The 57,671-nt window shown below is 71.7% G+C and carries 16 protein-coding genes; 9 read left to right on the plus strand and 7 right to left on the minus strand.

Annotation, left to right across the window (positions count from 1 at the left end):
- From ACGFZK_RS36130 to ACGFZK_RS36140, 3 genes are all read left to right on the plus strand, one after another.
- A partial coding sequence (locus ACGFZK_RS36130) for a type I polyketide synthase (RefSeq protein WP_393853069.1) occupies window positions 1-7,776 on the plus strand: 7,776 nt, incomplete at its 5' end.
- Between the two features lie 63 nt (window positions 7,777-7,839).
- The gene (locus ACGFZK_RS36135) at window positions 7,840-30,330 is read left to right on the plus strand and encodes an SDR family NAD(P)-dependent oxidoreductase (RefSeq protein ID WP_393853070.1); all 22,491 of its coding nucleotides are present in this window, start codon (window positions 7,840-7,842) and stop codon (window positions 30,328-30,330) included.
- 67 nt (window positions 30,331-30,397) lie between these two features.
- Window positions 30,398-42,187, plus strand: coding sequence for a type I polyketide synthase (locus ACGFZK_RS36140; protein ID WP_393853071.1), 11,790 nt, complete (start codon window positions 30,398-30,400; stop codon window positions 42,185-42,187).
- A 129-nt stretch (window positions 42,188-42,316) separates the two neighbouring features.
- Here the strand turns inward: ACGFZK_RS36140 and ACGFZK_RS36145 are convergent, their stop codons facing one another.
- The 3 genes from ACGFZK_RS36145 to ACGFZK_RS36155 form a co-directional block, all read right to left on the minus strand.
- A complete protein-coding gene (locus ACGFZK_RS36145) occupies window positions 42,317-43,336 on the minus strand; it encodes an ACP S-malonyltransferase (protein WP_393853072.1) in 1,020 nt (339 codons plus the stop codon).
- 143 nt (window positions 43,337-43,479) lie between these two features.
- Window positions 43,480-44,331 (minus strand): ABC transporter permease, encoded by an 852-nt coding sequence (locus ACGFZK_RS36150; RefSeq protein WP_393853073.1) that lies wholly within the window; start codon window positions 44,329-44,331, stop codon window positions 43,480-43,482.
- Window positions 44,328-45,335: an ABC transporter ATP-binding protein gene (locus ACGFZK_RS36155; RefSeq protein ID WP_393853074.1), complete on the minus strand. Its 1,008-nt coding sequence runs from the start codon at window positions 45,333-45,335 to the stop codon at window positions 44,328-44,330. Before ACGFZK_RS36155 ends, ACGFZK_RS36150 begins: the two co-directional genes overlap by 4 nt.
- A 413-nt stretch (window positions 45,336-45,748) precedes the next feature.
- On the opposite strand from ACGFZK_RS36155, the gene ACGFZK_RS36160 reads away from it, so the two are divergent.
- The 6 genes from ACGFZK_RS36160 to ACGFZK_RS36185 all read left to right on the plus strand — a co-directional run bounded on the left by ACGFZK_RS36160 (window position 45,749) and on the right by ACGFZK_RS36185 (window position 50,072).
- Window positions 45,749-45,997: a sugar nucleotide-binding protein gene (locus tag ACGFZK_RS36160; protein ID WP_393853084.1), complete on the plus strand. Its 249-nt coding sequence runs from the start codon at window positions 45,749-45,751 to the stop codon at window positions 45,995-45,997.
- Between the two features lie 3 nt (window positions 45,998-46,000).
- On the plus strand, window positions 46,001-46,432 hold the full coding sequence (locus ACGFZK_RS36165; RefSeq protein ID WP_393853075.1) for a dTDP-4-dehydrorhamnose 3,5-epimerase family protein: 432 nt from the start codon (window positions 46,001-46,003) through the stop codon (window positions 46,430-46,432).
- A complete protein-coding gene (locus ACGFZK_RS36170; protein WP_393853076.1) occupies window positions 46,429-47,496 on the plus strand; it encodes a glucose-1-phosphate thymidylyltransferase in 1,068 nt (355 codons plus the stop codon). The genes ACGFZK_RS36165 and ACGFZK_RS36170 overlap by 4 nt, the downstream gene beginning before the upstream one ends.
- Entirely contained in the window at window positions 47,493-47,768 is a 276-nt protein-coding gene (locus ACGFZK_RS36175; RefSeq protein ID WP_393853077.1) for an NAD-dependent epimerase/dehydratase family protein, read from the plus strand. Before ACGFZK_RS36170 ends, ACGFZK_RS36175 begins: the two co-directional genes overlap by 4 nt.
- On the plus strand, window positions 47,765-48,409 hold the full coding sequence (locus tag ACGFZK_RS36180; protein ID WP_393853078.1) for a thioesterase II family protein: 645 nt from the start codon (window positions 47,765-47,767) through the stop codon (window positions 48,407-48,409). The genes ACGFZK_RS36175 and ACGFZK_RS36180 overlap by 4 nt, the downstream gene beginning before the upstream one ends.
- A gap of 259 nt (window positions 48,410-48,668) precedes the next feature.
- Window positions 48,669-50,072, plus strand: coding sequence for a class I adenylate-forming enzyme family protein (locus tag ACGFZK_RS36185; protein ID WP_393853079.1), 1,404 nt, complete (start codon window positions 48,669-48,671; stop codon window positions 50,070-50,072).
- Window positions 50,073-50,153: 81 nt separating this feature from the next.
- Here ACGFZK_RS36185 and ACGFZK_RS36190 read toward each other — a convergent pair whose 3' ends face one another.
- From ACGFZK_RS36190 to ACGFZK_RS36205, 4 genes are all read right to left on the minus strand, one after another.
- The gene (locus ACGFZK_RS36190; RefSeq protein ID WP_393853080.1) at window positions 50,154-51,815 is read right to left on the minus strand and encodes a flavin monoamine oxidase family protein; all 1,662 of its coding nucleotides are present in this window, start codon (window positions 51,813-51,815) and stop codon (window positions 50,154-50,156) included.
- Window positions 51,816-52,024: 209 nt separating this feature from the next.
- Window positions 52,025-52,720 carry a 4'-phosphopantetheinyl transferase gene (locus tag ACGFZK_RS36195; RefSeq protein ID WP_393853081.1) on the minus strand — a complete coding sequence of 232 codons (696 nt, stop codon included), beginning with the start codon at window positions 52,718-52,720 and terminating at the stop codon, window positions 52,025-52,027.
- On the minus strand, window positions 52,717-53,646 hold the full coding sequence (locus ACGFZK_RS36200; RefSeq protein ID WP_393853082.1) for a metallophosphoesterase family protein: 930 nt from the start codon (window positions 53,644-53,646) through the stop codon (window positions 52,717-52,719). Before ACGFZK_RS36200 ends, ACGFZK_RS36195 begins: the two co-directional genes overlap by 4 nt.
- On the minus strand, window positions 53,627-56,851 hold the full coding sequence (locus ACGFZK_RS36205; RefSeq protein ID WP_393853083.1) for a LuxR C-terminal-related transcriptional regulator: 3,225 nt from the start codon (window positions 56,849-56,851) through the stop codon (window positions 53,627-53,629). Before ACGFZK_RS36205 ends, ACGFZK_RS36200 begins: the two co-directional genes overlap by 20 nt.
- Between the last annotated feature and the right edge of the window lie 820 nt (window positions 56,852-57,671).

Here is a 57,671-nt window from a genome sequence, read left to right on the forward strand (position 1 = left end):
TCGTTGGCGGAGGTGTGGCGGGCTGCTGGTGTGCGTCCGGGTGCGGTGATCGGTCATTCGCAGGGTGAGATTGCTGCTGCGTGTGTGGCGGGGATTTTGTCTCTTGAGGATGCGGCGCGGGTGGTTGCGTTGCGTAGTCAGGCGATCGGCCGGGGGCTGGCGGGTCTGGGCGGCATGGTGTCGGTGCCGCTGCCGGCGAGGGATGTGCGGGAGTTGATTGCTCCGTGGGGTGAGGAGCGGATTTCGGTTGCCGCGGTGAACGGGCCGTCCTCGGTGGTGGTTTCCGGTGACGTGCAGGCTCTGGATGAGCTGTTGGTGTCGTGTGAGTCGGTGGGTGTTCGGGCGAAGCGGATTGCGGTGAATTATGCGTCGCATTCGGCGCAGGTGGAGTTGTTGCGGGAGGAGCTTGCGCGGTTGTTGGCTCCGGTTGTGCCGCGGGTTGCCGAGGTGCCGTTCTTGTCGACGGTGACGGGTGAGTGGGTGCGGGGTCCGGAGCTGGATGGGGGGTATTGGTTCCGTAATCTGCGTCGGACGGTGGAGTTTGAGCAGGTGACCCGGACGTTGCTGGAGCAGGGTTTTGGGGTGTTCGTCGAGTCGAGTCCTCATCCTGTTCTGACGGTGGGTATGCAGGAGACGGTCGAGGATGCGGGTCGTGAGGCTGCTGTTCTTGGTTCCCTGCGCCGTCATGAGGGGGGTCTGGAGCGTTTTTGGCTGTCGTTGGGTGAGGCGTATGTCCGTGGTGTGAGTGTGGACTGGGATGCGGTCTTCGCGGGCACGGGTGCCCGGCGGGTGGACCTGCCCACCTACGCCTTCCAGCAGGAGCACTACTGGCTCGAAAGCGGCACCGCCGAGGACGTCACGGCCACCGCCTACCCCGTCGACGCTGTCGAAGCCCGCTTCTGGGAAGCCGTCGAGCGCCAGGATGTGGCGGCGCTCACCGCCGAGTTGGACGTCGACGAGGACGAGAAACTCACCGCGCTCCTGCCCGCGCTGTCGTCGTGGCGCCGACAGAGCCGTGAGCAGTCCACCGTGGACGGCTGGCGCTACCGCGTCACCTGGAAGCCTGCGCCGGAGCCCACGACGGCCCGCCTGTCCGGCACGTGGCTGGTCGCCGTTGCCGACGCCCTGACCGATTCCCTGCCCGGCGGCCCGACCGACGCGTGGACGGCCGCTGTCCTGCGGACGCTCGCGGAACACGGCGCCGACGTACGGCAGATCGCGGTCGGCCGGACGGAGAACACCCGGGCCGTTCTCGCCGAACGGATACGTGACGTACTCGCGGACGGTCCCGCACTGTCGGGCGTCCTGTCCCTGCTGACCCCGGCGGGGGCCGACGAGCCGTTCCACGTCTCCGCGCCCGGCGGTGTGATCGCCACCCTGTCCCTCGTCCAGGCGCTCGGTGACGTCGATGTGGCCGCACCCCTGTGGTGCGTCACGCGCGGCGCTGTCGCCACCGGCCGTTCCGAGCAGGTGGCCGACCCCGCGCAGGCACCGGTATGGGGCCTGGGCCGGGTGACCGCGCTGGAGCACGGCGAGCGCTGGGGAGGGCTGATCGACCTGCCCGGCACGGACGCCGTGGACGACCGGGCACTGACCCGGCTCGCGGGTGTCCTGGCCGGTGACGCCGCCGAGGACCAGGTGGCGGTGCGCGCCTCCGGCCTCTTCGTACGCAGGCTCGTACGCACCCGTCTCGCCGAGACGCCCGCCGTACGGGAGTGGCGTCCTCAGGGCACCACCCTCGTCACCGGCGGTACGGGCGCGCTGGGCGCGCACGTGGCCCGCTGGCTCGCCGGGAACGGCGCCGAGCACCTGCTCCTCACCAGCCGCCGAGGCCCCGACGCGCCCGGAGCCGCCGAACTCCGCGAAGAACTCACCGCCCTCGGCGCGCGCGTGACCATCGCGGCCTGCGATGTGAGCGACCGGGACGCCGTCGCCGCCCTCATCGCCGCCGTTCCCGCCGACCAGCCCCTCACCGCCGTCGTGCACACGGCGGCCGTCCTCGACGACGGGGTCATCGAGGCGCTCACGCCCGAGCAGATCGAGCGCGTCCTGCGCGTGAAGGTCGACGCGACGCTGCACCTGCACGAACTGACCCGCGATCTCGACCTGTCGGCGTTCGTGTTCTTCTCGTCCTTCGCCGCCACCTTCGGCGCCCCCGGCCAGGGCAACTACGCGCCCGGCAACGCGTTCCTGGACGCCTTCGCCGAGTACCGCCGGGCAGCCGGACTGCCCGCCACCTCCATCGCCTGGGGCCCCTGGGGCGACGGCGGCATGGCCGAGGGCGCGGTCGGTGACCGGATGCGCCGCCATGGAGTCATCGAGATGTCGCCCGAGCGTGCCGTCTCCGCACTCCAGCACGCCCTGAACCGCGACGAGACGACCCTGACGGTCGCCGACATGGAGTGGAAGCGCTTCGTCCTCGCCTTCACCTCCGGCCGCGCCAGGCCTCTGCTGCACGACCTGCCCGAGGCGCGGGAGGTCATGGACAGCATGGGCACGGACGCCGCGGAGGACACCGGCAGCGCTGCCGCGCTGGCCCGGCAGCTCACCGGCCGGCCCGAGGCCGAACAGGAGCGACTGCTCCTCGAACTGGTCCGCACCGCCGTCGCCGCCGTCCTCGGATACGCAGGACCCGACGCGGTCGAAGCGGGCCGGGCCTTCAAGGAGCTGGGCTTCGACTCCCTCACCTCCGTCGAACTGCGCAACCGCCTGAACACGGCCAGCGGCCTCAAGCTGCCGCCCACCCTCGTCTTCGACTACCCGACCCCCACCGTTCTCGCCCGGCATCTGCGGGCCGAGTTCTTCGGACAGGGCGCCGCGGCCGCCGCCCACGTGCCGACGGCCGCGGTCTCCGACACCGAGCCGATAGCCATCGTCGCAATGAGCTGCCGCTTCCCCGGCGGGGTCCGCAACCCCGAGGAGCTGTGGCAGCTGCTCACCTCCGACGGTGACGCGCTGTCCCAGTTCCCCCTGGACCGCGGCTGGGACGTCGACGCGCTGTACGACCCCGACCCCGACGCGCAAGGCACCTCGTACACCCGGGAGGGCGGCTTCCTGTCCGACGCCGCCTCCTTCGACTCGTCGTTCTTCGGCATCTCGCCGCGCGAGGCCCTCGCCATGGACCCGCAGCAGCGGCTGCTCCTGGAGACCTCGTGGGAGGCGTTCGAGCGCGCCGGCATCGACCCTGACACGCTGCGCGGCAGCCAGTCCGGTGTGTTCGTCGGCACCAACGGCTCCGACTACGCCAACCTCGTACGGGCAGCGACGGACGGCCTTGAGGGGCACCTGGCCACGGGCAGCGCGGGCAGCGTCGTCTCCGGCCGGCTCTCCTACACCTTCGGCCTCGAAGGCCCGGCCGTCACCGTCGACACCGCCTGCTCGGCCTCGCTCGTCGCCCTGCACCTCGCGGTACAGGCCCTGCGCAACGGCGAATGCTCGCTCGCCCTCGCCGGTGGCGTGACGGTCATGTCGACGCCGGGCACCTTCATCGAGTTCAGCCGTCAGCGCGGACTCTCCACCGACGGACGCTGCAAGGCGTTCTCCTCGGACGCCGACGGATTCAGCCCCGCAGAGGGCGTCGGCATGCTGCTCGTCGAGCGTCTGTCGGACGCGCGGGCCAAGGGGCACCCGGTGCTTGCGGTGGTGCGTGGTTCGGCGATCAACCAGGATGGTGCGAGCAACGGTCTGACGGCTCCGAACGGTCCGTCGCAGCAGCGCGTCATCCGCCAAGCCCTCGCCAACGCCCGCCTGTCGGCCGCGGATGTGGACGTCGTCGAGGCGCACGGTACGGGTACGACCCTCGGTGACCCGATCGAGGCGCAGGCCCTGCTCGCCACCTACGGGCAGGAGCGTCCGGCCGGACAGCCGCTGCTGCTCGGTTCCATCAAGTCCAACATCGGCCACGCCCAGGCGGCGGCCGGTGTCGCGGGCGTCATGAAGATGGTGCTCGCCATGCAGCACGGAGTGCTGCCGCAGAGCCTGCACATCGCTGAACCCACGCCGCACGTCGACTGGAGCGCGGGCGAGGTCGCCCTGCTGACCGAGGAGCAGGCGTGGCCTGAGACCGGCCGCCCCTGGCGGGCCGGCGTCTCGTCCTTCGGCTTCAGCGGCACCAACGCCCACGCCATCATCGAGCAGGCTCCGGCCGAAGCGGGATCCGACGACCGGGAGACCCCTGCGCTGCCGGCCGAACCCCTACTGGCCGCGATCACCCCGGGCGACACCGCGTCCGACCGGTCCGCCGTGCTGCCCTGGACCCTGAGCGCCAAGAGCGAGAAGGCGCTGCGCGGCCAGGCCGAGCGTCTGCTGACACAGCTCACTACCCACTCTGACCTGCGGCTTGTCGATGTCGGCCACTCCCTGGCGACGACCCGAAGCGCGCTCGACCAGCGCGCCGTCCTGATCGGACGGGACCGCTCCGACTACGTCGGAGCCCTGACCGCTCTCGCGGCGGAGGGCACCTCACCCCTGCTCGTGAAGGGGGCGGTCGTCGGGGGGAAGACGGCCTTCGTGTTCCCCGGACAGGGGTCGCAATGGGTAGGCATGGCAGAAGCGCTGTTGGACGCTTCACCCGTGTTCGCTGCCCGGGTGGATGAGTGTGCGAAGGCGCTGGAGCCCTTCACCGACTGGTCGCTGCGCGATGTACTGCGCGGCGTCGAAGGCGCGCCGTCGTTGGAGCGGGTGGATGTGGTTCAGCCTGCTCTGTTTGCGGTGATGGTGTCGTTGGCGGAGGTGTGGCGGGCTGCTGGTGTGCGTCCGGGTGCGGTGATCGGTCATTCGCAGGGTGAGATTGCTGCTGCGTGTGTGGCGGGGATCTTGTCTCTTGAGGATGCGGCGCGGGTGGTTGCGTTGCGTAGTCAGGCGATCGGCCGGGTGCTGGCGGGTCTGGGCGGCATGGTGTCGGTGCCGCTGCCGGCGAGGGATGTGCGGGAGTTGATTGCTCCGTGGGGTGAGGAGCGGATTTCGGTTGCTGCGGTGAACGGGCCGTCCTCGGTGGTGGTCTCGGGCGAGGTCGAGGCTCTGGGTGAGCTGTTGGTGTCGTGTGAGTCGGTGGGTGTTCGGGCGAAGCGGATTGCGGTGGATTATGCGTCGCATTCGGCGCAGGTGGAGTTGTTGCGGGAGGAGCTTGCGCGGTTGTTGGCTCCGGTTGTGCCGCGGGTTGCCGAGGTGCCGTTCTTGTCGACGGTGACGGGTGAGTGGGTGCGGGGTCCGGAGCTGGATGGGGGGTATTGGTTCCGTAATCTGCGTCGGACGGTGGAGTTTGAGCAGGTGACCCGGAGGTTGCTGGAGCAGGGTTTTGGGGTGTTCGTGGAGTCGAGTCCTCATCCTGTTCTGGCGGTGGGTATGCAGGAGACGGTCGAGGATGCGGGTCGTGAGGCTGCTGTTCTTGGTTCCCTGCGCCGTCATGAGGGGGGTCTGGAGCGTTTTTGGCTGTCGTTGGGTGAGGCGTATGTCCGTGGTGTGAATGTGGACTGGGATGCGGTTTTCGCGGGCACGGGTGCCCGGCGGGTGGACCTGCCCACTTACGCTTTCCAGTCGCAGCGGTTCTGGCCGGAGGCTGCTCCTGTCGAGGCGGTGGCGGTGTCCGCGGAGAGTGCGATCGATGCCCGGTTCTGGGAGGCCGTCGAACGCGAGGACCTCGAAGCGCTGGCCGGCACTCTCGCTTTGGATAGCCCTGACGCGATTGGCTCTTTGGGGACGGTCCTTCCCGGTCTGTCGTCGTGGCGTCGGCAGAGTCGTGAGCATTCGACCGTGGACGGCTGGCGCTACCGCGTCACCTGGAAGCGGATTGCAGACCCTTCCCCGGCTCGCCTGTCGGGCACGTGGCTGGTCGTCGTCCCCGAGGCCCTGACCGGCTCGCTGTCCGGCGGCTCGGGTGATGAGTGGATGGCTGCTGTCCTGCGGACGCTCGCCGACCGTGGCGCCGAGGTCCGTACCGTGACCGTCTCCGCCGACGCGGCCGATCGTGACCGGCTCGCCGCCACGCTCAAGGCCGAGACGGGCGAGAGCGCCCCGGCCGGCGTCCTGTCCCTCCTCGCCCTCGCCGGTGAGGGCGCCTTCACCGCCGAAGGCGCTGCGCTCCGTGCGCACGCCGGGCTCCTCGCCACCGCCGCGCTCGTCCAGGCACTCGGTGACGCCGATGTGGCCGCACCCCTGTGGTGCGTCACGCGCGGCGCTGTCGCCGTGGCCCGTTCGGAGCGGCTCCAGGACCCGGCGCAGGCGCTCGTCTCGGGCTTCGGCCGCACGGTCGCCCTGGAGTACCCCGACCGTTGGGGCGGTCTCGTCGACCTGCCGCAGCAGGCCGACGACCGTACGCTCGAACGTCTTGTGGGTGTTCTGGCCGGTGACGGCTCCGAGGACCAGGTGGCGCTGCGCGCTTCGGGTCTCTTCGGCCGCCGTCTGGTCCACGCACCCCTCGCGGACACCGCCCCCGTACGGGAGTGGCGCCCGCAGGGCACCACCCTCGTCACCGGCGGTACGGGCGCGCTGGGCGCGCACGTGGCCCGCTGGCTCGCCGGGAACGGCGCCGAGCACCTGCTCCTCACCAGCCGCCGAGGCCCCGACGCGCCCGGAGCCGCCGAACTCCGCGACGAACTCACCGCCCTCGGCGCCCAGGTCACCCTCGCCGCCTGCGACATGGCCGACCGCGACGCCGTCACCACCCTCATCGACGCGATCCCCGCCGACCGGCCCCTCACCGCCGTCATGCACACGGCCGGTGTCCTCGACGACGGCGTCATCGACGCGTTGACTCCGGAGCGGTTCGCGACCGTGCTCGCCCCCAAGGCGGACGCGGCTCTCACCCTCCACGAGCTCACCCGCGATCTGGACCTGTCGGCGTTCGTCCTCTTCTCCGGTGTCGCCGGCACGCTCGGCGACGCGGGACAGGGCAACTACGCCGCCGCGAACTCCTACCTGGACGCCCTCGCCGAGCAGCGTCACGCCGACGGCCTTGCCGCCACCTCCGTGGCCTGGGGCCGCTGGGGCGACAGCGGGCTCGCCGCGGGCGGCGCGATCGGTGAGCGGCTCGACCGCGGAGGCGTGCCCGCCATGGCACCCCGCTCGGCGATCCGTGCGCTGCAGCAGGCCCTCGACCACACGGAGGCGGCCGTCGCCGTCGCCGACATCCAGTGGGAGCGGTTCGCGCCCGGCTACACGGCCGTACGGCGCAGCCCGTTCCTCGGCGACCTGCCGGAGGTGCGGCAGCTCGCCGAGTCCGCTCCGGCAGCCGGCGAAGCGGGCGGGGACTCCCCGGCCGAGGCGCTGCGCCGACGGCTCGCCGTCATGCCGCAGGCCGAACAGGCCCTGGCCGTCCTCGAACTGGTCCGCTCCCACGCGGCCACCGCGCTGGGCCACCCCACGACCGACGAGGTGGGCGCGGGCCGTGCCTTCAAGGAGCTCGGATTCGACTCCCTGATCGCGCTGGAGCTGCGCAACCGCCTCAACGCCGCCACCGGGCTGAGGCTGCCGGCCACGCTCGTCTTCGACCACCCGACCCCGACGGTCCTGGCCGAGTTCCTCCGGGCCGAGATCACCCAGGACGGCAGTGCCGGGGCCGCCCCGGGCATCGCGGAACTCGAAAAGCTGGAGTCCGCGCTGTCCGTTCTCGACCCGGACAGTGAAACGCGTACCGACATCGCGCTGCGTCTGCAGGCTCTCCTTGCGAAATGGGGTGAACCGCACACCGAATCAAGTGGCGAGGCCGTGACCGAGAAACTTCAGGAGGCCACGCCCGACGAGCTCTTCGACTTCATCGAGAAAGAGTTCGGTATTTAGCACAGCGGACAGCAGGCAGTAGCAGCGCAAGGGTTTGTGACGAGAAGCATGGGTGAGGTTCCAATGGCAGATCAGGACAAGATCCTCGGCTACCTGAAGCGGGTGACGGCCGATCTGCATCAGACGCGGCAGCGCCTTCGCGAGGTCGAGGCCCAGGAGCCGGAGCCGATCGCGATCGTCGGCATGAGCTGCAGGTTCCCCGGCGGCATCGAGTCGCCGGAGGGCCTGTGGGACCTGGTGGCCGGGGGTCGGGACGCGATCACCGACTTCCCCGTCGACCGTGGCTGGGACATCGAGTCGCTGTACGACGCCGACCCCGACCAGCAGGGCACCTCGTACACCCGTGAGGGCGGATTCCTCGACGGCGTCGGGAAATTCGACGCGGCCTTCTTCGGCATCAGCCCGCGCGAAACCCTCGGCATGGACCCCCAGCAGCGCCTGCTCCTCGAAACGTCCTGGGAAACCTTCGAAAGAGCCGGAATCGACCCGGCGACCCTGCGCGGCAGCAAGGCCGGTGTCTTCATCGGCACCAACGGCCAGGACTATCCGGAGCTGCTGCGCGAAGTACCCAAGGGCGTCGAGGGATATCTCCTCACCGGAAACGCGGCCAGTGTCGTCTCCGGCCGCATTTCCTACACCTTCGGCCTCGAAGGCCCGGCCGTCACCGTCGACACCGCCTGCTCGGCCTCGCTGGTCGCCCTGCACCTCGCCGTCCAGGCGCTCCGCAACGACGAGTGCTCGCTGGCGCTGGCGGGCGGTGTCACCGTCATGTCGAGCCCGCGCGCGTTCGTGCAGTTCAGCCGCCAGCGCGGGCTCGCACCCGACGGACGCTGCAAGCCGTTCGCCGACGGAGCCGACGGCACCGGTTGGGGCGAGGGCGTCGGCATGCTGCTCGTCGAGCGGCTCTCCGACGCCCGCAGGAACGGTCATCCCGTCCTTGCCCTCGTGCGTGGCTCGGCGATCAACCAGGACGGCGCGAGCAACGGCCTGACCGCGCCCAACGGCCCGTCCCAGCAGCGCGTGATCCGTCAGGCACTCACGAACGCCGGGCTCACCCCCGCGCAGGTCGACGTCGTCGAGGCGCACGGCACCGGCACGACCCTCGGCGACCCGATCGAGGCGCAGGCCATCCTCGCCACGTACGGCCAGAACCGTCCCGAGGGCCGCCCGCTGTGGCTGGGCTCCATCAAGTCGAACATCGGTCACACGCAGGCCGCCGCCGGTGTCGCGGGCATCATCAAGATGGTCCTCGCCATGCAGCACGGAGTGCTGCCCGAGTCGCTCCACATCGACCAGCCGTCCGGCAACGTCGACTGGGCCGCCGGCGACGTCAAACTGCTGACCGAGGCCGTGCCGTGGCCGCAGACCGGCCAGCCGCGCCGCGCCGGTGTCTCCTCCTTCGGTGTCAGCGGCACCAACGCGCACACCGTCATCGAGCAGGCCCCGCCCGCCGAGGACGCGCAGGAGACCGGCGCGGACGCCGCGCCCACGGCGGAGGCGTCGGAGGCAGCATCCGCCCCCGCCTCCGCCACGGACCCCGAGAACCCCTCCGCGACCGGGACGCCGGCCGGCGCCACCGGCCCGGTGCCGGTGCTCCTGTCGGGCCAGAGCGACGCCGCACTGCGCGCCCAGGCCGAACGCCTCGCCGCCCATCTGCACGCCCGTCCCGAACTCGCGGCCGACACCGAGAGCCTGACCGACCTCGGCTTCTCGCTCGCCACCAGCCGGTCCTCGCTCGACCGCAGGGCCGTCCTGTTCGGCGACCGCGAAAGCCTGCTCGCCGACCTCACCGCCCTCGCCGGCGGCGAGCAGCCCGCCGCCCCCGTCCTGGGCGCGGTGAGCGAGGGCAAGACCGCCTTCCTCTTCACGGGCCAGGGCAGCCAGCGCCTGGGCATGGGACGTGAGCTGTACGCCACGCATCCCGGCTTCGCCCGCGCCCTCGACGAGGTCCGCATCGAGCTGGACCAGTACCTCGAACGGCCCCTGTTCGACGTGCTGTTCGCCGCCGAAGGCACGCCCGAGGCGGACCTGCTCGACGAGACCGCCTACACCCAGGCCGCCCTGTTCGCCGTCGAGGTCTCCCTGTTCCGGCAGCTCGAACAGTGGGGCGTCGGCGCCGACTTCCTCATCGGCCACTCCATCGGCGAACTCGCCGCCGCCCATGTCTCCGGCGTGCTCACCCTCGCCGATGCGGCCAAGCTCGTCGCCGCCCGCGGCCGGCTCATGCAGGCGCTGCCCACCGGGGGCGCGATGATCGCCGTCGAGGCCACCGAGGACGAGGTCGCACCGCTGCTCACCGGCCGGGTGAGCATCGCCGCCGTCAACGGCCCCCGGTCCGTGGTCGTCTCGGGCGACGAGGACGCCGCCACGGCACTCGCCGAGACCCTGCGCGCGCGAGGCCGCAGGACGAAGCGCCTCACGGTCAGCCACGCCTTCCACTCGCCGCTGATGGACGGCATGCTCGACGCGTTCCGTGAGGTCGCCGAGAGCGTCGCGTACGCGCCGCCCGTCATCCCGATCGTCTCCAACCTGACCGGCGCCTCCGTCACCGCGGAGGAGATCTGCGCCGCCGACTACTGGGTACGCCACGTCCGCGAGGCCGTCCGCTTCCTGGACGGCGTCCGCAAGCTCACCGCGCAGGGCGTCACCACGTTCGTCGAGGTGGGCCCGGGCGGGGTCCTCACCGCCCTGGCGCAGGAGTGCGTCACGGGCCAGGACGCCGTCTTCGTGCCCGTCCTGCGCGGCGACCGTCCCGAGGCGTCCGCGTTCGCAACAGCCGTCGCCCAGGCCCATGTCCACGGCGTCGCCGTCGACTGGTCCGCCGTCTTCGCCGGGCGCGGAGCCACCCGCATCGACCTGCCCACGTACGCCTTCCAGCGCGAGCTGTACTGGCCCGAGCAGCCCACCGCCTGGGCGGGCGACGTCACCGCCGCCGGCATCGGCTCCGCCGACCACCCCCTGCTGGGTGCGGCCATCGCTCTCGCCGACGGCGACGGCCACCTGTTCACCGGGCGGCTCTCGCTGGCCACCCACCCCTGGCTCGCCGACCACACGGTGATGGACACCGTGCTGCTGCCCGGCACCGCCTTCGTCGAACTCGCCCTCCGGGCCGGCGACCACACCGGCTGCGACCTGCTGGACGAACTCACCCTGGAGGCGCCGCTGGTGCTGCCCCCGCACGGCGGGGTGCAGATCCAGCTCGCCGTGGGCGCGCCCGACACCGAGGGCCGCCGCTCGCTGACCCTGCACTCCCGGCCCGAGGACGCCGCCGACGACACCTGGGGCGAGGGCGCCTGGACCCGGCACGCCACCGGCTTCCTCGCCACCGCCGCCCGAGGCGCCCGCGAGCCCCTCGCCGACCTCACCAGCTGGCCGCCGAAGAACGCCACCAAGGTCGAGGTCGAGGGCCTGTACGACTACCTCACCGAGTCCGGCTTCGCCTACGGTCCGGTCTTCCAGGGTCTGGCCGGCGCCTGGCAGCGCGGCGACGAGGTCTTCGCCGAGGTCCGCCTGCCGGAGCAGGCGCACGCCGAGGCCGCCCTGTTCGGTCTGCACCCCGCGCTGCTGGACGCCGCGCTGCACGCCGTCGGCATCGGCTCGCTCCTTGACGAGACCGAACACGGCAGGCTGCCGTTCTCCTGGAGCGGTGTCGCTCTCCGGGCGGTCGGCGCCCGCGCCCTGCGCGTACGGCTCGCACCCGCGGGCAACGACACCGTGTCGGTGACCCTCGCCGACGAGACCGGAACGCCCGTCGCCTCCGTCGACGCACTGCTGCTGCGGCCCGTCTCCCCGGACCAGGTGCACGCCGCCCGTACCGCCTTCCACGACTCCCTGTTCCGTGTGGAATGGACCGGTGCGCCCCTCCCGGCCGCCACCACCGTCGCGGCGGGCCAGTGGGCCTTGCTGGGCGACTCCCGTACGGAGTTCGTCACCGCGCTGCCCACCGCCGCCGCCCACGCCGACCTCGCCGCCCTCGGCACGGCGCTGGACGCGGGCGGGCCCGTCCCGCAGGCCGTCGTCGTCCCGTTCCCCGCGTCCGGCGTCCCCTCGGCGACTCCCGTCGACACCGCGCTGCCCACCGCCGTCGCCGACGCCCTGCACCGCACCCTGGAGCTGGCCCAGGCCTGGCTCGCCGACGACCGGTTCGCCGGCTCCCGGCTGGTGTTCGTCACCCGTGACGCCGTCGCCACCACGGCCGGCTCCGATGTCGCCGACCTGACCCACGCCCCGCTGTGGGGTCTGCTGCGCTCCGCACAGTCCGAGCACCCCGACCGGTTCGTCCTGCTCGACCTGGACGGACGCGAGGACTCCCTGCGTGCCCTGCCCGCCGCGCTCGCCACGGCCGAGCCGCAGCTCGCCCTGCGCGCGGGCAAGGCCCTCGTGCCCCGGCTCGCCCGCGTCGCCGCCGCGCCCGGCCAGGAGGCGCCCGCACTCGATCCCGACGGCACCGCCCTGGTCACCGGCGCCACCGGCACCCTCGGCGGCCTCGTCGCCCGGCACCTCGTCGCCGAGCACGGCATACGCCACCTGCTGCTGACCAGCCGTCGCGGCGAGGCCGCCGCCGGTGCGGCCGAACTCCTGGCCGAACTGCAGGAGCTGGGCGCCGACGTCACCCTGGCCGCCTGCGACGCAGCCGACCGTGACGCGCTCGCCGCGCTCATCGCGTCCATACCGTCCGAGCACCCGCTGACCGCCGTCGTCCACACCGCGGGCGTCCTCGACGACGGCATCCTCGAAGCGCTCACGCCCGAGCGCATCGACGCGGTCCTGCCCGCCAAGGTCGACGCGGCCGTGAACCTGCACGAGCTGACCCGGGAGCTGGACCTCGCGGCATTCGTGCTGTTCTCCGCCGCCGCCGGCACCCTCGGCGGCCCCGGCCAGGCCAACTACGCCGCCGCCAACACCTTCCTCGACGCGCTCGCCCAGCGACGCCGCGCCGAAGGACTGCCCGCCACCGCCCTCGCCTGGGGCCTGTGGGCCGAACGCAGCGGCATGACCGGCGACCTCGCCGACGCCGACCTGGAACGGATCTCCCGCGCCGGAGTCGCCGCCCTGTCGTCCGCCGAGGGCCTGGCGCTTCTGGACACCGCCCGAGCCGTGGGCGACCCCACCGCCGTCCCCATGCACCTCGACCTGGCAGCCCTGCGCCACGCCGACGCGAGCATGGTCCCCGCGCTCCTGCGCGGCCTGGTCCGCGGGCCCGCCCGCAGGTCGGTCGAGTCCCCGGACGCCGCCCCGGCCGGTGGCCTCACCGAGCGCCTGCTGCCCCTGACCGCCGCTGAGCGCGACCGGCTGCTCCTCGACACCGTCCGTGTCCAGGTCGCCGCCGTCCTCGGCTACCCCGGCCCGGAGGCCGTCGACCCCGGCCGCGCCTTCAAGGAGCTCGGCTTCGACTCGCTGACCGCCGTCGAGCTGCGCAACCGCCTCGGCTCCGCCACCGGCGTGCGGCTGCCCGCCACCCTCGTCTTCGACTACCCCACCCCGAACGCGCTCTCCGCGTTCCTGCGGACCGAACTCCTCGGCGACGCGGCGGACTCGGCTCCGGTCGTGGCCGTCACCGCCGTCGACGACGAGCCCATCGCCATCGTCGGCATGAGCTGTCGCTACCCCGGTGGGGTCACCACCCCCGAGGAACTGTGGCAGCTCGTCGCAGGCTCCGTCGACGCGATCTCGCCGTTCCCCACGGACCGGGGCTGGAACCTCGACGCGCTGTACGACTCCGATCCCGGCCGGGCCGGGACCTCGTACACCCGGGAGGGCGGCTTCCTGCACGACGCCGCCGACTTCGACCCGGACGTCTTCGGCATCAACCCGCGCGAAGCCCTCGCCATGGACCCGCACCAGCGGCTCCTCCTGGAGACGTCCTGGGAGGCGTTCGAGCGGGCCGGGATCGACCCCGCGTCCGTACGCGGCAGCCGCACCGGCGTGTTCGCCGGCGTCATGTACCACGACTACCTGACCCGGCTCCCGGCCGTGCCCGAGGGCCTGGAGGGCTACCTCGGAACCGGCACCGCGGGCAGTGTCGCCTCCGGCCGGATCTCGTACACGTTCGGGCTCGAAGGCCCCGCCGTCACCGTCGACACGGCCTGCTCCTCGTCGCTGGTCGCCCTGCACCTCGCAGCGCAGGCCCTGCGCAACGGCGAGTGCGACATGGCCCTCGCGGGCGGTGTCACCGTCATGTCCACCCCGGACACCTTCATCGACTTCAGCCGCCAGCGCGGCCTCGCCACCAACGGCCGCTGCAAGTCCTTCTCCGCCGACGCCGACGGCACCGGCTGGGCCGAGGGCGCGGGCATGATCCTCGTCGAGCGGCTCTCCGACGCCCGACGCAACGGTCACCAGATCCTGGCCGTCGTCCGCGGCACCGCCGTCAACCAGGACGGCGCCAGCAACGGCCTCACCGCCCCGAACGGCCCCTCGCAGCAGCGCGTCATCCGCCAGGCCCTCGCCAACGCGGGCCTGACCACCGCCGACGTCGACGCCGTCGAGGCCCACGGCACCGGCACCACCCTCGGCGACCCCATCGAGGCCCAGGCCCTGCTCGCCACCTACGGCCAGGACCGCCCCGGCGACCGGCCGCTCCGGCTCGGCTCCATCAAGTCCAACATCGGCCACACCCAGGCCGCGGCGGGCGCGGCGGGCATCATCAAGATGGTCCTCGCCATGCGTCACGGCGTCATGCCGCCGTCGCTGCACATCGGTGAGCCGTCCCCGCACATCGACTGGACCGCGGGCGCGGTCTCGCTGCTCACCGAGGCCGCCGAGTGGCCCGACGCGGGCCGCCCCCGTCGCGCGGGCATCTCCTCCTTCGGCGTCAGCGGCACCAACGCCCACGTCATCATCGAGCAGCCGCCCGCCGAGGAGCCCGCCGCCGGCACCGACTCCGGCCTGCCCGCCGGCACCCCCCTGCCGTTCGCCCTCTCCGGCCGGACCCCTGCCGCGCTGCGCGCCCAGGCAGCCCGGCTCATCGACCATCTCGCTCAGCGGCCCGAGGCCGCCCCCGCCGATGTGGCGCTCTCCCTCGCCACCACCCGTACCTCCCTGGACCGCAGGGCCGCCGTCGTCGCGCACGACCGTACGGAGCTCCTCGCCGGGCTCACCGCCCTGGCCGAGGGCCACGACAGCGCCCGGCTGGTCCAGCACCCCGCCGCCGACGGCCGGACGGCGATCCTGTTCACCGGACAGGGCAGCCAGCGCCCCGGCATGGGACGCGAGCTGTACGAGACGTACCCCGCCTTCGCCGACGCGCTGGACTCGGTCTGCGCCGAGCTGGACCAGCACCTCGAACAGCCCCTCAAGGACGTCCTGTTCGCCGACGACGGCGACCTGCTGAACCGGACCGGCTTCACCCAGCCCGCCCTGTTCGCGCTGGAGACCGCCCTCTACCGGCTCGTCGAATCATGGGGCGTGCGCCCCGACTTCGTAGCCGGGCACTCCATCGGCGAGATCACCGCCGCGCACGTCGCGGGCGTCCTCTCGCTGCCCGACGCGGCCACCCTGGTCGCCGCGCGGGGCCGCCTCATGCAACAACTGCCCGAGGGCGGCGCCATGATCGCGCTGACCGCCACCGAGGACGAGGTCCTGCCGCTGCTGGCCGGCCACGAGGACCGGATCGGCATCGCCGCCGTCAACTCCGCCTCCGCCGTCGTCATCTCCGGCGACGAGGCCCTCGCGCTGGAGATCGCCGCCGAGTTCGACCGGCGCGGCCGGCGCACCAAGCGGCTCACCGTCAGCCACGCCTTCCACTCACCGCTGATGGACGGCATGCTCGACGCCTTCCGCGAGGTCGCCGAGTCCCTGACGTACCGGGCGCCCGCCCTCCCGGTCGTCACGCACCTCACGGGAACGGTCGCCGGCGACGAACTGCGCACCGCCGAGCACTGGGTCTCCCATGTCCGTGAAGCGGTCCGCTTCCTCGACGGAATCCGCACCCTGGACGCCGAGCACGTCACCACCTACCTCGAACTCGGGCCGCAGGGCGTGCTGTCCGGCCTCGGCCGCGACTGCCTCACCGACCCCGACGACGCGGCCGACCCCGCCGTCTTCGTACCGGCGCTGCGCCGCGACCGAGGCGAGGCCGAAGCACTGACCGCCGCGATGGCCGCAGCCCACACCCGAGGGGTGCCGCTCGACTGGTCCGCGTACTTCGCCGGCACCGGCGCCCGCCGCGTCGAACTGCCCACCTACGCCTTCCAGCGCGAGCGGTTCTGGCTGGAAGCCCCGGCCGGCTACGTCGGCGACGTCGAATCGGCAGGTCTGGGCGCGGCCCACCACCCGCTGCTCGGCGCCGCCGTCGCCCTCGCCGACGGCGAAGGATTCCTGTTCACCGGCCGTCTCTCGCTCGACACCCACCCCTGGCTGGCCGACCACGCCGTCATGGGCAACGTCCTGCTGCCGGGCACCGCGTTCGTCGAACTGGCCATCCGCGCGGGCGACCAGGCCGGCTGCGACCTCCTCGAAGAGCTCACCCTCGAAGCCCCGCTGATTCTCGCCCCGCAGGCCGCGGCGCGCCTCCAGATCGTGGTCGGAGCGCCCGACGCGTCCGGCCGGCGCACCCTGGACGTGTATTCGAGCGACCCGGACGCCCCCGCCGACGAGCCGTGGACCCGCCACGCCAGTGGTGTCCTCGCCACCGGGGCGCAGGCACCCGCCTTCGACCTGACCGCGTGGCCGCCGCCGGGCGCCGAAGCCGTCGGTGTCGACGGCCTCTACGAACACCTCGGCCGGGGCGGCTTCGCCTACGGTCCCGTCTTCCAGGGCCTGCGTGCCGCCTGGCTCCTCGGCGACGACGTGTACGCCGAGGTCGCCCTGCCCGACGACCGGCAGGCCGAGGCCGCCCGGTTCGGCCTGCACCCGGCGCTTCTCGACGCAGCCCTGCACGGCACCTTCGTCCAGCCGTCCCCCGACGGGGATCAGCAGGGCCGGCTGCCGTTCTCCTGGCGCGGTGTGTCCCTGCACGCCGTCGGCGCGTCCGCGCTGCGCGTACGCCTCACCCCCGACGGACGGGACACCCTCTCCCTCCAGCTCGCCGACACCACCGGCGCTCCCGTCGCCGCCGTCGGCCACCTGACGCTGCGGCCCGTCTCCGCCGACCAGCTCGGCAGCGCACGCTCCGCACACCACGAGTCCCTGTTCCGGATCGACTGGGCCACCGTGCCGCTGCCGTCCGACGTCCCCGGCACCACGGACGAGTGGGCCGTCATCGGCCCGGACGGCCACACCGCCGGCACATCCCTTCCCGGACGTGCGCACACCGACCTGGACGCCCTCGGCGCGGCAGTCGAAGCGGGCGCCCCGGCACCCGCGTACGTCCTGGTGCACCACACCCCCGCCGCCGCCGCCTCCGCCGACGCCGTCCACACGGCCACCCACGAGGCACTGCGCCTCGTCAAGGCATGGCTCGCCGACGACCGGTTCGCCGCGTCCCGCCTGGTGTTCGTCACCCGCGGCGCGATCGCCACCCAGAGCGACTGGGACCTCGCCGACCTCACCCACGCACCCGTGTGGGGACTGGTACGCACCGCCCAGTCCGAGAATCCCGACCGGTTCCTCCTGGCCGACCTCGACGCCGACCCGGCCTCGACGGACGCCCTCGCTGCCGCACTCGCCACCGGCGAGCCGCAGCTCGCGATCCGCCGCGGCACCGTCCACGCCCCCCGCCTCGCCCGCGTCCCCGCCGCCACCCCGCTGACCCCGCCCCCGGGCGAGTCCGCCTGGCGCATGGACATCGAGGACAAGGGAACCCTAGAGAACCTCACCCTCGTCCCCAGCCCGGAGTCCGAAGCACCCCTGGAGCCCGGCCAGGTCCGCGTGGCCGTCCGCGCCGCGGGCCTCAACTTCCGCGATGTGCTCAACGCCCTCGGCATGTACCCCGGCGACCCGGGCCTCATGGGCAGCGAAGGCGCTGGCATCGTGCTGGAGACGGGCCCCGGCGTCACCGACCTCGCAGCCGGCGACCGCGTCATGGGCATGCTGCCCGGCGCGTTCGGCCCGCTCACCGTCGTCGACCGCCGCATGATCGCCCCGATGCCCGAGGGCTGGACCTTCGCCGAGGCAGCGTCCGTACCCATCGTCTTCATGACGGCGTACTACGCCCTCCACGACCTCGCCGGACTGCGCGACGGCGAGTCCCTCCTCGTGCACGCCGCTGCCGGCGGAGTCGGCATGGCCGCCGTCCAGCTCGCCCGCCACTGGGGCGCCGACGTCTACGCGACGGCGAGCCCCGCCAAGTGGGACACCCTGCGCGGACTCGGCCTCGGCGACGACAGGATCGCTTCGTCCCGCACCCTCGACTTCGAGGAGACCTTCCGCACGGCCACACAGGGACGCGGCGTCGACGTCGTACTCGACTCGCTGGCCAGGGAGTTTGTGGACGCCTCCCTGCGGCTCCTGCCGCGCGGCGGACGCTTCGTCGAAATGGGCAAGACCGACGTCCGCTCCCCGCAGGACGTCGCCGACGCCCACCCGGGCGTCAGCTACCAGGCGTTCGACCTGACCGAGGCCGGCCTCGACCGCATCCAGGAGATGCTCACCGAGCTGCTCACCCTCTTCCGCTCCGGCGCTCTGCGCCCCGTACCGGTCTCCGCCTGGGACCTGCGGCAGGCCCCCGAGGCGTTCCGCTACCTCAGCCAGGCACGCCATGTCGGCAAGATCGTGCTCACCCTGCCCACCGAGTGGAACCCGCAGGGCACCGTCCTGATCACCGGCGGCACCGGCACCCTCGGCGCACTCGTCGCCCGGCACGCCGTCACCGCCCGCGGCGCCCGCCGCCTGCTGCTCACGAGCCGTCGCGGCGAGGCCGCCGCCGGTGCGGCCGAACTCGCCGCCGAACTGCGGGAGCTGGGTGCCGACGTCACCGTCGCCGCCTGCGACGCAGCCGACCGTGACGCGCTCGCCGCGCTCATCGAGTCCGTACCGTCCGAGCACCCGCTGACCGCCGTCGTCCACACCGCCGGTGTCCTCGACGACGGGGTCGTCGACGCGCTCACCCCCGAGCGCCTGTCGACGGTCCTGCGCCCGAAGGTGGACGCCGCCTGGAACCTGCACGAGCTGACCCGCCACCTCGACCTGGCCGACTTCGTACTGTTCTCCTCCGCCGCCGGAACGTTCGGCGGCGCCGGGCAGGCCAACTACGCCGCCGCGAACGTCTTCCTGGACGCCCTCGCCCGGCACCGGCACGCCCACGGCCTCGCCGCCACCTCCCTGGCCTGGGGCCTGTGGGCCGAGGCCAGCGGCATGACCGGCGAACTCGACACGGCCGACAAGGACCGGATGACGCGCTCCGGCGTCCTCGGCCTCTCCTCCGAAGAGGGCGTGGCGCTGCTCGACACCGCACGCCTCACTGGCGACGCCTTCCTCGTCCCCATGCAGCTCGACCTGGCGCCGCTGCGCCAGGCCGACGCGAGCCAGGTCCCCGCCCTGCTGCGCGGCCTGGTCCGCGCGCCGGCCCGCAGGACCGTCGAGGCCACCGCCGCGGGCACCGGAACCCCGCTGGTGGAGCGGCTCGTACGGCTCCCCGAGAACGAGCGCGACCCGCTCCTGCTCGACCTCGTACGCAACCAGGTGGCCGGCGTACTCGGCCACGCCACCCCCGACGCCGTCGAACCCACCCGCGCGTTCAAGGACCTCGGCTTCGACTCGCTGACCGCTGTGGAGTTCCGCAACCGGATCGGCGCGGCCGCCGGCATCCGGCTGCCCGCCACGCTCGTCTTCGACTACCCGACCCCCGCGGTCCTGGCCGGCTACCTCAAGGACGAACTCCTCGGCTCCGAGGCCGCGGCCGCCCTCCCGAAGCTCGCCGCCACCGCCGTCGAGGCCGACGACCCCATCGCCATCGTCGCCATGAGCTGCCGCTTCCCCGGAGACGTCCGCACTCCCGAGGACCTGTGGGAGCTGCTCGCCGAGGGACGCGACGGCATCTCCCACCTCCCGGACGACCGCGGCTGGGACACCGAGGCGCTGTACGACCCCGACCCCGACAGCCCCGGCACCTCCTACGCCAGGGAGGGCGGATTCTTCTACGACGCCCATCACTTCGACCCGGCGTTCTTCGGGATCAACCCGCGCGAGGCCCTTGCCATGGACCCGCAGCAGCGACTGCTGCTGGAGACGTCCTGGGAGGCGTTCGAGCGGGCCGGCATCGACCCGACGGGCCTGCGCGGCCAGCAGGTCGGCGTCTTCGTCGGCCAGATGCACAACGACTACGTGTCCCGGCTGAACACCGTCCCCGAAGGCGTCGAGGGCTACCTCGGCACCGGCGGCTCCAGCAGCATCGCCTCCGGCCGCGTCTCCTACACCTTCGGCTTCGAAGGCCCCGCGGTCACCGTCGACACGGCCTGCTCGTCGTCTCTCGTCGCCCTGCACCTCGCGGCACAGGCACTGCGCAACGGCGAGTGCTCGCTCGCCCTGGCGGGCGGCGTCACCATCATCACCACCCCCGACGTCTTCACCGAGTTCAGCCGCCAGCGCGGCCTCGCGAGCGACGGCCGTTGCAAGCCGTTCGCGGCCGCCGCCGACGGTACGGCGTGGGGTGAGGGCGCCGGCATGCTGCTCGTCGAGCGCCTGTCGGACGCCCGCAGGAACGGGCACCAGGTCCTGGCGGTCGTCCGGGGCACCGCCGTCAATCAGGACGGCGCCAGCAACGGTCTGACCGCCCCGAACGGCCCGTCCCAGCAGCGGGTCATCCGCCAGGCCCTCGCCAACGCGGGCCTGTCGTCCGCCGAGGTCGACGCCGTCGAGGCACACGGCACGGGCACCCGGCTCGGCGACCCGATCGAGGCCCAGGCCCTCCTCGCCACGTACGGCCAGGACCGCCCCGGGGACAGCCCCCTGTGGCTGGGCTCCATCAAGTCCAACTTCGGCCACACGCAGGCGGCCGCCGGTGTCGCCGGGATCATCAAGATGGTCCAGGCAATGCACCACGGCGTGCTGCCGAAGACCCTGCACGTGGACGCGCCGTCACCGCACGTGGACTGGACGGCGGGCGCGGTCTCGCTCCTCACCGAGCAGATGGCCTGGCCCGAGACCGGCCGCCCGCGCCGCGCGGGTGTGTCGTCGTTCGGCATGAGCGGCACGAACGCGCACGCCATCATCGAGCTCGCCCCGGACGCCGGCACCCCGACCGCCGGCCGGCCGGAGCCGGCCCCGGCGGCCCTTCCGTGGAACCTCTCGGCCCGCACTCCGGACGCCCTGCGCGCCCAGGGCGAGCAGCTGCTCTCCCACCTGGAGACCCACCCGGCGACGGCGCTCGCCGACATCGGCCACTCGCTGACGACCGGCCGCGCCCTCTTCGAGCACCGCGCGACGGTGGTGGCGGGCGACCGCGACGGCTTCCGCGCGGGGCTGGCCGCGCTCGCCGAGGGACGGGCGGCAGCGGGGCTGATCCAGGGATCGTCCTCGGTCGGTGAGAAGACGGCGTTCCTGTTCACGGGGCAGGGGAGCCAGCGGCTGGGGATGGGGCGCGAGCTCTACGGGGCGTATCCGGTGTTCGCGGAGGCGTTGGATGCGGTGTGTGCTCGGCTGGAACTGCCGCTGAAGGACGTGCTGTTCGGGACCGACGGCGCCGCGCTGGACGAGACCGCGTACACGCAGCCGGCTCTCTTCGCGGTTGAGGTGGCGTTGTTCCGGCTCGTGGAGAGCTGGGGTGTGAAGCCGGACTTCCTGGCGGGTCATTCGATCGGTGAGATCGCGGCCGCGCATGTGGCGGGGGTGTTCTCACTGGAGGATGCCTGTGCTCTGGTCGAGGCTCGTGGGCGGCTGATGCAGGCGCTGCCGACCGGTGGTGTGATGATCGCGGTCCAGGCATCGGAGGACGAGGTCCTGCCGCTGCTGACCGACCGGGTGAGCATCGCCGCGATCAACGGCCCCCAGGCCGTGGTCATTGCGGGCGACGAGGCCGACGCGGTGGCGATCGCCGAATCCTTCGCCGACCGTAAGTCCAAGCGGCTCACGGTCAGTCATGCGTTCCATTCGCCGCACATGGACGGCATGTTGGAGGATTTCCGGGCCGTGGCGGAGGGCCTCTCCTACGAGGCTCCGCGCATCCCCGTCGTCTCCAACCTCACCGGCGCCCCCGTCACCGACGAGATGGGCTCGGCCGACTTCTGGGTCCGGCACGTCCGCGAAGCCGTCCGCTTCCTCGACGGCATCCGTGCTCTGGAAGCCGCCGGGGTCACGACGTACATCGAACTCGGCCCCGACGGCATCCTCTCGGCCATGGCCCAGGAGTGCCTGACCGGCGTGCAGGACCTCACCTTCGCCCCCGTCCTGCGGGCGGGACGCGACGAGGCCGAGACGCTGCTCTCGGCGCTCGCGGCGGCTCACGTCCGCGGTGTGCCCGTCGACTGGCAGGCCTTCTACGCCCCGGCCGGAGCCCAGCGCGTGCCCCTGCCGACGTACGCCTTCCAGCGCTCGGTCTACTGGCTGGACGCGGGCCGCTCCCAGGGCGACGTCGCATCGGCGGGACTCGGCGCGACGGACCACCCGCTGCTCGGCGCCGCGGTCGAGCTGCCCGACTCGGACGGGTTCCTCTTCACCGGCCGCCTCTCGCTGGCCACCCACCCGTGGCTCGCCGACCACGCGGTCATGGGCTCCGTGCTCCTTCCGGGCACGGCGTTCGTCGAGCTCGCGCTGCGGGCCGGCGACCAGGTCGGTTGCGACCTGATCGACGAACTCACCCTGGAGGCACCGCTGGTGCTGCCCCGGCACGGAGGCGTACAGCTGCGGCTCGCCGTCGGAACGCCCGACGCGACGGGTCGCCGCACCCTGGCCCTCCACTCCCGGAGCGAGGACGTGGACACCGCGACGCCGTGGACCCGCCACGCCGCCGGTGTGCTCGCGGTCGGGGCCGACCGGAGCCCGCAGAGCCTCACCGAGTGGCCGCCGACCGGCGCCGAATCCGTTCCTGTGGAGGGGCTGTACGAGGGGCTGGCCGAATCGGGCTTCGGATACGGTCCGGTCTTCCAGGGACTGCGTGCGGCCTGGCGGCGCGACGGCGAGTTCTACGCCGAGGTCGGACTGCCGCAGGACACCGAGGACGAGGCCGGACGCTTCGGCCTCCACCCGGCCCTGCTCGACGCGGCGCTGCACGCGCTGGGGCTGGGAAGCACGGACACCGAAGGCGGCGAGGGACGGCTGCCGTTCTCCTGGTCCGGTGTGTCCCTGCACGCCGTCGGTGCCTCCGCGCTGCGCGTACGTCTCACCACGGCTCGAAGCGGTGAGGTGGCACTGACCATCGCCGACGCGGCCGGAGAGCCGGTCGCGACGGTGGCCGGCCTCGCGCTGCGCGCCGTGAGCCACGAGCAGCTGAGCACGGCGCAGGACGTCACACGTGACGCGCTGTTCCGGGTGGAATGGACGGCGCTTCCTACGGGCGGCGCGGCCGGCTCGGCGGACGACTGGATGATGCTGGGCGCCGGTTCGCAGGTGTACGCGGACCTGGCTGCGCTGGGTGCGGCTGTTGCGGAGGGCGGTGCGATTCCGGCGACGCTGGTGGTGCCCTGCACGGCGCCGGACGCGGACGCGGATCCGGGGTCGGCTGCGGATGATGTGGCGGGTGCGGTGCATGCGGCGGTTGAGCGTGCGCTGGGTCTGGTGCAGGAGTGGCTGGCGGACGAGCGGTTCGCGGATGCGCGTCTGGTGTTCCTGACGCGGGGTGCGATGGCTGCGCGCGCCCAGGACACGGTGCCCGGCCTGGTGCAGGCAGCTGTGTGGGGTCTGGTGCGTTCCGCCCAGTCGGAGAACCCGGGCCGTTTCGGTCTGATCGATGTCGACGGTGATGTCGACGGTGATGGCGAAGTGGACGCGGACGTGCTGTCGGCCGTGCTCGCTTCCGGTGAACCCGAGCTGGCGGTCCGCGAAGAGGCCCTGCTCGTGCCGCGTCTTGTCCGTGCTGCTGTTGCTGGTGGTGCCGGTGGTGAGCTGGATGTCGATGGCACGGTGTTGGTGACGGGTGCGAGTGGCTCGTTGGGTGGTTTGTTCGCCCGTCATCTGGTGGTTGAGCGTGGTGTGCGGCGTCTGTTGTTGGTGAGTCGTCGTGGTGAGGCTGCGGAGGGTGCTGCTGAACTGTCGGCCGAGCTGGCCGGGTGGGGTGCCGATGTGCGGTGGGCGGCGTGTGATGTGGCCGACCGTGATGCGCTGGAGGCCGTTCTGGGCGGGATTCCGGCCGAGTATCCGTTGTCGGGTGTGGTGCATACGGCTGGTGTGCTGGATGACGGTGTGGTTGCGTCGCTCACGCCTGAGCGTGTGTCGGGGGTGTTGCGTCCGAAGGTGGATGCGGCCTGGAATCTGCACGAGCTGACCCGTGGTCTTGATCTGTCGTTGTTCGTGTTGTTCTCGTCGGCTGCTGGTGTGTTCGGTGGTGCCGGTCAGGCGAACTATGCGGCGGCGAACGTGTTCCTGGACGCTCTGGCTCAGCACCGCAGGGCGCAGGGTCTGGCGGCTACTTCCCTTGCCTGGGGTCTCTGGGCCGGTGTGGGTGGCATGGGCGGTGACCTGACGGAGTCCGACCGTGAGCGCATCAACCGCGGCGGTATCACCGCTCTCGAGCCCGAGACCGGTCTCGCCCTCTTCGACGCCGCACAGCGCACCACCGACGCACTGCTCGTCCCCCTCCCGCTCGACCTGGCCGCCCTGCGCGCCCAGGCCCGCAGCGGAGTGCTTCCGGACCTGCTGCGCGGCCTGGTCCGCGTGCCGGTACGCCGGGCAGCGGGACAGGGAAGCGCGGCCGGCGGGTCGGCACTCCGTACGCGACTGGCCGGGCTGCCCGCCGACGAGCGGGACGCGGCCCTGCTGGACCTGGTCCGGGCCGAGGTGGCGGCCGTACTCGGCCACGCGTCGACCGACGAGGTACCGGCCGACCGGGCGTTCAAGGAGCTCGGCTTCGACTCGCTGACCTCGGTCGAGCTGCGCAACAGGCTCGGCGCCGCCACCGGCGAACGCCTCTCCGCCACCCTCGTCTTCGACTACCCGACCCCGAATGCGCTCGCCGAGTTCCTGCGCAGCGAGGTGCTGGGCCTGGAGGAGCCGACGGATACGGCCACGATCGCCCCCACGCGCCCCGGGACCTCGCTCGACGACGATCCGGTCGCGATCGTCGGCATGAGCTGCCGGTACCCCGGCGGGGTCGAGACCCCCGAGGACCTCTGGCGCCTGGTGGTGGGTGGCGGCGACGCCATCTCGGAGTTCCCCCAGGGCCGCGGCTGGGACCTCGAGTCGCTGTACGACCCGGACCCGGACGGCAAGGGCACCAGCTACACCCGGTCGGGCGGCTTCCTGCACGACGCGGGCCGGTTCGACCCGGCGTTCTTCGGGATCTCGCCGCGCGAGGCCGTGGCGATGGACCCGCAGCAGCGGCTGCTCCTCGAAACGTCGTGGGAGGCGTTCGAGCGGGCCGGGATCGACCCGGCCTCGGTGCGCGGCAGCCGGACCGGTGTCTTCGCGGGCATCATGTACCACGACTACGCGACCCGGATCACCTCCGTTCCGGACGGGGTCGAGGGCTACCTCGGCACCGGAAACTCCGGCAGCATCGCCTCCGGCCGCGTCTCGTACGCCTTCGGCCTGGAGGGCCCGGCGGTCACCGTCGACACGGCCTGCTCGTCGTCTCTCGTCGCCCTGCACTGGGCGATCCAGGCGCTGCGCAACGGCGAGTGCACGATGGCGCTGGCCGGAGGTGTCACCGTCATGTCGACGCCGGGCACCTTCACCGAGTTCAGTCGCCAGCGCGGCCTGGCCGCCGACGGCCGCATCAAGTCCTTCGCGGCTGCGGCCGACGGCACCAGCTGGGCCGAAGGCGCGGGCATGCTGCTCGTCGAGCGGCTGTCGGACGCGCGGGCCAAGGGCCACCGGGTCCTGGCGATCGTGCGAGGCTCGGCGATCAACCAGGACGGTGCCAGCAACGGCCTGACCGCTCCGAACGGCCCCTCGCAGCAGCGGGTGATCCGCCAGGCCCTCGCAGGAGCCCGGCTGACCAGTGACCAGATCGATGTCGTGGAGGCGCACGGCACCGGCACCACCCTGGGCGACCCGATCGAGGCGCAGGCACTCCTGGCCACGTACGGCCGTGAGCGCGAGGCGGACCAGCCGCTGTGGCTGGGCTCCATCAAGTCGAACATGGGTCACACGCAGGCGGCTGCCGGCGTCGCCGGCATCATCAAGATGATCATGGCCATCCGGCACGGTGTGCTGCCGAAGACCCTGCACGTCGATGAGCCGACTCCGCATGTGGACTGGGAGGACGGCGCGGTCTCGCTGCTCACCGAGTCCGTCCCGTGGCCGGAGACGGGCCGTCCGCGGCGCGCGGGTGTGTCGTCGTTCGGTATCAGTGGCACCAATGCGCACACGATCATCGAGCAGGCACCGGAGGAGTTCGCTCCGGTCCGCGTGGTCGAGCCGGGCTCCTCGGGTGAGGGTTCGCGGGTGCTGCCGTTCGTGTTGTCGGCGAAGTCGGTGGAGGCGTTGCGTGGTCAGGCTGCGCGGCTGAGGGCGCATGTGGAGGCTTCGCCGGAGGTGGCCGGGGCCGGGGCTGTTGATGTGGCCTATTCGCTGGCGACGAGGCGTGCGGTCTTCGATCACCGTGCGGTGGTGGTGGCTGGTGACCGGGAGGAGTTGTTGCGTTCGCTGGCTGCGTTGGAGTCGGAGGGCATGGCGGCTGGTCTGACGCGTGGGACGGCGGGTGGCGGAAAGCTTGCGTTCCTGTTCACCGGGCAGGGCAGCCAGCGGCTGGGGATGGGCCGGGAGCTGTACGAGGCGTATCCCGTGTTCGCGCAGGCCCTGGACACGATCTGCGACGAGCTGGACCCGCGACTCGAAGTGCCCTTGAAGCAGGTGCTGTTCGCTGCCGAGGGCGATCTGCTGGACCAGACCGCGTACACCCAGCCCGCTCTCTTCGCGGTCGAGGTGGCACTGTTCCGCCTGGTGGAGTCGTGGGGTGTGAAGCCGGACTTCCTGGCGGGTCATTCGATCGGTGAGATTGCGGCCGCGCATGTGGCGGGGGTGCTGTCCCTCGACGATGCGTGCACGCTGGTCGCCGCCCGCGGCCGGCTGATGCAGGCGCTGCCCACCGGCGGAGCCATGGTCGCCGTCCAGGCCACCGAAGAGGAAGTGCTCCCGCTGCTGACCGACCGGGTGAGCATCGCCGCCGTCAACGGTCCGCAGTCGGTCGTCGTCGCGGGTGACGAGGCCGAGGCGGTGGCGATCGCCGAGTCCTTCACCGGCCGCAAGACGAAGCGGCTCACGGTCAGCCATGCGTTCCATTCGCCGCACATGGACGGCATGCTCGCCGACTTCCGCAAGGTGGCGGAGGGGTTGTCGTACGGGACTCCGCGGATCCCGGTCGTCTCCAACCTCACCGGGGCGCTGGTCACCGATGAGATGGGCTCGGCGGACTTCTGGGTCCGGCACGTCCGTGAGGCCGTCCGTTTCCTGGACGGCATCCGCACGCTGGAAGCCGCGGGCGTCACCACGTACATCGAACTCGGCCCCGACGGCATCCTCTCGGCCATGGCCCAGGACTGCCTGACGGGCGACGAAGCGCTGTTCGCGCCCGCTCTTCGCAAGGGCCGCCCCGAGCCCGAGACGATCACCACGGCCCTCGCCCACGCCCACACCCACGGCACGTCCGTCGACTGGGAGACGTACTTCTCCGGCACCGGCGCCCAGCGCGTCGAGCTGCCCACCTACGCCTTCCAGCGTGACTGGTACTGGCTGAACTCGGCCGCGGTGCAGGCCGGCCCGGGCGACGCGACCGGATTCGGGCTCGGCGCGACGAACCACCCCCTTCTGGGCGCGGCCGTCGAGCTGCCCGACTCGGACGGCTTCCTGTTCACCAGCAGGCTGTCCCTCGTCACTCAGCCGTGGCTCGCGGACCACGCCGTTCTGGGCTCGGTCCTTCTCCCGGGCACGGCCTTCGTGGAACTCGCCGTCCGGGCAGGTGACCAGGTCGGCTGCGACGTACTGGAGGAGCTGACGCTGCAGGCACCGCTGGTGGTGCCCGAGCGGGGCGGTGTGCAGCTGCGGCTCACCGTTGCCGCCGCCGACGAGTCCGGACGGCGAGGTCTGTCGCTGTACTCCCGCGACGAGGACGCTCCCGCCGACGAGCCGTGGACGCGGCATGCCAGCGGCGTGCTCACCACCGGCGCGGCGGCCCCCGCCTTCGATTTCGCCGCCTGGCCCCCGGCCGGTGCCGAACCGGTCGACATCGAGGGCCTGTACGAGGGCCTGGCCGCGGCCGGGTTCGACTACGGTCCGGCTTTCCAGGGCCTGCGTTCGGCATGGCTGCACGGCGACGGGGTGTACGCCGAAGTGAGCCTGGACGAGGAGTCCGCGGAATCGGCGGAATGGTTCGGGCTGCACCCGGCCCTTCTGGACGCGACGCTGCACGCGGCGGGTCTCGGCGGTCTCGTGGAGAGCACAGGTCAGGGACGGCTTCCCTTCGCCTGGAGCAATGTGTCCCTGCACGCGGCCGGCGCGTCCGCGGTACGGGTCCGGCTGGCCCCGGCCGGCCGCGACGCCGTGTCGCTGCAACTCGCCGACGCAGCGGGTGCACCGGTCGCCTCGGTCGAATCGCTGGTGCTGCGGGCGGTCTCGCCCGACCAGATCGGCGCGGCGCGCGGCGGCCGGCACGAGTCGCTCTTCCAGATCGACTGGACCGCTCTCCCGCTCACCCCGCTGTCCGCTGCCGAAGAGCGCCCCTGGGCTCTTCTGGCGGACGACGGGTCCGGCCACGCGGGACTCGATTCCGTGGGTGTCCGTTACGAGACCCACACCGGACTCGCGGCGCTCGCCGACACGGGCCGGGCGGTACCCGAGCTCGTGTGCGTCCCGCTCTCCACGGCGGACTCGCAGGAAGTGGCGGGTGCGGTGCATGCGGCGGTCGAGCGTGTGCTGGGTCTGGTGCAGGAGTGGCTGGCGGACGAGCGGTTCGCGGATGGGCGTCTGGTGTTCCTGACGCGGGGTGCGGTGGCTGCTGTGCCGGGCGAGGATGTGACCGATCTGGTCCACGCTCCGGTGTGGGGTCTGGTGCGGTCCGCCCAGTCGGAGAACCCGGGCCGCTTCGTCCTGGCCGACACCGACGGCACCGACGCTTCCTACCGTGCCCTGACTGCCGCGCTCGCCTCGGGCGAACCGGAGGTCACGGTGCGGGGTGGCGCGGTGCGGGTGCCCAGGCTGACGCGTTCCGGTCTCACTGTGGAGGCTGTGCCCGAACTCGGCTCCGACGGAACGGTGTTGGTGACGGGTGCAAGTGGCACGTTGGGTGGTTTGTTCGCCCGTCATCTGGTGGTTGAGCGTGGTGTGCGGCGTCTGTTGTTGGTGAGTCGTCGTGGTGGGGCTGCGGAGGGTGCTGCTGAACTGTCAGCGGAGTTGGCCGGGTGGGGTGCCGATGTGCGGTGGGCGGCGTGTGATGTGGCCGACCGTGATGCGCTTGAGTCCGTTCTGGGCGGGATTCCTGCCGAGTATCCGTTGTCGGGTGTGGTGCATACGGCTGGTGTGCTGGATGACGGTGTGGTTGCGTCGCTCACGCCTGAGCGTGTGTCGGGGGTGTTGCGTCCGAAGGTGGATGCGGCCTGGAATCTGCATGAGCTGACCCGTGGTCTTGATCTGTCGTTGTTCGTGTTGTTCTCGTCGGCTGCTGGTGTGTTCGGTGGTGCCGGTCAGGCGAACTATGCGGCGGCGAACGTGTTCCTGGACGCTCTGGCTCAGCACCGCAGGGCTCATGGCCTGGCGGCCACATCCCTTGCCTGGGGTCTTTGGGCCGGGTCCGCCGGTATGGCGGGCGGGCTGGGCGCCGATGAGGTGTCGCGTCTGGGCCGTGGTGGTGTCGGTGGGCTCTCCGCTCAGGAGGGTGTGGCGTTGTTCGATGCCGCGTCCACGTCCGAGCAGGCATTGTTCGTTCCGGTGAGGCTGGATCTGGGTGCCCTCCGGGCACAGGTCAGTAGTGGTGGCATGCTGCCGCCGCTGCTCAGCGGCCTCGTCCGTACCCCCACCCGCCGCGCCGCAGGCACCGCCGACACCGGCACGGACGGCGGGACCGCGCTGCGGGAGCGCCTGGCCGGGCTCTCACCGGCCGCGCGGGACGAGGCGCTGCTGGAGCTTGTCTGCACCTACGTCGCGGCCGTACTCGGCTTCGCCGGGCCCGAAGCGGTCGACCCGGCACGCTCGTTCAGCGAGGTCGGCTTCGACTCGCTGACCGCCGTCGAGCTGCGCAACAGGCTCGGCGCCGCGACCGGCGTACGGCTCCCCGCCACCCTCGTCTTCGACTACCCGACACCGGACGCCCTGGTGGAGTACCTGCGGGACGAGCTCTGGCAGGACGGTGCCGCGGCGGTTCCCCCGCTGCTCGCCGAACTCGACCGGCTGGAGAAGACGCTCGTCGCGTCCGTGCCCGACGACGACGGCCGCACCCGCATCACCGAGCGTCTGCAGGCACTGCTGGCCGCCTGGAGCGAGGCCGGCGAACCCGCGGGCGCCGACGACGCCGATGTGGCCGAGGCGCTCGAGACCGCGACCGACGACGACCTCTTCGACTTCATCGGCAAGGAGTTCGGGATCTCGTGATGCGACGGCTCGGCTCCGCCCTTTCCGACGGCTCTGTCTTTCTGGCTTCTGTACGAGGGATGCACGCATGAATGAAGAAAAACTCCGGTACTTCCTGAAGCGGGTGACGGCCGATCTCCACGAGACGCGCCGCCGTCTTCAGGAGGTCGAGTCGGAGGAGCAGGAGCCGATCGCGATCGTCGGGATGAGCTGCCGCTACCCGGGAGGCGTCGAGTCGCCCGAAGACCTGTGGCAGCTGGTGTCCGAGGAGACCGACGCCATCTCCCCCTTCCCCACCGACCGGGGCTGGGACATGGGGCGGCTCTTCGACGCGGACCCCGACGGGCGGGGCACGAGCTATGTGCAGGAAGGCGGCTTCCTGCACTCCGCCAACCGGTTCGACCCGGCGTTCTTCGGGATCTCGCCGCGCGAGGCCATGGCGATGGACCCGCAGCAGCGGCTGCTCCTCGAAACCTCGTGGGAGGCGTTCGAACGGGCCGGGATCGACCCGACCTCGGTGCGCGGCAGCCGGACCGGTGTCTTCGCTGGCGTCATGTACCACGACTACGCCTCGCGTCTGCGCGCCGTCCCGGAGGAGGTGGAGGGTTACCTCGGCACCGGCGGCTCCAGCAGCATCGCCTCCGGCCGGGTCTCGTACACCTTCGGCCTGGAGGGCCCGGCGCTCACCGTCGACACGGCCTGCTCGTCCTCCCTCGTCACACTGCATCTGGCCATGCAGGCGCTCCGCAAGGGCGAGTGCTCGCTCGCCCTCGCGGGCGGTGTCACCGTGATGGCGACGCCGGGCACGTTCACCGAGTTCAGCCGCCAGCGCGGCCTGTCCTTCGACGGCCGCTGCAAGTCCTTCGCGGATTCAGCGGACGGCACCGGCTGGGCCGAGGGCGCGGGCATGCTCCTGGTGGAGCGGCTCTCGGACGCCCGCAAGAACGGCCATCCGGTACTCGCCGTGGTCCGCGGCTCGGCCGTCAACCAGGACGGTGCGAGCAACGGCCTGACTGCCCCGAACGGCCCGTCCCAGCAGCGGGTCATCCGCCAGGCCCTGGCCGACGCCCGCCTCACGGCGGCCGACGTCGACGTCGTCGAGGCGCACGGCACCGGCACCACCCTGGGCGACCCGATCGAGGCGCAGGCGCTGCTCGCCACATATGGCCGGGAGCACACCGAGGACAGCCCGCTGTGGCTCGGCTCGGTCAAGTCGAACCTCGGTCACACGCAGGCGGCCGCGGGCGTCGCCGGCGTCATCAAGATGGTCATGGCGATCCGCCACGGTCGGATCCCCAAGACGCTGCACGTCGACGAGCCGTCGACCAACGTCGACTGGTCGGCGGGCGCCGTCTCGCTGCTGAGGGAGACCGTGGAGTGGCCGGACACCGGCCGTCCGCGCCGCGCCGCCGTGTCGTCGTTCGGCATCAGCGGCACCAACGCGCACACGATCATCGAGCAGGCTCCGCTGCCGGAGGCCGAGACACGGCCGGCCGGCGACGAGACGGACGGCTCTGAGGGCACCGATGGCGCCGGTCGAGCGGACGCCGAGGCCGCCGGAGCCGGGGTGCGGCCCGTGTCCGTGCCTCCCGTACTGCCTTGGCCTGTCTCGGCCCGTACGGAGGAGGCCCTGCACGCCCAGGCGGAGCGGCTGCTCGCCCACGTGCGGACCAACCCGGACCAGGCCCCGGTGGACATCGGCCTCTCCCTGGCCACAGGGCGCGCCGCGCTGGAACACCGTGCCGTCGTTGTCGCGACCGACCGGGAGAACACCTTCGCCGATCTCGCCGCGCTGGCGTCCGGCGAGACCTCGGCGCGCGTCGTGCTCGGCGAGGCGGGTGCGCGAGGCAAGGTCGCGTTCCTGTTCACGGGGCAGGGGAGCCAGCGGCTGGGGATGGGGCGGGAGCTGTACGAGGCGTATCCGGTGTTCGCGGATGCGTTGGATGCGGTGTGTGCTCGCCTGGAACTGCCGTTGAAGGATGTGCTGTTCGGTACTGATGCGGGTCGGCTGAACGAGACCGCGTACACGCAGCCGGCTCTCTTCGCCGTTGAGGTGGCGCTGTTCCGGCTGGTTGAGTCGTGGGGCCTGAGGCCCGACTTCCTGGCGGGTCATTCGATCGGTGAGATCGCGGCCGCGCATGTGGCGGGGGTGCTGTCCCTCGACGATGCGTGCACGCTGGTCTCCGCCCGCGGCCGGCTCATGCAGGCGTTGCCCACCGGCGGTGTGATGATCGCAGTCCAGGCGTCGGAGGACGAGGTTCTGCCGCTGCTGACCGATCGGGTGAGCATTGCCGCGATCAACGGTCCGCAGTCGGTCGTGGTCGCGGGTGACGAGGCCGAGGCGGTGGCGATCGCCGAGTCCTTCACCGGCCGCAAGACGAAGCGGCTCACGGTCAGCCATGCGTTCCATTCGCCGCACATGGACGGCATGCTCGACGCCTTCCGCGAGATCGCCGAGGGCCTCGCGTACGAGACTCCGCGCATCCCCGTCGTCTCCAACCTCACCGGCGCTCTCGTCACCGACGAGATGGGCTCGGCCGACTTCTGGGTCCGGCACGTCCGCGAGTGCGTCCGTTTCCTGGACGGCATCCGCGCCCTGGAGGCCGCGGGCGTGACCACGTATGTCGAACTCGGTCCCGACGGCATCCTGTCGGCGATGGCCCAGGAGTGCGTCACCGGCGAGGGCGCGACCTTCGTGCCGGTCCTGCGCTCCGGCCGTCCCGAGGCCGAGACCGTCACCACGGCCCTCGCCCAGGCGCACGTCCGCGGGATCGCCGTCGACTGGCAGGCGTACTTCTCCGGGACCGGCGCCCAGCGCGTCGACCTGCCCACCTACGCCTTCCAGCGCGAGCACTACTGGCTCGACGCCGGAACGCTCGGCGGGGACGTGACCACGGCAGGTCTCCGATCCGCCGATCACCCCCTGCTCGGTGCCTCTGTGGCTCTGGCGGATGCGGAGGGCCTCCTCCTCACCGGCCGGCTCTCGCTCGATACCCACCCCTGGCTCGCCGACCACGTGGTGGCGGGGACGGTCCTGCTGCCCGGTACGGCGTTCGTCGAGCTCGCGCTGCGGGCCGGCGACCAGGTCGGCTGTGACCTGATCGACGAACTCACCCTCGCGGCCCCGCTGGTGCTGCCCGAGCACGGCGGAGTCGAACTCCAGATCACCGTCGCGGCTCCCGACGAATCGGGCCGCCGGTCCGTCGTCTTCCACTCGCGCGCCGACAGCGCCGCGGACGACGCGGCGTGGGTCCGGCACGCGACCGCAGTACTGGCGGAGGGCGCGGACACCCCGGCGTTCGACTTCGGCGTCTGGCCGCCGACCGGGGCCGAATCCGTCCCGGTGGAGGGGCTGTACGAGGGGCTCGCGGACTCCGGTTTCGGCTACGGTCCCGTGTTCCAGGGGCTGCGTGCTGCCTGGCGTCAGGGCGAGGAGGTGTTCGCCGAAGTGAGCCTCGGGGACGAAGCCGAGCCTGGAGCAGCGCATTTCACCCTGCACCCGGCTCTGCTTGACTCCGCCCTGCACGCCATCAACCTCGGCACCCTCGTCGAGGACACCGGGCAGGGGCGACTGCCGTTCGCATGGAGCGGTGTCGCGGTCCACGCCGTGGGGGCGGACACCCTGCGTGTACGGCTCTCCCGGGCCGGTCAGGACGCGGTGGCGCTGGAGATCGCGGACGCGGACGGCGCGCCCGTCGCTTCCGTACGCAGCCTGGCCCTGCGCGCCTTCTCACCCGAAGGGCTGACCGGGCCGGGCGGCGGCGGTCATGGCGATGCGCTGTTCCATGTCGAGTGGACGGCGCTGCCCGCAGGCAGTCCGGCAGGGTCGGTCGACGACTGGGTGATGCTGGGTGCCGGTTCGCAGGTGTACGCGGATCTCGCGGGGCTGGGTGCGGCTGTTGCGGAGGGCGGTGCGATTCCGGCGGCGCTGGTGGTGCCGTGCGTGGCGCCGGACGCGGACGCGGATCCGGGGTCGGCTGCGGATGATGTGGCGGGTGCGGTGCATGCGGCGGTTGAGCGTGTGCTGGGTCTGGTGCAGGAGTGGCTGGCGGACGAGCGGTTCGCGGATGGGCGTCTGGTGTTCCTGACGCGGGGTGCGGTGGCTGCTGTGCCGGGCGAGGATGTGACCGATCTGGTCCACGCTCCGGTGTGGGGTCTGGTGCGTTCCGCCCAGTCGGAGAACCCGGGCCGTTTCGGTCTGATCGATGTCGACGGTGATGTCGACGGTGATGGCGAAGTGGACGCGGACGTGCTGTCGGCCGTGCTCGCTTCCGGTGAACCCGAGCTGGCGGTCCGCGAAGAGGCCCTGCTCGTGCCGCGTCTTGTCCGTGCTGCTGTTGCTGGTGGTGCCGGTGGTGAGCTGGATGCTGATGGCACGGTGTTGGTGACGGGTGCGAGTGGCTCGTTGGGTGGTTTGTTCGCCCGTCATCTGGTGGTTGAGCGTGGTGTGCGGCGTCTGTTGTTGGTGAGTCGTCGTGGTGGGGCTGCGGAGGGTGCTGCTGAACTGTCAGCGGAGTTGGCCGGGTGGGGTGCCGATGTGCGGTGGGCGGCGTGTGATGTGGCCGACCGTGATGCGCTTGAGGCCGTTCTGGGTGGGATTCCTGCCGAGTATCCGTTGTCGGGTGTGGTGCATACGGCTGGTGTGCTGGATGACGGTGTGGTTGCGTCGCTCACGCCTGAGCGTGTGTCGGGGGTGTTGCGTCCGAAGGTGGATGCGGCCTGGAATCTGCATGAGCTGACCCGTGGTCTTGATCTGTCGTTGTTCGTGTTGTTCTCGTCGGCTGCTGGTGTGTTCGGTGGTGCCGGTCAGGCGAACTATGCGGCGGCGAACGTGTTCCTGGACGCTCTGGCTCAGCACCGCAGGGCGCAGGGCCTGGCGGCTACTTCCCTTGCCTGGGGTCTTTGGGCCGGGTCCGCCGGTATGGCGGGTGGGCTGGGCGCCGATGAGGTGTCGCGTCTGGGTCGTGGTGGTGTAGGTGGGCTCTCCGCGGAGGAGGGTGTGGCGTTGTTCGATGCCGCGTCCGCTTCCGAGCAGGCATTGTTCGTTCCGGTGAGGCTGGATCTGGGTGCCCTCCGGGCTCAGGTCGGTAGTGGTGGCATGCTGCCGCCGCTGCTCAGCGGCCTCGTCCGTACCCCCACCCGCCGCGCCGCCCGCAGCGGTTCGGCCGCGGGGGGCGCGTTCGCCCGGAAGCTGACTGCCCTCGCGGTGGACCAGCGGTCCGGAGCCGTGCTGGAGCTCGTGCGTGCTCAGGTCGCGGCCGTGCTCGGCTTCGCCGGGCCCGAAGCGGTCGACCCGGCACGCTCGTTCAGCGAGGTCGGCTTCGACTCGCTGACCGCTGTCGAGCTGCGCAACAGGCTCGGCGCCGCCACCGGCGTACGGCTCCCCGCCACCCTCGTCTTCGACTACCCGACCCCCACCGTCCTCGCCGACTTCCTGTACGGCGAACTGCTCGGCGGTCAGGAAGCGGCAGCAGCCCCGACAGCCGTCAGGGCCCGGGACGACGAACCGATCGCGATCGTGGCGATGGCCTGCCGTTTCCCCGGCGGCGTACGCTCGCCCGAGGACCTGTGGGGGCTCGTCCTGGACGGCAGGGATGCCATCTCGGACATGCCGGACGACCGCGGCTGGGACGTCGAGGGACTCTTCGACCCCGACCCTGACCGGCCGGGCACCAGCTACAGCAGGGCGGGTGGGTTCCTGCACGACGCCCACCACTTCGACCCGACGTTCTTCGGGATCTCGCCGCGCGAGGCCCTCGCCACCGACCCCCAGCAGCGGCTGCTCCTCGAAACGTCGTGGGAGGCGTTCGAGCGGGCCGGAATCGACCCGGCGGCCGTACGCGGCAGCCGGACCGGCGTCTTCGCGGGCGTCATGTACAACGACTACGGCACCCTCCTGCACCGTGCCCCGGACGGCCTCGAAGGCTATATGGGCACCTCCAGCTCGGGCAGCGTCGCCTCGGGCCGGGTCTCGTACACCTTCGGCCTGGAGGGCCCGGCGGTCACCGTCGACACGGCCTGCTCGTCCTCGCTCGTCACCCTGCACCTCGCCGTGCAGGCCCTGCGCAACGGCGAGTGCGATCTCGCGCTGGCCGGCGGTGTCACGGTGATGGCCACGCCCGGCACGTTCGTCGCGTTCAGTCGTCAGCGTGGCCTCGCGAGTGACGGCCGCTGCAAGCCGTTCGCCGCAGCCGCCGACGGTACGGCCTGGGGCGAGGGCGTCGGCATGCTGCTCGTCGAGCGGCTGTCGGACGCGCGGGCCAAGGGCCACCCGGTGCTTGCGGTGGTCCGTGGTTCGGCGATCAACCAGGACGGGGCGAGCAACGGTCTGACCGCTCCGAACGGCCCCTCGCAGCAGCGGGTGATCCGCCAGGCCCTGGCCAGCGCGGGTCTGTCGGCCGCCGAGGTCGACGTCGTGGAGGCGCACGGCACCGGCACCACCCTGGGCGACCCGATCGAGGCGCAGGCACTCCTCGCGACCTACGGTCAGGACCGCTCCGAGGACAGCCCGCTGTGGCTGGGCTCCATCAAGTCCAACTTCGGTCACACGCAGGCCGCTGCCGGGGTCGCGGGGATCATCAAGATGGTGCAGGCGATGCACCACGGTGTCGTACCCAAGACGTTGCACGTGGACGAGCCGTCACCGCACGTGGACTGGTCGGCGGGCGCGGTCTCGCTGCTCACCGAGCAGAGGGCCTGGCCGGAGACGGGCCGTCCCCGCCGCGCTGCGGTCTCTTCCTTCGGTATCAGTGGCACCAATGCGCACACGATCATCGAGCAGGCACCGGAGGAGTTCGCTCCGGTCCGCGTGGTCGAGCCGGGCTCCTCGGGTGAGGGTTCGCGGGTGCTGCCGTTCGTGTTGTCGGCGAAGTCGGTGGAGGCGTTGCGTGGTCAGGCTGCGCGGCTGAGGGCGCATGTGGAGGCTTCGCCGGAGGTGGCCGGGGCCGGGGCCGTTGATGTGGCCTATTCGCTGGCGACGAGGCGTGCGGTCTTCGATCACCGTGCGGTGGTGGTGGCTGGTGACCGTGAGGAGTTGTTGCGTTCGCTGGCTGCGTTGGAGTCGGAGGGCATGGCGGCTGGTCTGACGCGTGGGACGGCGGGTGGCGGAAAGCTTGCGTTCCTGTTCACCGGGCAGGGCAGCCAGCGGCTGGGGATGGGCCGGGAGCTGTACGAGGCGTATCCCGTGTTCGCGCAGGCCCTGGACACGCTCTGCGACGAGCTGGAGCCGCGACTCGAAGTGCCCTTGAAGCAGGTGCTGTTCGCTGCCGAGGGCGATCTGCTGGACCAGACCGCGTACACCCAGCCCGCTCTCTTCGCGGTCGAGGTGGCACTGTTCCGCCTGGTGGAGTCGTGGGGTGTGAAGCCGGACTTCCTGGCGGGTCATTCGATCGGTGAGATTGCGGCCGCGCATGTGGCGGGGGTGCTGTCCCTCGACGATGCGTGCACGCTGGTCGCCGCCCGCGGCCGGCTGATGCAGGCGCTGCCCACCGGCGGAGCCATGGTCGCCGTCCAGGCCACCGAAGAGGAAGTGCTCCCGCTGCTGACCGACCGGGTGAGCATCGCCGCCGTCAACGGTCCGCAGTCGGTCGTCGTCGCCGGCGATGTGCACGTGGTGATGGAGATTTCGGCCGGATTCGCCGTGCAGGGCCGCAAGACGAAGCAACTCGTTGTCAGTCACGCGTTCCATTCGCCGCACATGGACGGCATGCTCGCCGACTTCCGCAAGGTGGCGGAGGGGCTTTCGTACGGGACTCCGCGGATCCCGGTCGTCTCCAACCTCACCGGGGCTCTCGTCACCGACGAGATGAGCTCGGCCGACTTCTGGGTCCGGCACGTCCGCGAGGCCGTCCGCTTCCTGGACGGCATTCGCGCCCTGGAGGCCGCGGGCGTCACCACGTACATCGAACTCGGCCCCGACGGCGTCCTGTCGGCCATGGCCCAGGACTGCCTCGACAAGGACGGCGCCACCTTCGCGCCCGCCCTCCGCAAGGGCCGTCCCGAGCCCGAGACGATCACCACGGCCCTCGCCCAAGCCCACACCCACGGCATCGCCGTCGACTGGGAGACGTACTTCTCCGGCACCGGCGCCCAGCGCGTCGAGCTGCCCACCTACGCCTTCCAGCACGAGCGCTACTGGATCGACGTGCCCGTCCACTCCGTCGCCGATGTGGCCTCCGCCGGACTCGGTGCGGCGGAACACCCGCTGCTGGGCGCGACTGTCGAACTGCCCGACTCCGAAGGGCTCCTGCTCACTGGCCGACTGTCGCTCCAGTCGCACCCCTGGCTGGCCGACCACGCCGTCGCGGGCGTCGTCCTGCTGCCCGGGACCGCCTTCGTGGAGCTCGCACTTCACGCCGGGCAGCGGGTGGGCAGCGGCCTGCTCGAAGAGCTGACGCTGGAGGCACCGCTGGTGCTTCCCGAGCGCGGGGCGCTCCAGCTGCGGGTGTCCGTGGCCGCGCCCGACGAGACAGGGCGGCGCGCGCTGCACGTGCACTCGCGTCCCGAGGACCTGGGCGGCGAGGACCGTACGGGGCATGAGGTGCCGTGGACGCGGCACGCCGGCGGTGTGCTCGCCGCGCCGGAGGCGGCCGATGCCGCGCCGGAGGCGGCCGGCCTGGACGTCTGGCCCCCCGCGGACGCCGAACCGCTCGACGCCGCCGACCTGTACGACCGGTTCGCCGCGGGCGGGTTCGCGTACGGCCCTGCCTTCCGTAACCTGCGCGCTGCCTGGCGGCGCGGCGACGAGCTGTTCGCCGAACTGCTCCTCCCCGAGGGCCCGCTCGCCCAGGCCGCCCACTACGGTGTGCACCCGGCGCTGCTGGACGCGGGTCTGCACGGCATCGCGCTCGGCTCGTTCCTCACCTCCACCGATGCCGGGAACGACGGTGCCGGCGAGGACCCCCGGATCCGGCTCCCGTTCTCGTTCAGCGGTGTCGGCCTGCACTCGGTCGGCGCGGGCTCGCTGCGCGTACGGCTCGCCCCGGCCGGGTCCGGCGCCGTGTCGCTCGCGGCCTTCGACGAGCAGGGCGCACCGGTCGTGTCGGTGGAATCGCTGCTGCTGCGGACGGTCGATCCGGCACGGTTGAAGTCTGCGGACCGGCCGGTGTTCCACGAGTCGCTCTTCCGGCTGGAGTGGCCGTCGCTGGGCACGGGCTCGCGTACCGACAACGACTCCGGGGACAGCACCAAGAACGGTCGTGGGGACGGTCGGTGGGCCGTGGTCGGGGCCGACTCGCTCGGCCTTGAGGCCGGGCTGCGGGACAACGGCGTCGCCGCCGACGGGTACGCGGACCTGTCCGCGCTCGCCGGAGTCGTGGCCGCGGGCATGCCGCTGCCGGACACGGTGCTGGTCTCGTACGCCTCCTCGGGCCCTGAGGGTGGGGCCGGTACGGCGGCGACCTCGGCGACCTCGGCGGACGCCGTCCGGCAGGCGGCTCACGACGCGCTGGAGCTCGTCCAGGGCTGGCTCGCCGAGGACTCGTTCGCCGCATCACGACTGGTCGTGGTCACGCGCGGCGCGGTCGAGGCGCGGCCCGGCGAGGGCGTTCCCGATCTGGCGCACGCGCCGGTGTGGGGCCTGCTGCGGTCCGCGCAGTCCGAGAACCCCGGGCGACTCGTGCTGCTCGACCTCGACGCGGAGGACGCGGACGGAAACGGGAAGGGAGCGCTCCTTGCTCCGCTGCTGGCTGCCGCCGTGGCGAGCGGGGAACCCCAACTCGCCGTCCGTCACGGAGTCCTCCACGCCGCCCGGCTGGCACGGGTTCCCGCTGACCCCACCGCACCGGGTCAGGACACGACGGGGTCCGAGCCGGACGAGGCAGCCGATCGCGAGGGGGTGGCGAGCACGGAGCGCGCACCCGCCCTCGACCCCGACGGCACCGTCCTCATCACCGGTGGCACCGGATCGCTCGGCAGCCTGCTGGCCCGCCACCTGGTCGTGGAGCACGGTGTACGGCACCTGCTGCTGACCAGCCGGCGCGGGGCCACCGCCGAGGGCGCCCCGGAACTCGTCGCCGCACTGGCCGAACTGGGAGCCGAGGCGACCGTGGCCGCGTGCGACGCCGCCGACCGGGAGGCACTGGCCGCACTGCTGGCCGGCATCCCGGCCGCGCACCCCCTCACGGCCGTCGTCCACACCGCGGGCCGCGTCGACGACGGGCTCCTGGCGTCGTTGAGCCCGGAGCGGATCGACACGGTGCTGCGTCCCAAGGCCGACGCGGCGCTGCATCTGCACGAGCTCACCCGCGGGCTGGATCTCGCCGCGTTCGTCCTGTTCTCCTCCGCGGCAGGAACCCTCGGCAACCCCGGGCAGGCCAACTACGCGGCGGCCAACGCCTTCCTGGACGCCCTGGCACAGCACCGGCGCGCGGCGGGGCTGCCCGCGGTGTCGCTGGCCTGGGGGCTGTGGGAGCAGCGCAGCGCGATGACCGGCGAGCTGTCGGACGCGGACGTCCAGCGGATGGCACGAGCCGGACTGGCTCCCCTCTCCTCGGAGGAGGGCCTGGCTCTCTTCGACACGGCGTGCGCCCTCGCGTCGGTGGGCGCCCCGGAGACCGCCACCGGCGAAGGAGCGTTCGTCGCCATGCGGCTGGACACCGCACCCCTGCGGGCCCAGGCCGACGCCGGAGCCCTTCCGGCCGTCTTCCGCGGGCTGGTGCGAGGCGGTCCTCGCAGGGCCGCCGCACATCAGGCCGCCGACTCGGCGGCATCCACCGCCGCGCGACGGCTCGCCGGTCTGTCCGGGCTGCCGCAGGACGAACAGGAGCGCGTGCTGCTCGACCTGGTGCGCGCCCAGGTGGCCGCCGTACTCGCCTATCCGTCGCCGGACGCGGTGGGGGAGTCGCAGGAGTTCCTGGAGCTGGGTCTGGACTCGCTGACCGCCGTCGAGCTGCGCAACCAGCTGAACGCGGCGACCGGCCTGCGGCTGCCCGCCACCCTGCTCTTCGACCACCGCACCCCCGCGCTGGTCGCCACCCGGCTGCGCGCCGAACTCGCCGGAGCCCCCGGCTCGTCGGTCGGCGAGGGCGCGACGGACAGCGGCGGGGAGGACTCCGCGGGTGTCTTCGGCGCCATGCTCCAGGAGGCCGGTACGCAAGGTGCGTCCGGGCAGTTCATGGAACTGCTCATGCAGGCCTCGCGGTTCCGGCCGTCATTCGCCTCGGCGGCCGAGCTGCGCAAGGCGCCGAGCCTGGTGCGGCTCTCCCGCGGTGACTCTCGACCGGGACTGGTCTGTGTCTCCTCGATCCTGTCGATCTCGGGCCCGCACCAGTACGCGCGCTTCGCCTCCGCGTTCCGGGGCCGCCGGGACGTTCATGCGCTCGGTGCCCCCGGATTCCTGCGGGGCGAGCAGCTGCCCTCGACCACCGAAGCGGTGATCGAGGCCCAGGCGGAGGCCGTGCTCCGGCACGCGGCCGGCGAGCCGTTCGTGCTCCTCGGCCACTCCTCGGGCGGCATGCTCGCCCACGCGGTGGCCGGGAAGCTGGAGAGCGCGGGAGTCTTCCCCCAGGCGCTGGTGATGATCGACATCTACTCGCACGACGACGACGCGATCATCGGCATCCAGCCCGGCCTCTCCGAGGGGATGGACGAGCGGCAGGACACCTACGTACCGGTCGACGACAACCGGCTGTTGGCGATGGGCGCGTACTTCCGGCTGTTCGGCGGCTGGAAGCCCGCGGCCGTGAAGACGCCGACCCTGCTGATCCGGGCGGGTGAGCGGTTCTTCGACTGGACCCGGTCCACGGACGGCGACTGGCGTTCGTACTGGGACCTGGAGCACACCGCCGTGGATGTGCCGGGCAACCACTTCACCATGATGGAGGAGCACGCTCCGACGACCGCACAGGCCGTCGAGGGGTGGCTGGACACCACCGGCTGACCGCGCCGACCGGCAGCACCGGACAGGCACAAGGGCCGGGCCCCACCGCGAAGGTGGGGCCCGGCCCTTGTCGTGGTGGCCGGAGCAGGCGGTACGGCTCGCCCCGGCCCGTACGGCTCGCCCCGGTCGTCAGGCGACGCGCCTCTCACGCTCGCGGGAGCGCTTCTTCGGCAGCCCCACCGTCACGACCTCGAAGCTGTCCTTGGTGAGGTCGAGGCGGTGGAAGAGGTTGTCGGGTCCGGTCACGCACACCGTGCCCACACCGAGCCCCTCGAGCGACCCCACCACGCTCGGCCAGTGGATGGGCCGGTCGAAGGTGTCCAGCATCATCGTGCGCATCCCGGCGGCGTCCCGGACGACCGTGCCGTCCTGGTCGGCGACCACCGGCAGGGCGGGGTCGGCCAGTTCGTACGCGGCGAAGACGTCCTCCTCCGCCTTGCGGCGCAGCGCCGAGAAGGCCGCCGCGTGCACGGGCGGCCGCATCGAGTACATGGAGTAGCCGCCTGCCGCGCTGATGCCCGCCTTCAGCCCGTCGAGCTCCTTCTCCTGTACGGACACCATGTGGAAACCGGCGTCCAGCCGGCCGGAGATGTCGTACCAGGCGCCGCGGTCGTCGAAGCCGGCGAGGATCTCGTCCAGCCGTTCCTGCGGGGTGCGGACGAAGGAGTGCGTGACGACATCCTCGTACGCGCCGGTGAAGTACTCCTCCTCGCAGCGGGCCAGCTCCGCGGTGAGCCGGACGACGTCCGCGAAGGGCAGCGATCCGACGAAGGCGGCGGCAGCCTTCTGGCCGAAACTCGGGCCGGTGCAGACGGTGGGGGAGATGCCGAGCGTGTCCACCGCGCGGTCGGCCAACGCCATCGAGTTCACCAGGAAGGCGATCTGCGAATAGACCGAGTAGTCCTCCTCGGAGGTGCGGAAACGGTCGAACACCGAATAGCCGAGTGCCTCGTCGGCCTCCGCGAGGCGCTGACGCGCATAGGGGTCGAGCAGTAGGAACTTTCCGACCTCCGCGAAAGCCGAGGGACCCATGCCGGGAAAGACGATCGCCGTCCCGGTCCGGTCGGCGGACGTACCGCCCGGGTCCGTGGAGTCAGCGGGGCCCGTGGAATCGGTCGAGGGATTCTGCTCGGAATCGGAATTGGTCATGATCTGTGAATGCCTTCGCTTCCGGACGGCACCGGCAGTCACCTGCCGGCGTCACTGACGGGGAACGGCCCCGCACCCGGCCGGACGCGGGTGCGCCGGGCCGGGCACGAGGCCGGGAGGGACAAGACGGAGGGAGGGGGCGGTCAGTCCTGCGCCCTGCGGTGGAACCCCTTGATGCCGATCAGTCCGAAGAGCACGATCGCCCCGCTCAGGGCGAGCAGATCGATCCACAGCGGAATCGAGCCGGGACCACCGGGCGGCAGCAGCAGGGCGCGGATCCCCTCGCTGACGTAGGTCAGCGGGTTGATGGCGCACAGCACCTGGAACCAGCGGATGTCCGCCAGGCTGTGCCAGGGGAACTGGGTGCAGCCGGTGAACATCAGCGGGGTCAGCGTCACGGCGAAGATGACACTGATGTGCCGCGGCGGGGCCAGCGTGCCGATCGTGAGCCCCACCGTGCTGCCCGCCAGCGCTCCCATCAGCAGCACGCCCAGCGTGGGCAGGAAGCTGTCCATCGGCCAGGACACGTCGTCGAGGATCAGGAAGCCGACGGGGATCATCACCAGCGAGGCGATGATCCCGCGCAGCGCGCCGAAGACCAGCTTCTCGACGGCCACCAGGCTGGTGGGGATCGGCGCGAGGAGGCGGTCCTCGATCTCCTTGGTCCAGGAGAAGTCGATGACCAGAGGCAGCGCCGTGTTCTGCAGGCTGACCAGGAAGCTGTTGAGCGCCACCACGCCCGGCAGCAGGATCTGCTGGAACCCGCCGCCGGTGTAACCGAGTTCGCCGAGGACCTTGCCGAAGACGAACAGAATGAAGAACGGCTCCACGAGCACCTGGGCGAGGAACGGGCCCAGTTCGCGGCCGGTGACGAAGATGTCCCGCCACAGGATGAAGAAGAACGTGCGGGCCGCGGTGCGTACGTCGGTGCGCGCCGGCCGCAGTTCGGCCGGGAAGTCGGCGACCGGGTCGGGTGCGGTGAGGGTGTCCGTCATCGCAGCTCCCGGCCGGTGAGCTTGATGAAGACGTCCTCGAGGGTCGCGGTTCCGACGCTCATGTCCTTGATGTGACAACTCGCTTCCGTCAGGGCCGTGATGGCGGTTGGCAGCACCGCGCCGGACGGCGCGTCGCTGTAGAGGCGAAGCCGTACCGGCGCGGGCTCGCCACCCTGCTCCGTTGCGTGCTCCTGGTGCACGAGCTCGACCCGCTCGACCGTCTCGATCTTCTCCAGCAGGCGCACGACGCTCTCGGGCCCGTGCCCCGTGGGCTGCACGGTGAAGGTGAGGGCGGTGTTGCTCAGGCTCCGTGTGAGCGCCTGCGGGGTGTCGAGGGCGAGCAGCCGGCCGTGGTCGACGATGCCGACGCGGTCGCAGAGCTTGGCGGCCTCGTCCATGTCGTGTGTGGTCAGCACGGTGGTCACACCGCGCTTGCTCAGCTCGGCCACGCGCTCGTGGATGAACAGCCGTGCCTGTGGGTCGAGTCCGGTGGCCGGCTCGTCGAGGAAGAGCACCTCGGGGCGGTGCATCAGGGCCCGGGCGATCATCACGCGCTGGGCCTGGCCGCCGGAGAGTTCGTCGCCGCGGGCCTTGCCCCGGTCGGCGAGGCCCACCCACTCCAGGCACTCGTCGGCGAGCCGCCCGCGCTCCGACCGGCTCATGCCGTGGTAGCCGGCATGGAAGGTCAGGTTCTGCCGGAGGGTCAGCGATCGGTCGAGGTTGTTGCGCTGCGGTACGACGGCAAAGGCCCGGCGCGCCTGGGCGGGGTTGGCCACGACGTCGACGCCCTGGACGAACGCTCGTCCCGCCGTGGGGGCCACGCGGGTGGTGAGGATGCCGATGGTCGTCGTCTTGCCCGCCCCGTTCGGGCCGAGGAATCCGAAGACCTCCCCCCTGCGGACCGAGAAGCTCAGGTCGTCCACCGCCGGTCGGTCGCGGCTCCGGTACTTCTTGACTAGTCCGTCGACCACGACGGCGGAATCCACGGGTCGTTCAGAGTTCATTTACGCCTGCGAATCAAGCGGGACGCGGCAACGGCAGTCCGGGGGATTCGCGCAGAAAGTCGCGTGACCGGCCGCGCGTCGAGCGCCGACTGAATAGGGCATAGGAGTGGTGCGGAATCTTTCTAACACGCATGGCGACACAATGGCCCAACTGCCCATTCAGCTAGGGGGAAGTGTGGAGCCTTAGGGGGAACTAGGGGGTGAGGCGGCGAATCGGGGAGCCGTTCGGGCAACCCCTATGGAAAGGCTCTTGGGGGCGGTGAGTGTTGCGGTTTCGTGGAATATCCTCATAGCATCGGCGGGTGATCGCGCCGAATTGTTATTCGCAAAATGAAGCATCGGCGGGTCGTGTGTCCGCGGGCTTTGGGGTGGACCCCGGATCGTTGCGGTGGATGGCGATCGGCGCGACAGGCATGCGCACCTCCTGGCCGTACGGACGTGACAGCGGCGGTTTCGTGCACACCATGGTCCGCCTCGCGCGAGAGCCGGGACGGACCGTGGACGTGGTCGACGACCGGCACGGACGGCCCCGCCGGACCCCCGACGTCCTGGCCGGTCAGCCGGAACACCTCACGGGCCCGGTCGTGCCAGGTGGTGCGGCCCGCTCGTGGGCTGCCCGCCCTCCTGAGACCGTGAACTCCCCTGACCGGAGAGGTTGTTGAAGGGTGAATCCCCTGTCGATAGAGGGCGCCTGGCTGTATGGGCCGCTGTTCGCGGTGCGCGACGCGATCGTGGACCTGCGCCCCGGCTCTCCCACCTACCGCGCCCGGGAGGCGGTCGAACCCGACGACCGCGGTCGGCGGGCAGTCTTCCTCTCCGAGGGCCTCGGCCACGCCTTCCAGGCGATCACTGACGACGCCACCGTCGCCCGTCTGACCACCTCGGGCCACCACCCGGGCCGCGAGCACGGCATTGACCCGCTCGGCCCGCAACCGGGCATCACCTGGTTTCCCGACACCGAACCGCTGCTGTCCCCGAAGGACGCAGCCGCCCCCACCGTCGCGGCGGCCGAGGCCCAGGGCCTGCTGCCCGCGTACGAGGACCGCGTACGGTACGTGTCCTCGCTCGCCACGGCACTCAGCGAGGAGACCCCGTGAAGGCACTCGTCCTGGCGGGGGGATCCGGCACTCGCCTGCGCCCCCTGACCCATACCTCGGCCAAGCAACTCGTCCCGGTGGCCAACAAGCCCATCCTCTTCTACGTCCTCGAAGGGATCGCCGACGCGGGCGTCATCGATGTCGGCATCATCGTCGGCGAGACGGCCGACGAGATCAAGGAGGCCGTCGGCGACGGCTCCCGCTTCGGCATCAGCGTCACCTACATCCCGCAGCAACGGCCGCTCGGCCTGGCCCACGCCGTGCGCATCGCACGGGACTGGCTGGGCGACGACGACTTCGTGATGTACCTGGGCGACAACTTCCTGCTCGGCGGGATCAGCGAGCAGTTGGAGGAGTTCCGCGCCCGGCGGCCCGCCGCGCAGATCATGCTCACCCAGGTCCCCGATCCTTCCGCCTTCGGTGTCGTCACCCTCGACGAGGCGGGCCGGGTCACCGGCCTCGAGGAGAAGCCGAGGTTCCCCAAGAGCGATATGGCCCTGGTCGGCGTGTACTTCTTCACCGCCGCCGTGCACGAGGCCGTGGCCGCCATCACGCCCTCCGCCCGCGGCGAGCTGGAGATCACCGACGCCCTGCAGTGGCTCCTCGACAAGGGTCTCGCCATCGCGTCCTCCACGGTCAACGGCTACTGGAAGGACACCGGCAACGCCACCGACATGCTGGAGGTCAACCGCTCGGTGCTCGACGGCCTGACCCCGTACTGCAAGGGCTCCGTCGACGACGAGAGCGAACTGGTCGGCCGGGTCGTCGTCGAGGACGGCGCGGTGATCACCCGCTCCCGGATCATGGGCCCTGCCGTCATCGGCCGCAGCACCCGCGTCCAGGACTCCTACATCGGCCCGTTCACCTCCGTCGCGGAGGACTGTGTGGTCGTCGACAGCGAGATCGAGTACTCCATCGTGCTGGCCGGCGCGGCCATCGACGGCGTCCGCCGCATCGAGGCGTCCGTGATCGGCCGTCAGGCACAGGTCACCCCCGCGCCCCGCACGCCCCAGGCCCACCGTCTGATCCTCGGCGACCACAGCAAGGTGCAGATCCGTTCATGAACATCCTGATCACGGGAGCGGCCGGCTTCATCGGCTCCCACCTCGTACGCACGGTCCTCGGCCCGGACGCGCCGCTCGGCGACGACGTCCGCGCCACCGCCCTGGACGCGCTGACCTGCGCGGGCAACCGCACCGGCCTCGCTTCCGCCGAGGACGAACCCGGCTACGCCCCCGCGCACGACTTCGCCGAGGGCCTCGCCGAGACCGTCACCTGGCACAGAAGCAACCGCCCGTTCCGGGCAGCGCCCGAGGCGGGGCTTCAGGTCGCATGACTCATGAGTGCACCCAGCACTCCACGAGGGAGACCACCCCCGACGACGTCAGCCTGATCCAGATCCGGCAGCCGGCGATCCCGAGCAGCTACCGCATGATCTGTTTCCCCAGCTCGCGGAACTCCTCGGTCTGCTACCTGGCCATGTCGGAGCTGCTGCTGCCCACCGTGGAACTGCTCATCATCCAGTACCCGGCCCTGACCTCCGAGGAGGAGCACTCGGCCGAGGAGGACGCGGCGCTCGCCGACAAGATCTTCGAGGCGGTCCGAGGCTGGGCCGACCGCCCGCTGGCCCTCTTCGGGCACCGCCTCGGCGCCGAACTCGCCTACGCGGTCGCCCAGCGGCTGGAACGGGAGACCGACGCGGCACCCCTGACCCTGTTCGTCTCCGGACGTACGGGACCGGGCCACCGCGGCATCCTCGGCCCGCCCGCGCTCAACTGCCGGGTCGTCGCCCTGGCCGGGTACCACGACCCCCGCGCGCCCCTGCCCGGGGTGCGGGCCTGGCGGCGCTGCACGACGGGACGGTTCGACCTGGAGGTCTTTCCCGGCACGCGCGGGTATCTCGACTCGCACCGCCGAGAAGTCGTCAACCTCGTGCACGACCAGCTGATTTCGTTGCGCGGACCGGAGCCCGACTGACCACGGACGGGCTCCGTCGTACCGCACCGAAAGGCAGGGGCGGTAGGGGCGGGACAGGGGTACCCGCGCCGTCCCCCGCTGCCTAGCGTGCCGTGTGGAGACCCGCGTCCACGGGCGGGACCGATCGATCTCCCCATCTCTTGTGAAGCTCGCGAATCCCGCGACCCACCCCTGAACGGGCCCGGACACGCCGTCGGCACGGCGCACCGCACGCCGGCTCCGGTCACGTTCGGCCCAGAGGAAGGACAGTGTGCGACCGATGACCGCGAAGATCTTTGCAGCCGACTCGGTACGGCCCGTCGACGAGTTCGAGCAGGACGCCCTCCGCGTCGCCGATGTGATCCGCGAACGCGGAGTCGGTCTCGGCGACCGGGTCATGCTCAAGGCCGGCAACTCGGCGAGCTACGTCTGTGTGCTGTACGCGCTGATGCACGTCGGCGCCTCGATCGTCCTCGTCGACCAGCAGGAACACATGGAGGAGACCCGCCGTATCGCGCTGCGCACCGGCGTCAAGGTCACCTTCGTCGACGACGAGACCCCGATCGACCAGGACGCCGACCCCATCCACCTGTACGAGCTCATGGTCGCCACCGCGAACCGCCCGCCCGTCGACCGCGCCCTGTCGTTCGACGCCTGGGGCGAGCTGTCCGACGGCCTCATCATGTGGACCTCGGGCTCCACCGGATCGCCCAAGGGCGTGGTGAAGTCCGGCGGAAAGTTCCTGACCAATCTGCGGCGCAACGCCCATCAGGTCGGCCACCGTCCCGACGACGTCCTGATGCCGCTGCTGCCGTTCGCCCACCAGTACGGCCTGTCGATGGTGCTCATCGCCTGGCTCACCCGCTGCTCCCTGGTGATCGCCCCCTACCGTCGTCTGGACCGCGCGCTGCGCATGGCCCGCGACTCCGGCACCACGGTCATCGACGCGACCCCCTCCAGCTACCGGAGCATCCTGGGCCTGGTGACCAGAAAGCCGGCACTGCGCGCGCACCTGGCCGGTACCCGGATGTTCTGTGTCGGCGCGGCCCCGCTCGACGCGCCGCTGGTGGAGAGCTACGTAAAGGAGTTCGGCCTGCCGCTGCTCGACAGCTACGGCTCGACGGAGCTGAACAACATCGCCTTCGCCACCCTCGACAACCCGGTCTCCTGCGGCCGTGCCATGGAGGGCATCGCGCTGCGGATCGTCGACGAGGACGGCCGGGAGCTGGCAGCCGGGCAGCCGGGCGAGATCGAGGTCGACACCCCCGACGCACTCGAAGGGCAGATAGCCGACGACGGTTCGATCGTTCCCGCGGCCACCGGCTGGCAGCGTACGGGCGACCTCGGCCACCTCGACGCGGACGGCAACCTCTACGTCCTGGGACGCAAGTTCGCCGTGCACCGCATGGGCTACACGCTCTATCCCGAGCTCATCGAGCGCAAGGTCGCCGCCGAGGGCTGCCCCACCCGGATCGTGCCCCTGCCCGACGCAGTGCGCGGCTCCCAGCTGGTCTTCTTCGTCGAGGACGACGAGCAGCGGGACGCCGGCTACTGGCGGGAGCGGCTGTGTGCGCTGCTGCCCGCCTTCGAGCAGCCCAACAAGGTCGTCGTCCTCCAGCAGTTCCCGCTGAACCGCAACGGCAAGCCGGACAAGAAGGAGCTGACCCGGATGGCCGCCGGGTAGATCCCGCCCCGGACACGCCGATGGCGCCCCCACCTGAGCGTGGGGGCGCCACCTGCGTGTCCGGGGCGCGGGGTGCGCGCCTCAGCCGTCGTAGGGAAGGTCCACGGGAGCCAGCGCGTCGAAGAGATCGCCGGGGCCCGGGTTGCCAGGAGGCGTGACCCCGCCCAGGTGGTCCAGTACGCCCCACACCGCGTTCAGGGCCGTGGTGACCGCGCCCTCCGCGAAGCCCGCCGTCCAGGACACGTCGTCGCCGCACAGGAAGAAGCCGCGCTCGGCCTCCGGCAGCCCACGCTGCATGAACTGCGTGAACAGCCTGCGCTGGTAGCGGTACTGGCCCGGCAGATTGGACTTGAACGCGCCCATGAAATGGGGCTCGCTCTCCCACGTGATGGTGATCGGGTCACCGATGACGTGGGAGCGGATGTCGACGCCGGGATAGATCACACCGAGCTTCTCCAGCAGGACGTCCAGCCGCTCGGCGGCGCTCAGCGTCGCCATCTTCAGCGAGTCGTCGTTCCACGTGTACGACAGGCACATCACGCCGGGGAGGTCCGGCCCGTCGTCGAAGAGATAGACCCCACGCGGCATCCGGTCCGTGAGCGTCATGCTCATCACCGGACGGCCCGTGCGCGGATCCGTGTCGTTCCAGAAGGGCCGGTCGGTCAGGACGAACAGTTTGGAGGCGCCCATGTAGTGGGTGCGCTCCACAGCGGTCCACAGCGGTGCCGTCAGCAGCGCCGGATCGCTCGCCACCCGGTTCAGCAGGGTCCACACATGCGGGGTGTACACCACCGCCGCGAACCGCTCCCGGTGCCCGTCGGCGTCGGTGACGAGGAAGCCGTCGCCGTCCCTGGCGACGGCCCGCACCCGTGGCCGGGCCGTGCCGCCGTGCAGGGAGGCGAGGGAGGTGCCGGCCGGCCAGTGCGCGCAGTCCTGCGGCCGGTGCTCCCACAGTCCGCGCGGCACCTGCTGGGAGCCGCCGTCGATGGCGACCTGGTTGTCGTCCGCCTCGGTGTAGACCACGCGCAGGATTTCGAGGAGCGAGTTGGGGAAGTCGGTGTCCCAGCCGCCGGTGCCGAAGCCCACCTGGCCGAAGATCTCCCGGTGGCGGAACGACTGGAAGGCCGAACTGGTCGCGAGGAACCCGTAGAAGGACTGGTCGTCGAACTCCCTGACCAGCCGGTTCCATATCTGTTTCAGCGTTTCGACGTCGCGGCGCTGGACGGCGTCCCGCATGGTGGCCAGCTCGGCTCTCTCCTGCAGGGCCTTCTCCCAGGCCGCGGCCACCTCCTGGTACACATCGGGGAGTTGCTCCACCACTTGCGCGGTGTGCTGTTCGCCGCCGAGGTCGATGAGGGTGCTCGGGGTGTTCGCCGCCAGCGGGTTGGGGAAGGGGCTGGTGCGCAGCCCGAGCAGATCGATGTAGTGGAACAGCGAGCGCGCGGAGAGCGGGAAGCGCATCGCCCCCATCTCCGCCACGCGGCCGGGCTGCCCGGGGAAGGGCACCGAGCGCATCCGGCCACCCAGCTGCTCCGCCTCGTACACGACCGGCCGCAGGCCCAGCCGCATCAGTTCGTACGCGGCGGTCATCCCCGCCATTCCCCCGCCGACCACGGCCACCGGCGTGCCGGCGCGCTCGGGCGGAAGGGAGCCGAGCCCGGCCGGATGGCGCAGCCAGCCGTCGTAGGAGAACGGGAAGTCGGGCACGAGCATGGTGGTCGCAGCCGGGCTGACTGACGTCATCTGGAAAACCTCTCGGGCCGATTCGACATCGCTTCCAGGGAAACCGGAGACATTCCGAGCTGAGCCGGAAATCGCGGCGTCGAGCCGGGCCCCGTAAGGCGGGGCATCGAAGCGGCTGTACGCACTCGTGCCGGTAATCCCACGCTATTTACCGGCAGTCGACGCGACAACCCCTATCCACCCTGGTAACGGGGCGTGCCCGGACGGCTTTACACCGTGGTCGCCACGCGATAGGCGGGCAAAGTGATGGCCGTCACGATGATGCCGCGGTCCGAGAGCCAACGGCCCGTGAATTTGTCCACCGGCCGTCCGTCGGGACCGGGCTGCGGACGCAGGATTCGGGCCGTGAACGCGCCCTGCGGCCGGCCGGCCGGGCCGTCCTCGTGGTGGAAGGAGATGTCGGCGTCGTCGAAGTCCAGTTCGGTGCCCAGCAGCGGATACCAGGTCTTGTAGACCGCTTCCTTGGCACTGAACAGCAGACGGTCCCGGCACAGGCGCGCCCCGAAGCCTCCTGAGCGCGCCCAGGCCAGCTCGCGCGGCAGCGCGATCGACTCCAGAACCCCTTCGGGCAGGGGCAGATCGGGTTCGGCGTCGATGCCGATCATCGCGAGGTCGGTGTCCCGTGCCAGGACGGCGGCCCGGTAGCCGGCGCAGTGGGTCATGCTGCCGACCACGCCGTCGGGCCACTGGGGCACATTGCGCACCCCGGGCAGCACGGGAGCCGGCGGCAGCCCCAGTGCCGCGAGGGCGCGCCGGGCACAGGCCCGTACGGTGGTGAACTCCTCGCGCCGCAGATCCGTCGTGCGGGCGACGAGCGCCGCCTCCTCCGGGTAGAGCGCCGCGGAGCCGTCCGGCCCGAAGACGTCGCTCGCGACCGCCCCTTCGGGGAGCAGTTCCTCGATCATGCCCGTGCCTCCTGCGGGTCGTTCCCCGTGCCGGTCTCGGACTGCGGGGTATACGGCAGGATCTGCCGCAGCAGGCCCTTGGGATGGCCGCGCCGGCGCCACTCGCGCGGATAGCCGATCGATACCTCTTCGAAGCGCACGCCGTCGTACCAGGTGGTTCTCGGAATGTGCAGGTGCCCGTACACCACGGCGGCCGTGGTGAACCTGCGGTGCCAGTCGGCGGTCAGCACCGTGCCGCACCACTGCGCGAACTCCGGGTGCCACAGCACGTCCGTCGGCTCCCGCACCAGCGGGAAGTGGTTGACGAGCACGAGCGGCACCGACGGATCGTGCGCCACCAGCCGCCGCCGGGTCGCGGCGACGCGGGCCCGGCACCAGTCGTCCCGGCCGGGATACGGGTCGGGGTGCAGCAGATACTCGTCCGTGCACACCACGCCCGCCTCGTGCGCCCGGGCCAGCGACTCCTCCTTCGTGGCGGTGCCCGCCACCCGGAAGGTGTAGTCGTACAGCAGGAACAGCGGAGCGACCGCGACCGGGCCCCCGGGGCCCTCCCACACCGGCCACGGATCCTCGGGTGTGACCACGCCCAGTCCCCGGCACATCTCCACGAGGTGCCGGTAGCGCTCCTCGCCGCGCAGCTGAACCTTGTCCTCGCGGGGGGTCCACAGCTCGTGGTTGCCCGGCGTCCACACGACCTTGGCGAAGCGCCCGGCCAGCAGGCGCAGCGCCCACTCGATGTCCTCGGTCATCTCGCCGACGTCCCCGGCCACGATCAGCCAGTCGTCCTGGTGGGAGGGGCGCAGCGACTCGGTGATGGGCCGGTTGTCGGCCATCCCGATGTGCAGATCGCTCACGGCGAGCAGCCGGGGTCCGGGCTCCGGGGCGGGTGCGGTCGTGGTGGCGGGGTCAGGCGGTGTGTGCGACATCGATGTCCAAACTGACCGGTAGGTCCTGACGGTGCGTTATGTTGATCTTCCGGTAGACCCGGGTCAGATGCTGCTCGACCGTGCTGACGGTGATGAAGAGCTTGGCCCCGATCTCCCGGTTGGTGTAACCGTGGGCCGCCAGCGCCGCCACCCTGCGCTCCGCGTCCGTCAGCGACGACACCGCGGCGGACTGGGGGCGCACGACATCGGCCGGAGCGGCGGGACGCGGCTGCGAAGCGGGCGGCGAGGGCTGGCTCGGCTGCAGGGAGCGGTACAGCTCCCGGGCGCCGCAGCCCTCGGCGATCCGCCACGCCCTACGGGTGTGCACCTTGCCCTGGGACGGATCGCCGAGCTGCTTGTACGCCTGCCCGAGATCGGTCAGCGCCCGCGCCAGCTCGTACCAGTCGCCGTCCTCCTGGAGCAGTGTGACCGCCTCGCCGAGCAGCGCCGGACGCTCGCGGAGCGGACGGGCCGCCGCGAGCACCCGCAGTGCGTGTCCGCGCACGCGCTGTCCGGCGTCCCCGGCGAGCTGCTCCCGGGCGAATCGTTCCGCCTGTTCGCGGCTGCCCAGTGCCACCCAGGCCTCGGCGACGCCGACCCGCCAGGGCACCAGCGCCGAACGGTCCATGTTCCAGCGCCGCATCAGCTCGCCGCAGGCCGTGAAGTCGGTCAGTGCCGCGTGATGGCGTCCTGTGGCCAGCTGGTGCCGGCCGCGCGCGTACAGATAGTGCAGCCCATAGCGCGTCATGAGCATTTCCTCGGGCACCGGGCGGTCCACCAGCTCCGCGGCCGCCTCGTGGTCGCCCATCGCCGTCCGCGCCTCGATGAGGGCCGACAGCGGCATCCCGATGCCCACGCCCCAGCCGTGCGGCGGCAGTTGCTCCAGCGCCTGCTCAGCCAGCCGCCTGGCCTCAGCCAGATGGCCCCGGCGCAAGGACATGTGTGCGCGCATCGCCCGCAGCACCGCGGTCCACCCCGGCGCCCTGCGGTCCGCTGCCTCCACCAGGAGCCGGTCGGCCCACAGCGTCGCCGTGCCCAGCCGGTCCGCGTAGAGGAGTGCCAGCAGGCACGCGCGCATCCCGAGGTGTGTCTCCTCCGTCAGCCGCGTGCTGGTCAGTGCCCGTTCGGCGCTGTCGGCGAAGTCCTCCGCGGCCGCATCCCGCACCCCCTCGCTGCCGCGCAGCACACCGTGCAACACGCTCGCCGCGGTCAGGAGGCTCTCCTCCGGCGCCGGCGGACGCTCGCCGCCGTGTGCCGGGGCCGGTCCGTCACCCATGTGTTCGAGCACCGTCGGATACGTGCTGGCCAGGGCGAGCCGCAGCGCCCTGAGCTCGGTGGCGAGCAGGGCGTCGGGGGACTGGTGCAGTACGTCGACGACCTGACGGATCGCGGTGGCCGCGTCGTCCATCCAGCCGTTCCACAGCAGATCGCAGACCAGTCGCGCCGTGTCGACGGGCGGCAGCAGGCCGTCCCGTACCGCCCCCAGCAGCGAACGCAACTGCTGCGGCCACGCGGACGGTTTGACCCGCCAGATGTACTTGGCCAGGTTCGCCCGCAGCAGCATCCGCTCCGCCTCGTCGCGGCAGCAGCTCTCCGCCATCCGCAGACAGCGCACCGCGAACCCGACCCGCTGCACGGCCAGCGCCGCACGCGCCGCCTCGGTCAGCACCCGCGGCACCCACTCCTCGTCGGGGGCGCGCATCTCATGGCTGAGCAGTTGGGCCGCTACGAACAACGGCGCCGCCCCGTCCTCGTACAGCAGCAGGGCCGCCCGCTGGCGCAGCCGCGTCGCCGCGTCATCGGTCAGACTCTCCACCACCGCGGTCTGCACGCTGCCGTGCCGGAACCTGGACTGCTCCAGGACTCCCGCCTCTTCGAGGGCGGTGACCACCTGTTCCACGGTCCGCTCCTCGACCTCCACGAGTCGGGCGAGCAGCGACACCGATCCGGCGCAGCCCAGCAGGGCGATGCCCTGGGCGACCCGCAGACCGTCGGATCCCGTGCGGTGCACACAGATCAGTGCGCTCTGCAGGAACTGCTCGCCTGCGTGGGGCGGTCCGTCGAAGGCGTCCTCGGCCTCGCCCGATGCGGGGCCCGCACCGAGCACGTGCTCCTCGCCGTCGATGTCGAGGTCCATGTCCATGGCGATGTCGATGCCGGTGCCCGCGCCGATGTCGTCCTCACCGTCCGCGGCATCCAGCGGGTCCACCGTGCCCCTCGGGGTCACGGAGTGCCGGCCGTCCACGGCGACCGGCGGGCGGGGGTGGTCCTTGGCGGCCGGTCCGGCCGCCGAAAGCCGCTGCCGGCTGAGGCGGTCCTCGATGAGCGCATGGACGAGCAGGGGGTTGCCGCCGGTCGCCGCGTGGACGGAGGCGGCCTGCGAAGCGGACCGTGAGGCATGGGCCGCGGATTTCTTCGTACCGGCGTCCGGGGCCCGGGCCGCGAGCAGCCGGCCGACGCCGCCGACGCTGAGTGGACTCAGCCGGATGTGCAACCCCCGCAGCTGGTAGAGCAGTTCCTCCAGGATGCGCGGCGGCGTGCCGCCCGCGTCCGGGCCGCGGGTCACCATCAGCGACATCATGGCGCCGGAGGAGCGCGCCCGGAGCAGCGCGTGAGCGAGGCAGTGCAGCGACTGGGGGTCGGCGTACTGCACGTCGTCGACGGCGATCAGGACCGGCCCCCGTGCGCAGACTCCGGCGAGCTGGGAGTGAAAGGCCGTGAGGATCTCGGCGGGGACCGGCTCCGACTCCGTCCGCGGCTCCGAGCCCAGCGCCGCGCCCGGGCCGGCCGGCGAGTGGAGCGGCAGCCGGTCGGCGGCGGCCTGCGCGTCGCGCAGCAGCTGCTCCACCACGCCGAACGGCATGGTCTGTTCCGCGGGTGAGGTGACCGCAGTGAGGACGTGTGGTCCCGCCTCGGCCGTCAGCTCCAGTGTGCGGTGGAGGAGCGCGGTCTTCCCCGATGCCACAGGCCCGTTGATCACGGCGATCCGGCCGGTCCCGGCGGCGGTTTCGGGCACGGTGCCGGATGCGACGCCGGATACGAAGGAGGTCAGTCTTCCGATCTGTTCATCCCGCTCCACCAACACAGTTGCAAAGCCTTCCCGATGCGATGTGAAGTGGCACACGTCGGATGGAATTTCCGCAACATGGACACTCTCCCCGTACCTGCACGTACAGGAAGAGCTGGCAACGCCTAAGGAGCGCATGCGGATTCGCTGCACTCGCTACAGGTCGGACGACACCCAGTTCTCCCCGTTCGGCGGGTCCGTTCGAACTGTACCAATGTCCCGGCCGTCGATTGTGCGCGTGCCATTGCAGGATCACGTCAACCGCTTCGCGCGTAACTCGACCGAATGAACAGCTGGTTGCCGGGTGGCGTCGATCGCGGCTGGTCATGTGCCCGGGGCGCCGGGAAGGAAAAGGAACCCTCAGGAAAACCTCAAAGAAATCCGACCGCTCCCACACCTCGTCGACGACCTTGCCGTATTGCAGCCCCGCTCGTTCTGAACGCCGTCGTCGCCGGGTTCCACGTCCTGCCCGCCATCAGGGCCGAGGATGCCCACGGCTGTTGCGGCCTGTTCGCCCAGGTCCTGCTCGGGGAGGTGGGCCGGCACCCCCACGATGGCACCGGTCAGCAGGGCGTCGACGAGCTCGGCGCGGGCCGCCCCGTCGTTTCGGGCGATCGTCGGTGTGCCCGTACCGGCAAGGCGGGCATGTCCGGTGCAGTGGGCACGGGAACGGTCTCCCGACCGCCGGGAACCTCGCGGGCGACCCGCCGGATCGCGGAGACGGGCTGGGTTTGCCCATCCGTGAACGTCCCCGTCGGGAACAACGCCTCCCGGTGCTCGGCCAGGAACGCGAAGACACCCCGCTCCGAGATCAACTCCCGGGAGACTTCCCACATATGGGCCCTGCCGACCCGCGGCCTCGTTCCCCCGCATACCTACCAGGGTGGCCCCGGGCCCTCCCGGGCAGGAGCCGGAATTCCCACATCGTCAGCAGATTCTAGGGGTGGTTTCGTGAAGA

It is taken from the genome of Streptomyces sp. NPDC048257 (assembly GCF_043201855.1).
In the GTDB taxonomy this organism is placed as follows: domain Bacteria; phylum Actinomycetota; class Actinomycetes; order Streptomycetales; family Streptomycetaceae; genus Streptomyces.

Bases quoted from the DNA above. Each gene is read 5' to 3' on its own strand.
- ACGFZK_RS36150 (WP_393853073.1), bottom strand. From the start codon at position 44,331: ATGACGGACACCCTCACCGCACCCGACCCGGTCGCCGACTTCCCGGCC.
- ACGFZK_RS36135 (WP_393853070.1), top strand. From the start codon at position 7,840: ATGGCAGATCAGGACAAGATCCTCGGCTACCTGAAGCGGGTGACGGCC.
- ACGFZK_RS36145 (WP_393853072.1), bottom strand. From the start codon at position 43,336: ATGACCAATTCCGATTCCGAGCAGAATCCCTCGACCGATTCCACGGGC.
- ACGFZK_RS36185 (WP_393853079.1), top strand. From the start codon at position 48,669: ATGACCGCGAAGATCTTTGCAGCCGACTCGGTACGGCCCGTCGACGAG.
- ACGFZK_RS36175 (WP_393853077.1), top strand. From the start codon at position 47,493: ATGAACATCCTGATCACGGGAGCGGCCGGCTTCATCGGCTCCCACCTC.
- ACGFZK_RS36205 (WP_393853083.1), bottom strand. From the start codon at position 56,851: ATGCGCTCCTTAGGCGTTGCCAGCTCTTCCTGTACGTGCAGGTACGGG.
- ACGFZK_RS36140 (WP_393853071.1), top strand. From the start codon at position 30,398: ATGAATGAAGAAAAACTCCGGTACTTCCTGAAGCGGGTGACGGCCGAT.
- ACGFZK_RS36155 (WP_393853074.1), bottom strand. From the start codon at position 45,335: ATGAACTCTGAACGACCCGTGGATTCCGCCGTCGTGGTCGACGGACTA.
- ACGFZK_RS36180 (WP_393853078.1), top strand. From the start codon at position 47,765: ATGACTCATGAGTGCACCCAGCACTCCACGAGGGAGACCACCCCCGAC.
- ACGFZK_RS36190 (WP_393853080.1), bottom strand. From the start codon at position 51,815: ATGACGTCAGTCAGCCCGGCTGCGACCACCATGCTCGTGCCCGACTTC.
- ACGFZK_RS36200 (WP_393853082.1), bottom strand. From the start codon at position 53,646: ATGTCGCACACACCGCCTGACCCCGCCACCACGACCGCACCCGCCCCG.
- ACGFZK_RS36195 (WP_393853081.1), bottom strand. From the start codon at position 52,720: ATGATCGAGGAACTGCTCCCCGAAGGGGCGGTCGCGAGCGACGTCTTC.
- ACGFZK_RS36160 (WP_393853084.1), top strand. From the start codon at position 45,749: ATGCGCACCTCCTGGCCGTACGGACGTGACAGCGGCGGTTTCGTGCAC.